The organism is Streptomyces flaveus, from assembly GCF_014647675.1.
Lineage (GTDB): Bacteria > Actinomycetota > Actinomycetes > Streptomycetales > Streptomycetaceae > Streptomyces > Streptomyces flaveus.
The window spans coordinates 84559-140192 of sequence record NZ_BMPQ01000008.1 but is presented as its reverse complement, the minus strand read 5'-3'; the positions used below and the strand labels follow the sequence as shown (position 1 = coordinate 140192).

The following is a 55634-nucleotide window of genomic DNA, read 5'->3' as shown; positions in this document are numbered from 1 at the left end:
CCGAAGCGATCCTCGAGCGCCCAGATGATCGCGCGAATGGTCTCCCAGTGAACGTCCCGCTGTGGCGACATGTAGATGGTCCCCTCGACGATCTCGGCCTTGTAGCCCTCGGGGACGTGCATCTCGTCGAACAGTTTGTCCAAGGCCTGCTCGTTGATGTCGGCCATCTCGATCCTGTCGTCAAGGACGGTCATCGTGGCGCTCCTCCCCGGCTGCCCCTCGGTCGAGTGCAGCCGCGCAGTACAACGATACGCACGGTGACCAGGACACGCAGGAGCTCTGGCCGGACGCCGAGGACCGCAACCCTCACCCCGCGTACGGCTCCCCCAAGTCCCAAGCCTGGTACATCGCTTCGGCGAAGGCAGCCGCGATCTTGTGCTCGCCCGACGCGTTCGGATGCGTGCCGTCGTCCGTGTCCAGGTTGAGGTCGTACGACTCCGGGGCCGAGGCCAGCAGGAGGGGGGACGACGGCTCCTCCAGGTCCGCCACCGCCTTGGCCAGCAGCTCGTTGAGGCGGGCTACCTCGGCGGCGAAGTCCGCGTCCGAGTCCGCCCTCACGTTGGGGATCACCGGCAGGAAGACCATCGCCACGCGGGGGTTGGCCGAGCGGGCCTCGGACACAAAGAGGCGTACGTTCGCCGCCGTGCTGTCCGCGTCCGTGTAGAAGCCCAGGTCGATCAGGCCCAGCGAGATCAGCAGCACGTCCGCCCGCTGTGTGCGTACCGCCTCGGCGATCAGCGGCGCCATGTGGTGCCAGCCCTCGCCCCAGCCCGCCAGGTGTGAGCGGGGGAAGTCCGGGTCGGCGTACTCGTACGAGTCGGCGGTGTCCGTCGCCTTGTCGTAGAGCGTCTCGCGTGGGCCGACGATGCGGAACGGGCCGCCGTACGTCGCGCGCAGGTGCTGCCACATCCGGTAACGCCAAGTGTGTTCGCCCGCGCTGCCGATGGTCTGGGAGTCGCCTACGGGCATGAACCTGAGCATCCGCTCATCATCCTTGACCACGGCGCGGGATCCCTGCCAGATCCCTGATCAAAGCGCGATCAGGAGTGTGAAGCTGAACACCGTGCGGGAACGCCTCCCGGGGATGGCACGCTTGGGGCCATGCGCCGTTCGTTGTCGTTCCTCGCCTCAGCCCTGCTCGTCCTCGCGCTCGGCGCGCCCGCCGTCGCCGCCGACGGTGATGACGGTTCGGAGGGGTTCACGATCAAGGACCCGGGGATCACCGAGTCCAGCGGGCTCGCCGCCTCCCGCCAGCACAAGGGCATCTACTGGACGCACAACGACCAGGACGAGGGCGCCTACCTCTACGCCATCGACAGCAAGACCGGTGACACCGTCGCGAGGATCACCATGACCGGTGTCGGTACCCCGCGCGACATCGAGGCCATCTCCATCGGCCCGGACAACGAGATCTACGTCGGCGACATCGGCGACAACGACGGCGTCGTATGGGACTTCGTGTGGATCTACCGGCTGCCCGAGCCCAAGGAGCTCAAGGACCAGACGGTCAAGGCCACGCAGTACGTCGTGAAGTACTCCGACGGACCCCGCGACGCCGAGTCGCTCGTGGTCCACCCCAAGACCGGGCGCGTCTACATCATCGACAAGCAGGAGGACGGCGGGCACCTGTACGACGGGCCGGCGCAGCTCTCCACCTCCGGCACGAACGTCTTCAAGCCCGTCGCCCCCATCGACCTGTGGACCACCGACGCCGCCTTCTCGCCCGGCGGTGGACAGCTCGCCGTACGCGGCTACTTCGGCGGCATCGCGTACGAGTGGAACGACGGGAAGCCGAAGCGGCAGGGCCGGCTGAGCGTGCCGCTCCAGGGGCAGGGCGAGTCGGTGACGTACACCCCGGACGGGTCCACGCTGCTGTACGGGACCGAGGGGGAGCAGAGCCCCGTCGAGGCCGGCAGCGTCCCCGGCGCGGAGGATGGCAAGTCCCCATCGGGAGACGGGAGTTCGGCGGCCGACGGGGGCGGCGACGATGCCGGGTCGAACGACAACCTCACGAGGGCCGCCCTCGCTCTCGGCGCCGGGCTCGTCGTCCTTTACGGGCTCAGGAAGCTGTTCAGGCGGGGGACCTGAGCCACCTCGGCACCAAGCAGGCCCACAGCGAATTCAACGGTTTCCCAGCCGATTCTCAGCCTCCTTTGAGGCGGAGCCGGTAGCTGTGAGGGCGTGACCAGTTCGCTGAGAACGGATTCCGTGTCCGCCGAGGCCGAAGCCTCCGCCCGGCTGCTCGTCGTGGACGACGAGCCGAACATCCGGGACCTGCTGTCGGAGACGTTCCGGCTCGTCGGCTTCGATGTCACCGCCGCCGGTACGGGCGTCGAGGCGCTCAACGCCGCGCACGCCGCCCCGCCCGACCTCGTCGTGCTCGACGTGATGCTGCCCGACCTCGACGGCTACGAGGTCGCCCGCATCCTGCGCCGCGACGGGTGCGAGACACCCGTGCTGTTCCTGACCGCCCGCGACACCGTGCGCGACCGGGTGGAGGGTCTCAGCGCGGGCGGCGACGACTATGTGACGAAACCGTTCAGTCTGGAGGAGGTCGTGCTGCGGGTGCGCGCGATCCTGCGCCGTACGCGGCGCAAGGAGCCGGCGCCCGAGCCCCTGCTGCGCTGCGCCGGCCTCGAACTCGACGAGGCCGCGCACACCGTACGGCGCGACGGGCGCGAACTGGAGCTGTCGCCGACCGAGTTCCGCATGCTGGCGTATCTGATGGAGAACGCCGGGCGGGTGGTCAGCAAGGCGCAGATCCTGGAAAGCGTCTGGGGGTACGACTTCGGCGGCGACACCCGGATCATCGAGAGTTACGTCTACTACCTGCGGAAGAAGATCGACACGGACGGCGCGGTGCCGCTGATCCACACGCTGCGCGGAGTCGGGTACGTACTCCGGGCGCCGAAATGACGCGCCAGGCCGCCCGATTCCGATTCCGGTGGCGGCACTGGCGGCACTGGACCCTGCGGGCCCGGCTCGCGCTCGCTGCGACCGGGCTCGCCGCACTCGCGCTGCTCGCCGCGAACGCCGCCGGACTGCTGCTCCTGGAGAACTACCTGATCGACCGGGTCGACCAGAATCTGGACATGGGCGCCCCGGGTGGCCCGGGCGGGGCCCCCGGCTCGTTCCCCGACGCGGCGGCACAGGACCTCCTCGCTCAACGGGTGGGCCAGACCCGGGACGAGGACTCGTTCCTGACGTTTCTCACGGAGCGGTTCGGCGGAGAGTTCCGGATCTACGGTTACGGCAAGGCCACCGACACCCGTACGAGCATTCCCCGGGACCCGGAGGGCCCGGGCCCGCGGCTGCCCGACCGGGACGCGCTCGCCGCCCGGGCCGGCGAGGTGTTCACGGTGCCGGGGGAGTCGGGCGCCGACTGGCGCGTGGCCGTGCAGGATACGGGCGGGTCCCTGGTGGTCACCGCCGTGTCCCTGGCCGAGGTGGAGGAGACCACCGACCGGCTGCTGCTCATCGACGCGCTGGTGACGGCGGTCGTGCTGGCCGGACTTGCGGGTGTCGCGGCCCTGCTCGTACGGGGCGGACTGCGGCCCCTCACGCGGATGGAGGCCACCGCGGACGCCATCGCCGCGGGCGACTTCCGGCGGCGCGTCGACGGCACCGACCCGCACACCGAACCCGGCCGGCTCGGGCGCGCCATGAACGCGATGCTCGGCCGCCTCGAGTGGGAGATCGCCGCCCGTACTGCCTCCGAGCAGCGGCTGCGCCGTTTCCTCGCCGATGCCTCGCACGAACTGCGCACCCCGCTCACCTCCATCCGAGGGTTCGCCGAGTTGAGCCGCCGGGGTGGTGACCGGACGGACGCGCTGCGCCGTATCGAGGCGGAGGCGGCCCGGATGGGCGTCCTGGTGGAGGACCTGCTGCTGCTCGCACGCCTCGACGAAGAGCGGGATCTGGAGCAACGGCCCGTCGATCTCCTGGAGTTGGCCGCCGATGTCGTACGGGACCTGCATGCCCGTTCGCCGGAGCGGGACGTACGGCTGACGGGGGCGATGCGGCCCGTGGTGGTGGAGGGGGATCCGTTGCGGCTGCGGCAGGTGCTGGCCAATCTGCTGGCCAACGCGGAGCGGCACACGCCCTTCGACGCGCGGATCACCGTACGGGTCGATGTCGCGGAGCCCGCGGCACTCGGGCCGGCTGTGGCCGTCGCGGGGAGCCCGCTGCCGTCGGAGGCTCCCGCGGCGCTGGTCGAGGTGGCGGACACCGGGCCCGGGGTGTCGGTCGAGCATGCCCCGTACGTCTTCGAGCGCCTCTACCGCGCCGACACGGCCCGCTCGCGCGACGGCCGGGAAGACGGCGGGAGCGGACTCGGGCTGTCGATCGTCGCGGCCCTCGCCGGGGCGCACGGCGGGCGCGTGGACCTGGCGGCGGACCGGCCGGGGGCGGTGTTCCGGCTGCTGCTGCCCCTGCGGAACGCGGACCTCGCGGTGGGATCGGCAGAACCCGAAGTGATTACCAGCGGGCTTTGAGGTTCGGCGGAGGGTCCCCTGATGCTGTGGGGCCAGCCTCCTTCTCGTCATACGGGAACCGCCCGTGCGGGACATCGACGAGAAGAGGCAAGGATGCGCAGGAGGTTGCGGGCCCGAGTGCTCACCGCACCCGCTGCCGTGCTGCTCGCGGCCGGGCTGCTGGCCGGTTGCGGCGGGGGCGGTGACGACAGCGGGCCGGAGGTCGCTTCGGTGGGCGAGTCGCAGAGCGAGTCCGGTTCCGACAGTGCGGACCAGGCCGCGGACGGGAGCGAGGTCGAGCAGGCGCAGGAGTTCGTGGACTGCCTGCGGGACCAGGGGCTGGAGGTCGAGGACCCCGATCCGGTGACGGGCGAGCTGAACATGCAGGGCTTCGTCCAGGGCGACATCGACCGCGACACGCTCACCAAGGCCATGGAGGCCTGCGGGGACAAGGCGCCGCAGTCCCTCCAGGACCGGGCGGGCCAGACGCCGGACCCCGAGCAGATGCGGGAGTTCGCGCAGTGCATGCGGGACAACGACGTCGACATGGCCGACCCCGGCCCGGAGGGCTTCGACCGGGAGGCCATGCCCACGGAGGACCCCGACTTCGAGACGGCGTTGGAGGCCTGCCGCGATCAGCTCGGCTTCGGCGGCGGTAACGAGGAGGAGACGGGGTGAGCGTGAATGGTCAGAAAGCCACGGCCGTCGCCACCGAATCGGCCGGCAGTCCGGAGAGGGCTGATGTCGTCGTACCGGCCGACAGGTCCGAGGGGGCTGCCGCCCTCGCACCCGCCGAGCCCGGTGAGGTTGCCGCCGTCGAGTCGGCCCCGCCGGAAGCCTCCCTCGTCACTGAGGAGCCTCCCGCCGCGCCCGCCCGCCGGCGGCGCCGGCCCCTCCGTATCGCCCTCGCCGTGCTCGCGGCGGTGGCCGTCACCGGGGCTGCCGTGGCCGCGGCGACCGGGGTGTTCGGCGGTACGGAGGACGGGGCCACGGCTTCGGATGCGGCGTCCGGGCCCCCGAAGACCGCCGAGGTGAAGCAGACCAGCCTCACCCGCAGCGAAACGCTCGACGGCACCCTCGGCTATGGCGAGGCCACCCCCGTGCAGGCCTCCGGACAGGGCGTCGTCACCTGGCTGCCCGGCGAGGGCGACACCGTCGAGCGCGGGGAGCCCGTCTACCGGGCCGACGAGAAGAAGGTGCCGCTGCTGTACGGGGCGACGCCCCTGTACCGCCCGCTCGAAACCGGGGCCGAGGGCAGGGACGTCGAACTCCTCGAGAAGAACCTCTCCGCGCTCGGCTACGGCGGCTTCACCGTCGACGACGAGTACACGGAGGGCACCGCCGACGCCGTACGGGACTGGCAGGAGGACCTGGACCGCGAGGAGACCGGCACGGTGCAGCCGGCCGACGCGGTGGTCGCCTCGGGCGCACGGCGCGTCACCGATGTGCAGGCCGCCCTGGGCGCTCCGCCGAACGGTACGGTCCTGACCTGGACCGGCACCGAGCGGACCATCACCGTTCAACTCGCCGTCAAGGACGAGGACTTGGTCTCAGGAGAGGAGACGCGGGCGACGGTCACGCTGCCCGACGGCAGCACCGCCGAGGCGAAGGTGGCCGAGGTGGGCACGGCCGTGACCGCGGAGCCCGCCCAGGAGGGCGAGGTCCAGCAGCAGAGCAGTGAGGACGCCACGCTGCCCGTCACGCTGACCGTCGAGGACCAGAAGAAGCTGGGCCGCTACCAGGCGGCCCCCGTCGACGTCGCCTTCGAGGCGGAGACCCGCGAGGACGTGCTGGCGGTGCCCGTCGAGGCGCTGGTCGCGCTGCGCGAGGGCGGCTACGCGGTGGAGGCCGTGCGGGCGGACGGCACGGAGTATCTGCCCGTGAAGCTCGGCATGTTCTCCGGCGGAATGGTCGAGGTGTCGGGCCAGGGCGTCACGGCCGGACTCAAGGTGGGGGTGCCCAAGTGACGTACCCCATCGTCGAGTTGGGCGACGTCACCAAGACGTACGGCGACGTGGCCGCGCTGAGGGGCGCCGACCTGGTCGTGGAGCGCGGCGAACTCCTCGCCGTCGTCGGCCCGTCGGGCTCCGGCAAGTCCACGCTGCTGAACATCATGGGCACCCTGGACCGCCCGACCTCCGGCACCGTCGGCATCGACGGCCACGACGTCGCCCGGCTGAGCGACCGCGAACTGTCGGCGCTGCGGGCCCGCACGATCGGGTTCGTCTTCCAGCAGTTCCATCTCGCGCGCGGCGTACCGGCGTTGGACAGCGTGGCCGACGGCCTGCTCTACAGCGGCCGTCCCCGCTCCGAACGCAGATGCCTCGCGCAACGGGCCCTGGTCCGAGTCGGCCTCGGCCACCGCCTCGGCCACGAGCCGCACCAGCTCTCGGGCGGCGAGAAACAGCGGGTCGCCCTGGCCCGCGCGGTCGTCGGCGACCCGCCCCTTCTGCTGGCCGACGAACCCACCGGCGCCCTCGACTCCCGCTCCGGCGCGGTCGTCATGGCCCTCCTGCGCGAACTCAACCGCGCCGGCACGACGGTGGTCGTGATCACCCACGACCGGGACATCGCGGCCTCCCTGCCCCGCGAGGTACGCGTACGGGACGGCCGTATCGAGCACGACGCGCCCGTCCTCCACGAGGAGGTACGGGCATGACGACCACGCTCGTACGACCCCCGAAAGCGCCCGCACGGCCACCCCGCCCCGCCCGGCTCAGCCCCGCCGACGTCGTCCGCGTCGCCGGGTTCGGGCTGCGGTCACGGCCCATGCGGGTGTTCCTGTCCGCGCTGGGGATCGCGATCGGGATCGCCGCGATGATCGGGGTCGTCGGGATCTCGACGTCCAGCGGGGAGGACCTGAACCGGAAGCTGGACGCGCTCGGTACGAACCTGCTGACCGTGGAGCCGGGGCAGTCGTTCGGCGGGGGTGATGCCCGGCTGCCGGACGAGGCGGAGGACATGGTGCGCAGGATCGGGCCGGTCGAGGCCGTGTCCGCGATCGGGCTGACCGACGCCAAGGTGTACCGCAACGACCACGTACCCAAGGAGGAGACCGGCGGCATAGGCGTCTACGCAGCCCGCACAGGCCTGCCCGCCACGCTCGGCACCGAGGTCGCCGAGGGCCGGTGGCTGAACGCCGCCAACGCCTCGTACCCGGCCGTCGTCCTCGGCCCGCGCGCCGCCGAACAACTCGGCGTGCACGACACGGGCGCGGACGTCCAAGTGTGGCTCGGCGGACGCTGGTTCACCGTCGTCGGACTGCTCGCGCCCAACGAGCTACTGCCCGAGACGGACTCGGCGGCCCTGGTCGGCTGGCCCGCCGCCGAAGAACTCCTCGGCTTCGACGGCCACCCGACGACCGTGTTCACCCGCGCCGAGTCCGACGCGGTCACCGACGTCCAGTCCGTACTGGGCGCCACCGCCAACCCCGAGGACCCGTCGTCCGTCGAGGTCTCCCGGCCCTCCGACGCGCTCGCCGCCAAGGAGGCCACCGACGAGACCCTGGCCGGTCTGCTGCTCGGGCTCGGCGCGGTCGCCCTGCTGGTCGGCGGCGTCGGTGTCGCCAACACCATGGTCATCTCGGTCCTGGAACGCCGCTCCGAGATCGGGCTCCGCCGCTCGATGGGCGCCACCAAGGGGCAGATCCGTACGCAGTTCCTGTGCGAGTCACTGCTCCTGTCCGCGCTCGGCGGTGCGGGCGGCGTGCTGCTCGGCATCGCCGTCACGGGCGGCTACGCCTCCTACCAGGGCTGGCCCGCCGTGGTCCCCGCCTGGGCGATGCTCGGCGGTCTGGGCGCGACGCTCGTCATCGGCGGCCTCGCCGGGTTCTATCCGGCGGTACGAGCGGCCAAGCTGCCCCCGACAGAGGCGCTGGCGGCGGCCTGACGGCCCGCCTCCTCGCCTCTTCAAGAACGGGCCCGGCCTCCCCGTCCCCCCGGGGGAGGCCGGGCCTCACTTTTGCCCACCGGCCGCGCCATTGAAAGGGGGCCGTAGGCCCTCCTTTCAAGGGGCGCGGGGAACTGCGCGACCAGCCACAACGAACCCGCAGCCGCAGAACCCCGCAACCCATCGAGCTCTCCGACCTGCCCAACCGGCGGAGCCGTCACGCTCCGCCGCGCCGCGTGACGAGCGATTCCAGCCCGTCCAGGAGCCGCTGGAGCCCGAACTCGAAGTGGTCGAAGTCGGTGCCGAAGGCGTCTTCGCTGAGTGAGGCGAGAACGGGGTAGCGGCCGCTGGTCATGGCTTTCTCCAGGACCGGGGACTGTGCCTCCCAGAACTCCGCGTCCGTCAGGCCCGACTTCCGCTCCGCCTCCTTCTGGTACAGCTGCGTGCGGGCGGCCCCGATGACGTACCCGTCGATCATGATGATGGCCGAGACCAGTTCAGGGTCGGTCAGGCCCATCGGCTTGATGCGGGCGAGCACCATCTCCATGCCGTCGAGGGCGCCCGGGCCGAGTACTGGACGGGTCTGGTTCACCTGGAGCAGCCAGGGGTGGCGGCGGTAGAGGGCGAGGGTCTCGCGGCCCAGAGCCTCCAGAGTCGCGCGCCAGTTCTCGCCGAGCGCGGCCTCGTCCTCACCCGGGCGCTGTACGCGGTCCAGCATCAGGTCGAGCAGCTCGCCCTTGCCGGGGACGTAGCGGTACAGGGACATCGTGCCGGTGCCGAGCTCCGTGGAGAGCCGGCGCATCGAGACGGCCTCCAGACCCTCCGCGTCCGCGATCTGGATGGCCGCGTCCACGATCCGGTCGAGCGTCAGTCCCGGTTTCGGGCCGCGGCTTGGGCGTTTGCCCGTGTCCCAGAGCAGGTTGAGGGTGCGGACGATGTCTCCGCTGCCACTGGTGTCCGGACCCGACGTGCTTGCCATGTGCTTCAGGATAATCCCTTGGACCGGAAACTGGGTACGGTGTACCCTCAAAAGGGTACGGCGTACTCAGTTTTGGATCGCCGCAGGGGTTTTCGCAGAGGTTTCACTACGGGAGGGGTACACATGAGCGGCTACGCGGTCCGGGCCGAAGGGCTCGAGAAGAGGTACGGGGAGAAGCGCGCCCTCGACGGCTTCGACCTGGCGGTGCGGGAAGGAACCGTCCACGGCCTGCTCGGGCCGAACGGCGCGGGCAAGACCACCGCCGTCCGCATCCTGTCGACGCTCATCAGGCTCGACGGCGGACAGGCGCAGGTGGCGGGTCTGGACGTGGCGCGGCAGCCGCGGGAGGTACGGGCCCGGATCGGCCTCACCGGTCAGTACGCGGCCGTGGACGAGGTGCTGACAGGGCGACAGAACCTCGAGATGTTCGGCCGGCTGTTCCACTTGGGCGGACGCAGGGCGCGCCTGCGGGCCGGTGAGCTTCTGGAGCAGTTCGACCTGGTCGACGCGGCCGACAAGGGAGTCGGCAAGTACAGCGGCGGCATGCGGCGGCGCCTCGACCTCGCCGCCTCGATGATCCTCACGCCCAGCGTGCTGTTCCTGGACGAGCCGACGACCGGGCTCGATCCCCGCGGTCGCGGTGAAGTCTGGGAATCCGTACGGGCGTTGGTGACCGGCGGCACCACGGTGCTGCTGACCACGCAGTACCTGGAGGAGGCCGACAAGCTCGCCTCGCACATCACCGTCATCGACCAGGGCCGCGCCATCGCCGACGACACCCCGGACGGGCTGAAGAACACGGTCGGCGGCGACCGTATCGAGGTGGTCCTCGCCGAGCGCGCCGACATCCCGCGCGCCGTGAAGGTCGTCGCCAAGGTCTCCGACGCCGAACCGGAGACGGACGAGACCGAGTTGAAGGTGCACGCACCGGTGACCGACCGGGTCTCGGCTCTCACCGAGGTGGCGCGCACCCTTCAGGACGAGGGGGTCCAGGTCGAGGACATCGGCCTGCGCAGGCCGAGCCTCGACGACGTCTTCATGCGCCTGACGGGACACCGCACGGACGTTGCCCAGAACACCGAGGATCCCCAGAACCCCAAAGCCTCCAAGGACTCCAAGGACTCCAAGAAAGGGGCGGCGGCATGAGCGCGCTCGACCTGACGACCGGACAGAGCAGCCACGGTCGCGCCTACTGGGCCCTCGCCGACTGCTGGAACATCGTCCGCCGCGGCCTCACCCACTACCAGCGCCAACCCATCAACATCGCCTGGCAGTTGGGCTTCCCGATCCTCTCCGTCCTGCTGTACGGGTATGTCTTCGGCAGCGCGATGCAGGTGCCCGGCGGCGGGGACTACAAGGACTTCCTGATGCCGGGCATGTTCGTGATGACGATGGCCTTCGGCTTCATCAACACGGCGACGCTCGTGGTGTACGACTCCACCAACGGCGTCATCGACCGCTTCCGCTCCATGCCCATGGCGCCGTCCGCGGTCGTCGCCGGGCGCGGTGTCACCGATCTGATCGTGGCCTGCGCGGAGCTGACGATCCTGATGCTCACCGCGGTCGCCATGGGCTGGCGCCCGAACGGCGGCCTCGACTTCCTCCTCGCCTTCGGCCTGCTCCTGTGGCTACGCCTCTCACTGATCTGGCTCGGCGTGTGGCTCGGCCTCCTGGTGCCCAACCCGGAGGCGGCGGGCGGCCTGTTCGCGGTCGCCTTCCCGCTGACCATGATCTCCAGCATCTTCGTCGCACCCCAACTGATGCCGGACTGGCTGGGCTTCGTCGCGGCCTGGAACCCGATCTCGTCGACGGCCGCGGCCACGCGCGAGCTGTTCGGGACGCCGGTCGGCAGCGGCGACTCGTGGGTCGAGCAGAACGCGCTGCTGATGTCGGGGGTGTGGCCGGTGATCCTGACGGCGATCTTCTTGCCGTTGGCGGTACGCAGGTTCCAGAAGCTGAGCAGGTGATTTCGGCGGTACGGAGAGGGGGCGCCCGGCACGAGGAAAGCGCCGGGCGCTTCACACACGAGCGCCAGTACGTGACCCAGCCGTGAGCAACTCGCACCATGTTCTTGGCTGGTTGTGCCTCCGTAGCCCTGTGGCTCTATGCCCTGTGTTCCTATTCCGGAGTGAACATCGAGAACTCCAGGGCGCCTGATGAGAAGAGGCCGAGCCGCTGCGTCCGGCGGCGGGCTGATGGCGATGTCGAGGAATGTGTGCGGGTCCTCGCGGAAGTCCATGAACGCGACGGCTATCCGATGAACTGGCCCAGTCAGCCCGGCGAGTGGCTGTCAGGCGGTCCCCTGCTGGGCTCCTGGGTTGCCGAACTCGAAGGCCGCTTGGTCGGGCACATCAGTTTGTCGCAAGGCGGCGAAGGCGATCTGGCCCCGATGTTGTGGAGCGAGAGGAGCGGGGCGACGCGGGGTATGACCGCCGTGGTCAGCAGGCTGTTCGTTGCCCCGCAGGCGAGGGGACATCGGATCGGTGCACTGCTGATCGGCCAGGCAGTGGAGGAGGCGCGACGTCGTGGCCTGCATCCGGTACTCGACGTCGTCGCATCCGATGCCGCGGCGGCAGCCCTGTATGAGCGGCTGGGCTGGGACCTGATGGCCACAGTCGAGCAACAGTGGAGCCCACACCAAACGGTGGCCATCCGCTGTTACGCAGCGCCATCGTGACGTCGCCGCTCATAGCCACTCGTTGACGACTTCGACGAGGACGGTCGCCTCGTGGCGGAGCGTGAGCTTGTCGCACCTCGTGGCAGGCGCGCTCATGGTGCTGGGGCGTACAGCGTGAGCACTTCGCCAGGTTGTGTTCACACACCGCTCGTTTGAGTGCCTGAAGGGCATACTCCCCCTCACTGTTCACGCTTTTCGCGCGCATGTCCGTGGGCGGCGAACTTGACGCAGTCTCCATCGCCCGCGGAGGAGAACGATTTCTGCCACGTTGCACCCAACTCGGGGACGTCCAGGACTACGTGATGCGACATTCCAAGGGAGTAGCCCGGTGACGATCAATGAGTCGTGGGAGAAGATCGAGCGGTGGCTGGCGCGGTATGCGCCTGAAGAGGAGTTGCCGGGGCCGGCCGGTCTGGACGACATCGCGAGACTTTCCGATCAGATCGGTGTCCAACTTCCGCCGGATGTCGAGCACTCGTTGCTGCGGCATAACGGATCGGGGTTCGTCACGATCGTTCCGCCTGGCGTTGTCCTGTATGGCGTCGACGAGATCGCGCGCTCCAAGGGTCGCTTCGCCAAGGGTGAAGAGAGCGTGTACGTGCCCATCGGCAACATTGGCTCGTGGGAGGAGATCGTCGACACCAGGACGGGGCGCATCGGGGGCCACGACCCCGAGCAGGGGTATTTCTGGGAGGACGATCCGCTCTGGGAGTCATTCTCAACTGTGCTGGCGTTTGTGGCAGATGTTCTGGATTCTCCGCCGCCGTGGATCGCGATGCTGCCGGGCGAGGAAGAGTGGGAGGCGACGTATCAGGATGCTGTCTTCCCGGGCACCCTCTCGTGGACCGAGGAACCCAACGGACCTGTCGACTGGGACATGGACAGTCTTGCCCGCCAGTTCGGGCCCATCGGCGGCAGCAACGGCAACGGCTCCTGACGCGCGGGCCCGCCTCACTCGAGCCGCACGACAAAGGCGCCCGGTGATGGTCACCGGGCGCCCTTCAGCGTCGTACGTAAGTGGTCAGAGACGCTCGATCACGTAGTCGATGCACTTCGTCAGCGCCTCGATGTCCGCCGGGTCGATCGCCGGGAACATCGCGACGCGGAGCTGGTTGCGGCCGAGCTTGCGGTACGGCTCGGTGTCGACGATGCCGTTGGCACGCAGGACCTTGGCCACGGCGGCGGCGTCGACCTCGTCCGAGAAGTCGATCGTGCCGATGACCTGGGAGCGCTTGGCGGGGTCGGTGACGAACGGGTTCGCGTACTTGAGGTCCTCGGCCCAGCCGTAGAGGGTGCGCGCGGAGGTGGCGGTGCGGCGGACCGACCAGTCGAGGCCGCCCTGGCCGTTGAGCCACTCCAGCTGGTCGTTGAGGAGGAAGAGGGTGGCGAGGGCCGGGGTGTTGTACGTCTGGTTCTTGCGGGAGTTGTCGATCGCCGTCGGGAGCGAGAAGAACTCCGGTACGTGGCGGCCGGACGCGTGGATCCGCTCGGCGCGCTCGATGGCGACCGGGGAGAAGATGCCGATCCACAGGCCGCCGTCGGCGGCGAAGGACTTCTGCGGGGCGAAGTAGTAGACGTCCGTCTCGGCGATGTCGACGGGGAGGCCGCCGGCGCCGCTCGTCGCGTCCACGACGACGAGGGAGCCCTCGTCGGCACCTTCGACCCGCTTGACGGGGGCCGCGACGCCGGTGGAGGTCTCGTTGTGCGTGAACGCGTAGACGTCCACGCCCGCCTCGGCCTGCGGGTCCGGGTGGGTGCCCGGGTCGCTCGCGATGACGGTCGGCTCGGCCAGCCAGGGGGCGAGCTTCGCGGCCTTCGCGAACTTGGACGAGAACTCGCCGAAGCTCAGGTGCTGCGACTTGTTCTCGATCAGCCCGTGGGTCGCGACGTCCCAGAACGCGGTGGAGCCGCCGTTGCCGAGGATGACCTCGTACCCCTCGGGGAGGGAGAAGAGGTCACGCACGCCCTCGCGGACCTTGCCGACGAGGTTCTTCACGGGGGCCTGCCGGTGAGAGGTGCCCATGAGGGATGTACCGGTGGCGGCCAGCGCGTCCAGCGCCTCCGTCCGCACCTTGGAGGGGCCCGAGCCGAAACGTCCGTCGGCGGGCTTGATGTCAGCGGGAATCTGGATCTCAGCCACGACGGGAGCCTATCCGCTCCCGGAAACCTGGGCGAAACGTCGTCCGTCGGGTGAGACGGCGAACCCCGGCGCGAGACGCACACGCCGGGGCTCGACGAAAGGCTCGGACAGAGCCAGACAGAGTCAGTAGCGCGTCGGGAACAGTTGCAGCTTGGCCTTGCTGCCGGACACCGACTTGACCCAGATCTTGAGGTTGTTGAACTGGACGACGCCGCCCGGGCTGGTGCTGCCGGTGAGTGCCCCGCCGGCGGCCGACATCCTCACGGACCGGGAGCTGATGGACGTGATCTTCAGCTTCCCGAACCCGAACTTGTTGGCGTTCACCTTGATGGTCTTGGGCGCCGACACGGTGCCCTGGCACCGCCCGTCGTAGCAGGGCCCGTTGGCGGCGGACGCCGCCGGCGCCATCAGGCCGAAGCCCAGCGCGCCCGCCGTGGTCAGCGTCAGGGCGGTCTTCGCGGCTCGTCGGCTCATGCGCGTACTCATCAGTGGACCTCCTGCTTTCAAGTGGGGGAATCCGTACGGCATTTGTAAACCGTCGGCCCGGGGACCCCTCCCGAGGAGGCGCCCGCGCGCTTACGGAGCTTGCGCCGCGGGCGCGGCTGTCTCGCGTGCCTGCTTCAGCCGTGCCGCGTGCTCGTTCGTTCGTACGTCGTAGGTCATGAGCTTCGGGAGGCAGAGGGCCAGGGCCCCTACCGCGGCCACGCACAGCAGACCGCCGGACCAGATCGAGGTGCGTACGGTCGTCAAGGCGGCCATGGTGCCCGCCCGGACCTGCCCCAGCTGGGGGCCGACCGAGTAGGAGAGGAGTTCGATACCGGCCAGCCGGCCGCGCAACTCGTCCGGGATCGTCTGGTTCCACATGGCCGCGCGGAAGATTCCGCTGACCATGTCGAAGCCGCCGGCCAGGGTGAGGAAGCCGAGCACCAGCCAGACGTTGTGAGCCGCGCCCGCGGCCACCATCGCCAGGCCCCAGCAGGCCGCCGCCAGGACCACCATCCGGCCGTGGCGGTGGACCCGTGAGGTCCAGCCGCTGGTGAGGCTGACCAGGAGGGAGCCGGCCGGGATCGAGGCGTACATGAGGCCGAGTGACCACTCGGCGTCGAGGTCGTCCGCGAGGAAGGGGAGGACGGCGAGGGGGAAGGCGAGGAACATGGCGGCCAGGTCGATCGTGTAGGTGCCCAGGAGCTCCTTGCGGCTCCACGCGTAGCGCGCGCCCTCCGCGATGGACCGCAGGGACGGTTTGGCCGCCTCGTGAGCGGCCGGTGACGCGGCCAGGCCGAGGGCCAGGACGACCGAGATCGCGAAGGTGGCGAGGTCCACGGCGTAGGCCCAGCCGAGCCCCGCGTACGCCACGACGAGGCCCGCGACGGCCGGGCCCGCGACGCCGCCGACCGTCCAGCGCAGGGAGTTGAGCGCGGCGGCTGCCGGGAGGTGCTCGTGCGCGACGATGCGTGGCACGAGCGCGTCCAGCGCGGGCCGCTGGAGCGCGACGAGCGCGGCGGACAGCGCGGCCACCGCGTACAGCGGCCACACCACCGGATGCGGCAGCAGCGCGTTGAGCAGCAGACCGGCGCTGAGCAGTCCCTGCCCCACCTCCGTCCAGAGGATCAGCTTGCGTTTGTCCAGTGCGTCGGCCAGAGCGCCGCCGTACAGACCGAAGACGATCAGCGGTACGAGTTCCGCGGCGCCGATCGCGCCCACGGCCACCGCGGATCCCGTGAGCTCTTTCATCTGCACCGGAAGCGCCACGAAGGTCAGGAAGCTGCCGAAGTTGGTGACGATCCCGGCGACCCAGAGCCGTCGGAAGTCGGGGGAGGTCCGCCATGGGGCCAGGTCCGGCAACAGCGCGCGTAAGCGTCCGGCGGCGGGCGGGGGAGAGGGGGCGTCGTCGGGGGTCGTCACGACCTGCCATGTTCCGGCCAGGCTCCCCGCGGAGACAAACGCTTTTCGCGAGCTTCAGCCCGGCGTCGAGGCGCTTCGGGCAGCCGCCACATCATCTGCCGGAACGCCGGAACGCCGGAACGCCGGAACAAGGACACTGCCGATATTCGCTTGCGCGCCCTCGTCACGCGGGCCAACGTCGCCTGACACCCCGACGAAGGCAGAAACGATGACCGCGCAGACCCACCCCGTCGACCACGAACTCATAGAAGCCGCAGCGCACATCGCTCGCACACGCTGCCGGGGCGACAACCACACGATGGCAGCCGCGGCCCGTGCCCGGGACGGCCGGATCGTCACCGCCGTGAACGCCTACCACTTCACCGGAGGCCCCTGCGCCGAGTTGGTCCTCATCGGTGCGGCAGCCGCCCAGGGTGCCTACGAGCTGGACACGATCGTCGCCGTGGGCGACCGTGACCGAGGGGTTGTTCCCCCGTGCGGCCGGTGCCGTCAGGTCCTTCTCGACTACTTCCCCGACCTCAAGGTCATCGTCGGCGCGGGCGAGCGCATCCGGACCGTCCTCATCACCGACTTGCTGCCCGAAAGCTACGTCTGGGCCGACCACCAGCTCGACGTCGAGAACACAGCGCCACTCAGCATGGGCTGACACCACCAGCGGCGCTACGAGTCAGGCATCGATGGCCGACCGGATGGGCAGATCGGTGAGTTCTTCGGCCTTGCGCGCCAGGAGGTAAGCGGGGTGTCCGTGGCGTTCGGTGGTGTGGACGAGTGCGAAGTCCTGAACGTCCCGGTAGTAGCGGACCAGGCCAAGGTGTCCGCAGCCGCGCCGTACCCACTCCTTGCCTGTGCGGACGGCGTGTCCGAGTGCCCACCAGGCGATCAGCGCACCCGGGCGTTCGGTTCTCCGGGCGGGGTCGGTGAAGGTGGTGGCGAGGAAGAGCGTCGGTTCGGCACGCTCGGCGTCGGTCCAGCCCCAGTGCGGGGTTTCCTTGTACAGGCTGGTGCAGCCGATCAGACGCCCCTCGGCGTCGGTCATGGCCCAGACCGGAGTGTGGTCGTCGGCGGCCTGGGCAGCGATCTGGTCGGCACGGCCCGGCAGCTCCTCGCCGCCCTCCAGACCGCGCCGGACCATCCAGGTGGCACGGTCGCGGATCAGCGCGGCGTAGGCGGGGACGTCGGCTCCTGTGGCCGGTCGCATGACATACACGATGTCTCTCCAGAGTGGGTCACGAGCGGGCGTTGCGGGCTGCGAGGTCGGCGGCGATGACGTCGGCGAGCCGGTCGTCCGTCTCCAGGATGGTGCCCACGCGGATGCGGCGGACGGTTTCGGCGAAGGTGTCGGGGTCGATCAGCTTGGCGTCGATGAGCGGAGAGCCGTCCTTCAGGATGCGGTCGGCGTGCGCCGGGATGTGCTCGCGCAGGGCCTTGTGCATGACGTGGGTGAAGTTCTCCGGGAGCCGAGGTCGCACCACGTCGTCGGACAGGCCGAGGTGGGTCAGCCGCCTGCGGTGCAGGGTCTTGTCGGAACGCCAGTCGCGGGGCAGCCATTCACCGAAGCGGATCATGGCTGGGTCGGCGAAGGGGTGGATGGGCCAGATCCCCGCGTCCAGCAGAAGCGGCGCGGCGGAGGCCAGCGCCAGCAGGGTCATTTCGTTGACGACCGTGGGCGGGGCGGTGCCGGCCTCGGCGTCGTGGAGAACTTCGCGGGCTACGGGACCGAGCCAGGGTGTGGTCAGGTGAGCGGGGCCGACTGGCAGGTGTGGGGCCTCGGTTGGGGTCAGCGCCAGCATCTCGTCACCACCGATACCGGTGATCACCGTGCGGACGCCATGAGCGGTGAGCGCTTCCACCAGGGCGGCGGTCGCCTCGTGGTACGACTCCTCGTACGGATTGACGAAACCTCCCAGCGCCCGGCGTCCGGTGGAGTGCAGGGGTGCGAGGGCATCGGCATCCGTGGTCACGTCCGCCCGGAACTGGGCGCGGCGAATCATCTCCTGGCGGCGTCGGCGTTGCTGCACTCCGCCGGGGCCGGGCAGCAGCATGGCGGAGGCCAGGATGCGGCCGGGGTAACGGAGTGAGGCGTGGGTGCCGGTGACGGCGGAGTCCATGCCGCCGGACAGGTGCGCGGTGGTGGTGTCCGGGTCGAAGACATGCCGGTCCAGGACTCCGTTCAGCAACTCTTCGTAGGCGGCCAGTACGTCGGAGTCCGGCCGGAGTCGGCGGGCGGTCGAGTGGCGGGCTGCCTCGGGCATCTGGAAGGAGAGAGAGCCGCCGTCGAAGGTGGCTGTGGCTCGCTCGGTTAGCCGGTACAGGCCGGTGAAGCTGGTGCGGTGGGTGTAGCGGAACCACAGGGCCAGCAGGCGGGTGGTCTCCACGACGTCCAGGATCACGGTCGGCAGGTGGCGGGCGGCGTCGGCCATGTTCCACGAGCCGTGCAGAATCCCGTCGTTGGCGGCGAGGTAGACGGGTGCGGTGCCGTGGGTTCCGGCAGTGAGGGATACCTGGCCGGTCCTGGTGGTCTCCACGGTGGCGAAGTCGAGCGGCCACTGGCGGGCTTCATCCAGGAGGCGGTGGTATCCGTCCGTCGGCAGTTCGACCACCGCCCGTCGCCCGTGGTCCTCCCGGTCCGGCAGGAGTTCACGGACGGTGACGAACGTGGCCCCCGTCGAGCGATCGGCCACGGTGAGGCAGTCCAGGGCGGGATGGGCGAGAGGTTCGATCCATGACCGGCCGGACTCGAGGCGATTCCCGTTCCATGTCCAAGACCCATCCAGCCTCTGGGGGTTGATCTGCAGCTTCAACACGGTTTCTCCCAGGATCACGGGAGGGACGGTCCGGGGCGCGAGCAGTGCCCCGGACCGCCCCTCCCCGGTTCAGACGCGGATGGTGTCGTACTGGTGGTGGGTGTCGCTGGAGCCGGGATCCTTCTTGTAGGCGAAACGCTCGGCCAACTCCGGTACGTGGTACTGCGGTTCGTCCGTGAAGATGCGGCTGCCGATCTGGGTCGCCAGCGCGGTCTGTTGCTCTAGGTACGCCATCGCTTCTCCTGCTTCTCTCGGGTTCCGGATTGATGTCGTCGCGTCTCGCCCGCTGCTTCGGGAAGGAGCGGAGGAGGTGATGCACCATCCAGTGCCGGGCGACATGGCTCCGGCATCGGATGGCAGTTCGCTACGGCCCGCTGACTTCCCGCGCCACCTCGGGCTGGTTGGCGGCCAATGGCGTCTGGCAGTGAACGCACCGAGCGGTCGTGTCCTCCCAGATCACCAGGCAGGAGCAGCCGGGGCACCTCTTGATCTCTTCGCCGTCGATGACGACGGGCTTGGTCGGGGCTGATCTGTTCATCTCCGCTGCTCCTCGCGAGGGACCGGGTACGAGGACCAGTGAAGGACCATGCGCCGATGGGGACCACGGCAGAACTGCCGTAGTTATGTGGCACGTTCGCTGCATCTATTACTGTGAGCTGCCGCATCGTCACACCCTGGAGGGTCGGCTATGAGAGCCAGGCGTGATCGGCTCGTCCGCCGCAGAAAGGTGTGCGGCTACAGTCAGGAGCAGCTGGCTGAACTGCTGGGCGTGGATCGCACTTCCATCGGCCGGTGGGAACGCGGCGAGACGGACCCTCAGGCGTTTTTGTGGCCCAAACTGGCCGGCCCGCTCAAGGTGACCCCTTCAGAGCTGGACAAGCTGTTGCAGTCAGAGCCAGCCTTGCCCACGGGGGTGGCCGAGACGAAGGGAGGTGACCTCGACGACGTGATCCGACGAGACTTCCTCCAGCTGATGACCGTGACGGCGGCGTCCACGGCGCTGCCTGCCTCCGCGAACGCCGCAGACCGTAGTCACGGCTACCGGCCGATGAACGAACACCTGTGGAAGGTGTATTCACTGGCCCCCTCGAAACGATCCGTGTACCCCCTCGTACGCGACCAGGCCGCCGAGCTGGCCACCGCCCTGCACGGCGCCGGCACCGAGACGACCCGTAAGCGGCTGTGCCAGGAGGCCGGGGACCTGTTCCAGCTCGCCGGAGAGGTCCTGTTCGACGGCAGTCACTACACCGATGCCGCACACTGCTACACCCTCGCGGCAAGCGCCGCGAGGGAAGCGGGCAACCCTGATCTCTGGGCCTGCGCACTGACTCGGCACGCCTTCGTCGGCCTGTACGGCGACCAGAAGTACCGGGAGACGGTTCCGCTCCTGGAACTGGCTCGCACCGTCGCGGAACGGGGAGACACCAGCTTGTCCACGCGTCACTGGGTGGCAGCCGTCCAGGCCGAGGCGTACGCCGGGACAGGGGACTTGGACGCCTGCAAGCGCGCTCTGGACCAGGCCGCGGAAGTCCACGCCCTCAGCGGGGACCTGCACAACGGCGGCTGGCTTCGCTTCGACGGCTCCCGCCTCGCCGAGGAACGCGGTACCTGCTTCGTACGGCTCGGCCGTCTCGACCTGGCAGAGGAAGCCCTCACCGAGGCGCTGAAGACGAAGCCGTCCATGCGGCGCCGGGGAAGCGTGCTGACAGACCTTGCCCTTCTGGGCGCCCAGCGGCGCGACGTGGACCAGATCATCAGCTATGCCCAAGACGCCCTTGATCTCGCCCGGCAGAGCGCATCAGGCTATGTCGCGCACAAGCTGCGCGGCTTGCAGCCCAGACTCACTCCGTTCCTGTCCGACCGACGCGTAAGTGATCTCAATGACCGGATCACGGAGCTGGCCTCAACCGCCTGAACTCAGTTGAGAGGGAAGCAACTTGAGCAACGACAACGGCCGCGTCTTCCGCGAGGCCTGGATCGCGGGAGTCACCAAGCACTACCCCGGCGAACCCAAGCCCGGCTACGTCACCCCCTGGGACGACACCCCGGACTGGGAGAGGGCGGCGGCTGCGGCGGTGTACGAACAAGTACGCCAGTTCATCGAGATCAGCGAAGGCATGACGCGAAAGCTCACCCGCGAGCAGCGCGGCCACTTCATCGCCACCTGCTGGATCGCCCAAATCCACAAGCACATCGAAGAACCGAAGCCCGGATACGTCGCCGATTACGCCGACCTGCCCGAGTGGCAGCGTGAGACGGATGCCGACATCTTCGACGCCATCGAGGATCAGATGCGGCGTTAGTCGGCGAAGCCCTCAGCCGCCCAAGCGCACCGGCAGCTCGAACAGATCGTTCTGCGTCACCACCGGCTTGTTGCGCAGCTCCGTCGACGGGACCGCCAGGTCGAGCTCCGGGAAGCGTTCGTACAGCGCGGGCAGCGCGACGGCCGCCTCCAGGCGGGAGAGTGCCGCGCCGGGGCAGACGTGCGGGCCGTGGCCGAAGGAGATGTGGCGGTTCTCCGGGACGCGCGTGATGTCGAACTCGCCGGCCGAAGGGCCGTGGGCCTTCTCGTCGCGGCCGATCGCGGCGTACGAGACGATCAGGGCGTCGCCCGCCGGGAGGATCTTGTCGCCGACCGGGACGTCCTCCGTCGCGAAACGGATCAGGACGTGAGACGTGGGCGTCGACCAGCGCAGCGTCTCCTCGATCACCGACGGCCAGTCGACGGCCCCGGCGAGCACCAGCCCGCGCTGCTCGGGATGCGTGGACAGGTTCACGACCGCGTTGACGATGAGGGAGATCGTCGTCTCATGACCGGCCGCCACCATCAACTGGAGTGTGGAGACGATCTCCTCGTCGGTGAGGTGGTCGCCGTCCTCGGAGGCCAGGATCAGCGCACTGGTGAGGTCGTCGCCGGGAGCGGAACGCTTCGCCGCGACCGTCTCCGCCATGATCCCCGCCAGCTCGGTGAGCGTGGCGAGAACCTCCTCCGGAGGCGTCTGGGTCGAGAAGAATTTCTCGAACAGCTCCTTGAGGCGGGGGAGTTGGGAGTCATCGATGCCCATGAGGTCCGCGATGACGTACATGGGGAGCGGATACGCGAACGCCGCCTTCAGGTCGACGACTTCGGGGGCACCGGCGCCCTGGGGAAGCGCGTCGAGGAGGTCGGTCGTCAGCTTGGTGATCCGCTCCCGCATCCGCTCCACGCGCCGCGGCGTCAGCGCCTGCGCGACGAGCGTACGCATCCGGCGATGCTCCGCACCGTCCACGGTGAGCATGGAACGGCCGGGGTTCGCCAGCCCGATCAGCGGCCAGTCCGGCGGGATCTCGCCACGCTGCCAGGCACCCCAGACGTTGATGTCCTTCACCAGCCGGGGATCGGTGAGGAGTTGCTTCGCCTCGGCGTGATGCGTGACCGCCCACACCGGAACCCCACCCGGCAACTCCACGGCGGCGAGCGGCCCCGCGGCACGCAGCCGGGCGCTCTCGCCCTCGAGATCGGTGACGAAGGGATCCAGGGCGATACGAGTCGTCATGCGCGCATGCCTCCGAGGGCAGAGGTGGGGGAGAACCGCACGGGCAGTTCCGTCAGACCCCGCAGCCACGGGGACGGACGGCGGGTGAGGGACTCGGCAGGTACGGCCAGGTCGAGGTCGGGCAGCCGGTCGAGGATCACCTCGATGCCCGTACGCGCGATGACCTCGGCGACCTCCTGGGCCGGGAACGGGCAGCGGTGCTCGCCGTGGCCGAAGGAGAAGTGCGCGCTGTTGCCGCCGGTGAGGGCGGAGCCGTCGACGCGTACCTGCGGGTCGCTGTTGGCGGCCTGGAGGCCGAGCAGCAGCAGATCGCCCGCGCGGATACGGCGCCCGCCGAGCTGGGTGTCGCGGGAGGCCCAGCGCCCGGCCACGTTCTGCGTGGGAGTGTCCTCCCACAGCACCTCGTTCATGGCCTCGGCGACACTGTGCCGGCCGCCGAACAGCGAGGCCGCGAAACGGTCGTCCGTCAGCATCAGCCGCAGCGAGTTGCCGATCCAGTCGGCCGTCGGCTGATGGCCCGCGGCCATCATCACCATGAGGTCCTGGGTGATCTCCTCGTGCGTGAAGCCGGAGTTGTCGGCGAGCATGCGGCTGACCACGTCGTCCGCGGGCTGCTCCGCGCGCTCCGCCACCAACCGCGCCATGGACGAGGCGAGATGCCGCTGCCCCGCGATGGCGTCCTGGCGCCCGTTGATCATGTCGTTGAGGGCGGTGACCAGACCGGGGCCCTGCTCGTCGGCGAACCCGTAGAGCGTCGCCAGTACGCGTACGGGCAGCAGCGTCGCGTAGTCCGCGACGATGTCCGTCTCGCCCTTGGCGCAGATCGCGTCGATCAGTTCGTCGGCGAACTTCTCGGCGTGGCCGCGCAGTTCGAAGGGGTCGACGGCTTCGAGGGCGTCGCTGATCATCGCGGCGCGCTCGCGGTGCCGTTCGCCGACCGTGTAGAGGATCGACGGCTGCCCCCGGCCGATCATCGGCAGCAGCGGCCAGTCGTCGGGGATGCGCGGCCACTGGCTCCACAGGCCGGAGTCCCGGCTGAACAGCACGGGATCGCCGGTGACCTGGTGCAGCTCGCGATAGCCGAGAACGAGCCACGCCGGTACGTCACCGTCGAGCAGCACCGGCGCCACGGCACCGTGCTCGCGCCGCAACTCGCGGTACAGCTCGGCGGGTTCGGTCTGGAACCGGGGCCCGCCGAGGGGAACGGGGTCGCCGCCGAGGGGCGTACGACCGTCAGAGGTTACGAAGTCCAACGAGCACCTGCTCCAGGATGTCGGGATCGGGGACGCCGGAGGAGAGTCCCGTACGCGGATGGCGGGCGCTGACGCGGCCCGCGGCGAGGAGGTCGGACAGCAGGATCCGGGTGATGCTCACCGGCAGCCGCAGCACGGCGGCGACCTCCACGACCGCCGTCGGCCGCTCGCACAGCCGCAGGATCGCCGCGTGCTCGGACTGCATGCCCGGTACCGGATCGCACTCGGCGACGACCAGCGTGACCAGGTCGAACGGGGTGTCGGGCGCGGACCTGCTGCGCCCGCCGGTGACGGTGTAGAGCCGGTCGGGCCTGTCGTCCCTGCCCGGGCGGCTCATGACGTACGCGGCTGCGCGCTCAGATGTCCGCCGAGCTGTTCCACGAACTCGCTCATGTTGTGCCCGACGACCCCGGCGTCCGCCTCCTCGTCGGTGACCACGGCGAGGTGTACGCCCGAACCCGCCTCGACGATGAACAGGACCCCGCCGTAGAACTCGGCCATCGCCGACCGGACGCCCCCGCTGCCGTCCCCGAACTCCACGGACGCCCCGTGGGTCAGCGACTGGATCCCGGCGGCGATCGCGGCGAGCTGATCGGCCTGGTCCACGGTGAGCCCTCCCGTACGGCACAGCTTCAGCCCGTCGCGGGAGAGCACGAGCGCGTGCCGGGCGCCCGAAGTGCGTTCCAGCAGGCCCTCGATGAGCCAGCTGAGCTTCTCGTCGGCGGTCACGGTCGCGGTGGTGCCGGTCGTGCCGGTCGTGCCGGTCATGGGGTGGGGTCGCCTTCCGGGTGGGGGGTCGCGTGGGCGGGGGGTTGCGGGGTGGTCGGCTCGGGGGCGGGCGTGGTGTCTCGTACGAGGTGATCGGCGGCGTCGGCTCGTACGGGCTCGTCCGCCGGCGGGGGCTCGGAACGGGCCGTACTCCGTACCGCTTGGCGGAAGCTGCTGAAGCGGGCGGCGCGGATCTTGGCGTCTTCGGCCGGGGTGGGGCGTGGTTGGGGGGTGGCGGCTGCGGGGCGGGTGCGTTCGGCCTGGGCTTGGGCTTGGGCTTCTGCTTTGGCCTCGGCTTCGGCGAGGGTGCGGCCGCGGCGGCGCTTGGGGAGGCCGCCGGCGGTGTCGCGCTCGCTGTTGCTGCCGTTCCCGGTCCCGTTCTCGCCGGTGCGGTCCGGGGATTCGTGGGTGGGGACGGGCTCCGGGTCCAGGTCGGGGAGGGCGCGGGCGGTGGCGTACGACTCCGGGGTGTGGGCCGGTATCGGGACCGGGAGCCCTGGTGTGGTCCGTGGCGAGGCGGGTGCGGATTCCGGGGCGGCGGGTCCGGTGAGGCCGTATGCCCCTGGGGTCCGGGCCTGGGACTGAACCTGGCCCCCGGGCTTGGTCCGCGGCAGGGCGGGTGCGGGCTCCGGGGCGGTCGGGCCGGCGAGGATGTCCTGGGGGATGAGGACGAGGACGCCCGTGCCGCCGCGCGCGGAGGGGCGGAAGGAGATCTTCAGCCCGTACTTGCGGGCGAGGCGGCCGACGACGGCGAGGCCGAGGCGGGTGCCGGTGAGGCCGCCGAGTCCGGAGTTCTCACCGGAGACGGCGCGTTCGGCGCGGCGCAGCTGTACGTCGCCCATGACCAGGCCCGCGTCCTCGACGGAGACGATGACGCCGGCCGGCACCTCCTCCACGTAGACGTGCACTTCGGCGGTGGGCGGCGAGAAGTTCGCGGCGTTGTCGAGGAGTTCGGCGAGTGCGTGCATCACGCCTTCGGCGGCGTGCCCGGCGACCGCGGCCTCGCTGGACGAGTGGAGCCGTACGCGCTGGTACCCGCCGATCCGGCCCATCGCGCCGCGCAGGATCGACTCCATGACGATGGGCCGCGCCCAGCGGCGCCCCGAGCGCGCGCCCGCGAGAACGGCGACGGAGTCGGCGAGACGGCCCGCCTGCGCGGTGCGGTGATCGAGGTGGAGGAGGTCGGCGAGTACCTCCTCGTCGGAGTGCTTCTCCTCCATGGCACGCAGATCGGCGAGCATGCTCGTGGCCAGGGCCTGCATCCGGCCGGCCGCGTTGGCGGCGGTGGAGACGGCGGCGGCGCCTTCGGTCCTGGCCTGCCGCAACTGCTCGGCCAGGCGGTCGTTCTCCGCGCCGAGGCGGGTGCGCTCCCGGGCGAGTTCGGCGCTCAGGCGCGCCTTCTCCTGGGTGAACTGCTCGGCCCGGCGCATCAGTTCACGCTCGAACTCCTCGGCCAGTCGGTTGTGTTCGCGGCTGGCCTCCTCCGCGATACGCGCCCGCTCCTGAAGCAGCCGCCCGGCGTCGTGGGTGACCGCTTCGAGGCGGCGCCGTAACAGGCGCGCCCTCTGCGTTGCGTGGCTCGCGAAGGCGACGACCGCGCATAACAGCAGGGCGGCGGCACCCGCCCCGCACGCGAGAGGCACGCGGAACGAGTCGGGAGCCGCGACGACCGCGCCGACGACGGCGAGCGCGGCCGGTACGGCGGTGATCAGCGGCGCGAGCGCGACTGCACGCAGGCGGGGACGTTCGCCTCTGGGGTGCGCGAGGGACGGCCGATCTGTGCTGGGGCGCGCTGGAGTGATGGGCGCGGTCATGAATCGTGTCCTCGGTCGTGTCCTGGGCGGGATGCGACACCTGGTGCTCAACTGGCGGTCACTATATGGGAGTTCGTGATCGTACCGGGAAGGTTCCGACGCCGCCTTCACAAGTCGCGCACGAATGGCGGGCGGCGGGTCCGGTCACCGTGTGGGCACGCCGATCAAGGGCTGTTGGCGAATGAGTACGCGGAGGGAGCCGACCGGGAATGCAGCTGCTGACACTGCTCCGGAGGAGACAAGGCCTCCGCCGGAGCAGTGTCAGCGGTTGTGAAGGTCAGTGGGGCGTACGAGTTCCTCAAGGGTTGAGGTCGATGAACCTCTGTCCTTGCCAGCGGTCCGGAGCGACGGTGGCGACGAACGCGCCGTCGGGGCGTTCCGGTGTAGGGCGGGCCGCGTATCGGGCGTGGGCCGCGGCCCAGGTGTCCTCCGCTGCGATGGCCAGGGCCGACGACAGGTCGAGGTCGAGGAGGGTGATGCCATCGAGGCTGGCGATGTGTTCGGCCGTGCCGCGACGGGCGCGGTCGGCCTCCACGAGGGCGCAGGTGGGGGCGTAAAGGAACCAGCCCTGCTCGTTCGAGGCCCGGTGGATCAGGCGTGAGGCCAGGATGTTGCCTCGGCCTGCCGCCACCATCGCTGTGTCATCCAGGATGACGTGAATGGCATCGCTCACCGGGCGCCCGCCTCGGTCATGCGGCGGTCGAGCTCGGCGTCGAGACGCGTCTCCTCCGCCGGCGTGGGGTCGTAACCGTTCCACTCGCGCAGCATCTCGCGGGTCCGCTCGGCGCGCTCCGCCCGCTCGGCGGGAGTGAGGAGCGTCCCGGCGAGTTGGGCGAGGTAGGCGCGCAGGGACATGCCTTCGCCTGCCGCTATGGCGGCGAGCCGGTCGCGGGCGTCGGCGGGGATGCGGATGTTCGCGTCAGTCATGAGGTCAGGGTACGGGTGCGTACCCGTAGTCGCGCAAGCCTCATACCCGGCATGAGTGACCATTCGAACGGACGAGCTTTGGCGTCGTTCGTAAGCTGCTAAATAGGTTTACACCCCTGGCGTAGGCCATTATTCTGCACGTCGGAGTGCAGCATGCTGAACAGTCTCGTCTTGGATGGCCCTTGTGAATTCCCCCCGCTCAGACCGCTCCTCGTCAGCTGACGTGGCCCCGGGGGCCGCCAAGCCGCCGGAGGCAGTCGCGGCGCCGGACCGGCCGGGCCCGAGACGGCGATGGGGCTCCCTCGGCCCCGTCGGGCTGGTGCTCGCCGGATGCGTGTCCGTTCAGTTCGGTGGGGCGCTTGCCGTGAATCTGATGTCGCGGGCCGGGGCGCTCGGGGTGGTGAGCCTGCGGCTCATGATCGCCGCCCTCGTGCTGCTCGTCGTCTGCCGGCCCCGGCTGCGCGGGCATTCGCGGGCCGACTGGGGGACCGTCGTCCTCTTCGGGATCACCTTGGCCGCCATGAACGGGCTCTTCTACCAGGCCGCCGCCCGCATCCCGCTCGGTCCCGCCGTCACCCTCGAAGTGCTCGGACCCCTCGCGCTCTCCGTGCTGGCCTCCCGTCGCGCGATCAACCTCCTCTGGGCCGGTCTCGCCCTCGCCGGCGTCTTCCTGCTCGGCGGTGGGGGCTTCGACAGGCTCGATCCGGTCGGCGTCGCCTTCGCCCTGTCCGCGGGGGCTATGTGGGCCGCGTACATCATCTTCAGCGTGCGTACGGGCCGCCGGTTCCCCCAGGCCGACGGGCTCGCGCTGGCCATGGCGATCGGGGCGGTGCTCTTCCTCCCGCTGGGCATCGTCGAGGCGGGAGCGAAGCTCCTGAACCCGACCACGCTCGCTCTCGCCGCCGCCGTGGCCATGCTCTCCTCCGTCCTCCCGTACACCTTCGAAATCGTCGCCCTGCGCCGCCTCCCCGCCTCCACCTTCGCGATCATGATGAGCCTCGAACCGGCCATCGCCGCCATCGCCGGTTTCCTCATCCTCAGCCAGGCCCTCACCCTGACGGAGTCCCTCGCGATCGGTCTGGTCATCGCGGCGAGTATGGGCGCGATGCGGACACAGGTCGGGCGGGGGAAGGCCCGGAACGTCACCTGAGCCGTCGTACGGCACAGAGCGCGAGGGCCCGCACGCCACACGCGTGCGAGCCCTCGTGTGCCTCCGGATCCTGCCGGTCGCCGAGGCCTGGTGCGGTACCGCGCGACCAGCCGCAACGGACCCGCATCTTCGAACCACCCGCCCCGCGGAGCGCCCTCGCAAAAGATTTCCAAGCACGCTTGCTTGTTTTTGCGCCCGCTGCCATGCTCCGGAGCACACCGCGCAGCACACCGCCGTCCCCGGAGGGGCCCGTGTCCGACCCGACGCCCGTACTCGACGACCTCCGCGAGGAAGGCAACGAACTCGACCGACTCGTAAGGGAGTTGAGCGAGGAGCAGTGGGCGCGTGCGACGCCCGCGCCCGGTTGGAGCGTCGCCCACCAGATCGCGCACCTCGCCTGGACCGACCGGGCCGCGCTGCTCGCCGTCACCGACGCCGAGGCGTTCGCGACGTACGCGCAGAAGGCCCTCGCCTCACCGGACACCTTCGTCGACGAGGGAGCCGAGGAGGACGCCGGACTCCCGCCCGCCGAACTCCTGGCCCGCTGGCGTCACAGCCGGGCGGTCCTGCAGGTCGCGCTGCGAGCGGCAGCGCCAGGCGCGCGCTTCGGCTGGTTCGGGCCGCCGATGTCCACCGCCTCCATGGCCACCGGGCGGATCATGGAAACCTGGGCCCACGGTCAGGACATCGCCGACGCGCTCGGCGTCGTACGCACCCCCACCGCCCGGCTCCGCCACGTCGTCCGCATCGGCGTCCGGGCGCGCGACTTCGCCTTCGCCGTACGGGGGTTGAGCGTGCCGGAAGAGGAGTTCCGCGTCGAGCTCGTGGCGCCGTCGGGGGGCGACGACGTATGGACGTACGGCCCCGAAGACGCGCCCCAGCGCGTCACCGGGCCCGCGCTCGACTTCTGCCTGCTGGTCACCCAGCGGGCCCACCGCGCCGACCTCGCCGTGCACGCCGAAGGGCCGGATGCCGACCGGTGGCTGGACATCGCCCAGGCCTTCGCGGGACCGCCGGGCGCGGGGCGTGAGCCCAAGGGGGCCGCCGGGTGAGCGCGGAGCAGCCCCCGCCGCTGCGCATCGGCAACGCCTCCGGCTTCTACGGCGACCGCTTCGACGCGATGCGCGAGATGCTCACCGGCGGCCCCCTGGACGTCCTCACCGGCGACTACCTCGCCGAACTCACCATGCTCATCCTGGGCCGCGACCGCCAGAAGGACCCCGGCGCCGGATACGCCCGCACCTTCCTGCGGCAACTGGAGGAGTGCCTCGGGCTCGCACACGAGCGGGGCGTCCGGATCGTCGCCAACGCGGGCGGCCTCAATCCGGCCGGACTGGCGGACGCCGTACGGCAGTTGGCCGACCGGCTCGGTGTCCCGGTCCGCGTCGCCCATGTCGAGGGCGACGACCTCCACAGCCGGTATCCGGACAGCCTCGCCGCCCACGCCTACCTCGGCGGCTTCGGCATCGCCGCCTGTCTGCGGGAGGGCGCCGATGTCGTCGTCACCGGGCGGGTGACGGACGCCGCCCTGGTCACCGGGCCCGCCGTCGCCCACTTCGGCTGGGAGCCCGGCGAGTACGACCGGCTCGCGGGCTCCGTCGTCGCCGGGCACGTGCTGGAGTGCGGGGCACAGGCGACCGGCGGCAACTACGCGTTCTTCGGCGAGGGCGGCGCCCTGCACCCCGGCTTCCCGCTCGCCGAGCTCCACGAGGACGGCACCTGCGTCATCACCAAGCACCCCGGCACCGGCGGCCTCGTCGACGTCGGCACGGTGACGGCCCAACTGCTGTACGAGACGGCGGGCGCCCGGTACGCGGGACCGGATGTCACCGCCCGCCTGGACACCGTACGGCTCACACAGGACGGCCCCGACCGTGTCCGGGTCGACCGCGTACGGGGCGAGGCCCCGCCCCCGACCCTCAAGGTCGGCGTCAACCGTCTCGGGGGCTTCCGCAACGAGGTCGTCTTCGTCCTGACCGGTCTTGAGATCGAGTCCAAGGCAGCCCTCGTACGGAGTCAGATGCGGGACGTGTTCGCCAAGTCCCGTCCCGCCGAGGTGCGGTGGGACCTCGTCCGCACCGACCGGCCCGACGCCTCGACCGAGGAGACCGCGAGCGCGTTGCTCCGGCTGGTCGTACGGGACCCGGTCCAGGAGAACGTCGGACGGGTGCTGAGCGGAGCCGCCGTGGAACTCGCGCTCGCCAGCTATCCCGGCTTCCATGTGCTGGCGCCACCGGGGAAGGGCACGCCCTATGGGGTCTTCGAGGGTGTGTACGTCCCCCATGGTGCCGTCGACCATGTGGCCGTCCTCCACGACCGACGCCGGATCACTGTGCCGCCGGCCCACGACACCGCCGTACTCGACGACGTTCCGGAGCCGCCCCTGCCGGAGCCGTTGCCTCCCGGACCCACGCGACGCGTCCCACTCGGCCTTGTCGCGGGTGCCCGCAGCGGGGACAAGGGCGGGAACGCCAACGTCGGCGTCTGGGTGCGGACGGACGACGCCTGGCGCTGGCTCGCACACACCCTCACCGTCGACCGCTTCCGCGAACTCCTCCCGGAAACGGCCGACTTGACCGTCGTACGCCACGTACTGCCCAACCTCCGCGCCCTCAACTTCGTCGTCGAAGGCATCCTCGGCGAGGGCGTCGCCTCACAGCACCGCTTCGACCCGCAGGCCAAGGCCCTCGGCGAATGGCTCCGCTCCCGTCACCTGGACATCCCGGAGGTGCTCCTATGACCGTCCTGGCGTCCACGCTCGACACCACAGGGCCCGACTACACGGCCAACCGCGAGACCATGCTCACCAAGCTCGCCGAACTCGACGCCGAGCACGCGAAGGCCCTCGCGGGCGGCGGCGAGAAGTACGTCGCCCGGCACCGCGAGCGCGGCAAGCTGCTCGCCCGCGAACGCATCGAGCTGCTGCTGGACCCGGACACGCCGTTCCTGGAGCTCAGCCCGCTCGCCGCCTGGGGAAGCGACTACACGGTGGGCGCCTCGCTCGTCACCGGGATCGGTGTCGTCGAGGGCGTGGAGTGCCTGATCACCGCGAACGACCCGACCGTACGCGGCGGCGCCAGCAACCCCTGGAGCCTGAAGAAGGCCCTGCGGGCCAACGACATCGCCCTCGCCAACCGGCTGCCGTGCATCAGCCTGGTCGAGTCCGGTGGCGCCGATCTGCCCTCCCAGAAGGAGATCTTCATCCCTGGGGGCGCGATTTTCCGCGACCTCACCCGGCTGTCCGCCGCCGGGATCCCGACCGTGGCGGTCGTCTTCGGGAACTCGACCGCGGGAGGCGCGTACATCCCCGGTATGTCCGACCACGTGATCATGGTCAAGGAGAGGGCGAAGGTGTTCCTCGGCGGGCCGCCCCTGGTGAAGATGGCCACCGGCGAGGAGAGCGACGACGAGTCCCTGGGCGGCGCCGAGATGCACGCGCGCGTGTCGGGTCTCGCGGACCACTTCGCGGTCGACGAACCGGACGCGCTGCGCCAGGCGCGCCGCGTGATCGCGCGCCTCAACCACCGCAAGGCGTACGGCGATCCCGGGCCTGCCGCGCCCCCCAAGTACGACGAGGACGAGCTCCTGGGGATCGTGCCCGGTGATCTGAAGGTGCCCTTCGACCCGCGCGAGGTCGTCGCCCGGATCGTCGACGGCTCCGACTTCGACGAGTTCAAGCCGCTCTACGGGACGAGCCTCACCACCGGGTGGGCCACGCTCCACGGCTATCCGGTGGGCGTGCTGGCCAACGCCCAAGGGGTGCTGTTCAGCGAGGAGTCCCAGAAGGCGGCCCAGTTCATCCAGCTCGCCAACCAGCGCGACATCCCGCTGCTGTTCCTGCACAACACCACCGGCTACATGGTCGGCAGGGAGTACGAGCAGGGCGGCATCATCAAGCACGGCGCGATGATGATCAACGCCGTGTCCAACTCGACGGTCCCGCACCTCTCCGTGCTCATGGGAGCCTCGTACGGAGCCGGTCACTACGGGATGTGCGGGCGGGCGTACGATCCGCGTTTCCTGTTCGCGTGGCCCAGCGCCAAGTCGGCCGTCATGGGGCCTCAGCAGCTCGCCGGTGTCCTGTCGATCGTGGCCCGGCAGTCGGCCGCCGCCAAGGGGCAGCCGTACGACGAGGAGGGCGACGCGGCGCTGCGCGCCATGGTGGAGCAGCAGATCGAAGCCGAGTCCCTGCCGATGTTCCTGTCGGGGCGGCTGTACGACGACGGGGTCATCGACCCGCGCGACACCCGCACCGTCCTCGGCCTGTGCCTGTCCGCGATCCACACGGCGCCCTATGAGGGCGTACGCGGTGGCTTCGGCGTCTTCCGGATGTGAGGGGGTCCCCGTGATTTCCAGTGTGCTGGTCGCCAACCGGGGCGAGATCGCCTGCCGTGTCTTCCGCACGTGCCGTGAGTTGGGGATCCGAACGGTCGCCGTGTACTCGGACGCCGACGAAAACGCCCTCCACGCGCGCGTGGCCGACGCGGCGGTACGCCTCCCCGGTGCGGCGCCTTCGGACACGTATCTGCGCGGCGAGCTGATCGTGAAGGCGGCGCTGAGCGCGGGCGCGGACGCCGTGCATCCCGGATATGGCTTCCTCTCCGAGAACGCCGACTTCGCCCGAGCCGTCCTCGACGCGGGCCTCGTCTGGATCGGACCGCCGCCCGAGGCGATCGAGGTGATGGCCTCCAAGACGCGCGCCAAGGAGCTGATGGGGCTCACCTCGCTGACCGACGCCAAGGACGTCAAGGAGGACGACCTGCCCGTCCTGGTGAAGGCCGCCGCGGGCGGCGGCGGGCGCGGCATGCGTGTCGTACGCCGACTCGCCGACCTGGAAGGCGAGTTGGCTGCGGCGCGGGCCGAGGCCCTGAGCGCCTTCGGGGACGACGAGGTGTTCATCGAGCCCTACGTGGAGGGCGGCCGGCATGTCGAGGTCCAGATCCTGGCTGACGCACACGGCATGGTGTGGCCGCTCGGCACCCGCGACTGCTCCCTCCAGCGCCGCCACCAGAAGGTGATCGAGGAGGCCCCGGCACCGGGTTTGACATCCGAACTAGCCGACTCCTTGTGCGCGATGGCCGTACGTGCCGCCCGCGCGGTCGACTACGTGGGCGCGGGCACGGTCGAGTTCCTAGTAGCCGACGGCAAGGCGCACTTCCTGGAGATGAACACCCGCCTCCAGGTGGAACACCCCGTCACGGAGGCGGTGTTCGGCCTCGACCTCGTGGCCCTCCAGATCCGGGTCGCCGAGGGCGCTGCCCTGGACGGCAACCCGCCGCTCCCGTCCGGCCACGCGATCGAGGCCCGCCTGTACGCGGAGGATCCCGCGAACGGCTGGACCCCGCAGACCGGCACCCTGCACCGCCTCACCGTCCCCGACGTCCGCCTGGACACCGGCTACGAGGACGGCGACGAGATCGGCGTCCACTACGACCCGATGCTCGCCAAGGCCGTCGCCTACGCCCCCACGCGCGCGGAGGCCCTGCGCAAGCTGGCGGGCGCCCTGGAGAGAGCGACGATCCACGGTCCGGTCACCAACAGGGACCTGCTCGTACGTTCGCTCAGACACCCGGAGTTCGCGACGGCCCACATGGACACGGGCTTCTACGACCGGCACCTGCCCGAGCTGACGACGCCTGCCCCGGACCCGTACGCACCCCTGGCAGCCGCCCTCGCCGACGCCCACGGCCGCTCCCGCTTCGGCGGCTGGCGCAACCTCCCCTCGCAGCCCCAGCTCAAGCGCTACCGCGACGAGGCGACCGACACCGAGCACGAGGTCCGCTACCGGCACACGCGGGACGGCCTGACCGCCGAAGGGGTACGGGTGCTCCACATCGCCGCTGACCTGGTCGTACTCGAAGTAGACGGCGTACGGCGGCACTTCGAGGTGACGAGGTACGGCGACGAGGTGTACGTGAACAGCACCGCGCTCACGGCCCTGCCCCGCTTCCCCGACCCCACGGCCCAGCAAGAGCCGGGCTCCCTGCTCGCACCGATGCCGGGCACGGTCGTACGGGTCGCCGAGGGCCTCACCGAGGGATCCTCTGTGCGGGCAGGAGAGCCCCTCATCTGGCTGGAGGCGATGAAGATGGAACACAAGATCTCCGCCCCCGTCTCAGGGACGCTCAGCGCCCTGCACGCAACTCCAGGCCGGCAGGTGGAGGTCGGCACCTTGCTGGCGGTGGTCCAGGACAACGAGCCCCCTTCTCCCTGAGGAGCCCCATGCCCCCCGTAGTGGAAACCGAAGAACACACAGCCCTGCGAGCAGCGGTCGCAGCCCTGGGCAAACGCCACGGCCGCAACCACGCCCCCGACGAACTCTGGTCGGAAACAGCCAAACTCGGCTTCCTAGGAGTCAACCTCCCCGAGGAACACGGCGGCGGAGGCGGCGGCATATCCGAACTCTCCATAGTCCTGGAGGAGTTGGGAGCCGCAGGCTGCCCCCTGCTCATGATGATCGTGTCGCCGGCGATCTGCGGCACGGTGATCGCCCGCTTCGGCACCGACACCCAGAAACAGGAATGGCTCCCAGGCCTGGCAGACGGCTCTCGCCTCATGGCCTTCGGCATCACCGAACCAGACGCCGGTTCCAACAGCCACCGCCTCACCACCACAGCCCGCCGGGACGGCAACGGCACCGACTGGCTCCTCACCGGCCGCAAGGTCTTCATCTCCGGAGTGGACAAGGCCGACGCCACCCTCGTCGTCGGCCGCACGGAGGACGCCCGCACCGGCAGGCTCAAGCCCTGCCTGTTCATCGTCCCGCGCGAAGCGGCCGGCTTCGAACACCGCCGCATCGACATGGAACTCCACACCACGGAGTACCAGTTCGAGCTCACCCTCGACGACGTACGCCTGCCCGCGGACGCCCTCGTCGGCGACGAGGACGCCGGACTGCTCCAGCTCTTCGCGGGCCTCAACCCGGAGCGCGTCATGACAGCCGCGTTCGCGATCGGCATGGGCCGTTACGCGCTCTCCAGGGCGGTCGAATACGCCCGCGAGCGCACCGTCTGGAAGGAACCCATCGGCGCCCACCAGGCCATCGCGCACCCCCTCGCGCAGGCCCACATCGACCTCGAACTCGCCCGCCTGATGATGCAGAAAGCCGCCGCCCTGTACGACGCGGGCGACGACACCGCCGCCGGAGAGGCCGCCAACATGGCGAAGTACGCGGCCGGTGAGGCCTGCGTGAAAGCCGTCGACCAGGCCGTGCACACCCTCGGCGGCAACGGCCTGACCAGCGAGTTCGGGCTCGCCTCGCTCATCACGGCGTCCCGTGTGGCCCGGATCGCTCCCGTCAGCCGGGAGATGATCCTCAACTACGTCTCCCACCAGACACTGGGCTTGCCCAAGTCCTACTAAGCCGTGCAACAGTCCTGCCAGGCAGTACAGCGTCGTACAACGCCGCCCCAGGAGGAACCATGTTCCGCAGCGAGTACGCAGACGTCCCCGCCGTAGAAGAACCCATCCACGAGGCAGTACTGGGCTGCGCCGCCGAACGGGGCGACACACCGGCCCTCATCGACGGCGTGGAGGGTACGACCCTCACGTACGCCCAACTCGACACGTTCCACCGGCGGATCGCCGCCGCGCTCGCCGAGGCGGGCGTCCGCAAGGGGGACGTACTGGCCCTGCACAGCCCGAACACCATCGCCTACCCCGCCGCGTTCTACGCCGCCACGCGCGCCGGGGCGTCGGTCACCACCGTGCATCCGCTCGCCACGGCCGAGGAGTTCGGCAAGCAGCTGCGGGACAGCGCCGCCCGCTGGATCGTCACCGTGTCACCCCTCCTCCAGACGGCGCGCACGGCGGCCGAAATCGCGGGCGGCATACGGGAGATCTTCGTCTGCGACCAGGCCGAAGGGCACCGCTCGCTGCTCGACATGCTCGGCTCCACAGCCCCCGAACCAGACGTGGACATCGACCCCGCAGAGGACGTCGCGGCCCTCCCGTACTCCTCCGGGACGACCGGCGTCCCCAAGGGCGTGATGCTCACCCACCGGTCCATCGCCACCAACCTGTCGCAGCTCGAGCCGCTCCTGCCGATGGGCCCCGGCGACCGCATTCTGGCCGTCCTTCCGTTCTTCCACATCTACGGGCTCACCGCTCTCATGAACGCGCCCCTGAGACAGGGCTCCACGGTCGTCGTACTGCCCCGCTTCGACCTCGACACCTTCCTCGGGACCATCGAGAAGCACCGCATCACCAGCCTGTACGTGGCTCCGCCGATAGTCCTCGCCCTCGCCAAGCACCCGGCCGTCGACGGCTATGACCTGTCGTCCCTGAAGTACATCGTCAGCGCCGCCGCCCCCCTGGACGCCGAGCTGGCGACCGCCTGTTCGCGCAGACTGGGGCTGCCGCCCGTCGGCCAGGCGTACGGCATGACAGAACTCTCGCCCGGCACCCACGCCATACCCCTGGACGCCGAGAACCCGCCCCCTGGAAGCGTCGGAAAACTCATCCCCAACACGGAGATGCGCATCCTCTCCCTGGATGACCCCGCGAAGGACGCCGGCGTCGGCGAGCGCGGCGAGATCGCCATCCGCGGACCGCAGATCATGAAGGGTTACCTGGGACGCCCCGAGACCACCGCCGCGATGATCGACGAGGACGGCTGGCTGCACACCGGAGACGTCGGTTACGTAGACGCCGAGGGCTGGCTGTTCGTCGTCGACCGCGTCAAGGAGCTGATCAAGTACAAGGGCTTCCAGGTGGCCCCCGCCGAACTCGAAGCCCTCCTGCTGACACACCCCGGCATCGCCGACGCCGCCGTCATCGGGGTCTACGACTCCGACAACAACGAAGTCCCGCACGCCTACGTGGTGCGCCAGCCGACGGCAGGCGACCTCACCGAAGGTGAGGTCATGCAGTACGTCGCCGAACGCGTCGCCCCGTACAAGAAGATCCGGCACGTCGACTTCATCGGCGGGGTGCCCAGGGCGGCCTCCGGGAAGATCCTGCGGCGTGAACTGAGGGAGCGCCTATGACGGACATCGAGCCCTTCGTACGTGCCATATACCACCGCGGCATCACCACCCTCACCCTCGACTCGCCGGACAACCGCAACGCCCTGTCGGTCAGGCTGGTGCGCGAACTGACGGACGCACTGACCCGGTGCGGCAAGGACGGCGACGTACGCGCCGTCGTCCTCACCCACACCGGGAACACGTTCTGCGCGGGCGCAGACCTGCGTCATCCTCCCCACCCGAGAGAACTGGTCAAGCTGCTCCGGCAGATCCTCACACTGCGCAAGCCCGTCGTCGCCCGGGTGACCGGCCACGTACGGGCGGGCGGCCTTGGCCTGCTCGGCGCCTGCGACATCGCGGTCGCCTCCGCCGAGGCCACCTTCGCCTTCACAGAGGTACGCATCGGGGTCGCGCCCGCCGTCATCTCGTTGCCACTCCTGCCCCGCACCGACCCGCGCGCCCTGGCCCGCTACTACCTCACCGGCGAGGAGTTCGGGCCGTCCGAAGCGGCACGCATCGGCCTGCTCACGGCGGCCGGCAGCGACGTCGACGAGGTACTCGAACCCGTCCTCGACGGGCTGCGCCGTGCCTCCCCCCAGGGACTGAAGGAGACGAAACAGCTACTCACGGCTAAGGTGCTGGAGACCTTCTACGAGGACGCAGGCCGGATGAGCAGGCTCTCGGCCCGACTGTTCGAATCCGACGAGGCCGACGAGGGGATGACGGCCTTCCGAGAAAGACGGGATCCCCAATGGGTGCTGTGAAGGCCGGGCTCGTGGACCCCAAACAGGACCGCGCCCCCAAGCAGGACCGCAGCCGCGCCACCCGCAAGCGCCTCCTGGAGGCCGCCGTCGCCTGCCTCGCCGAACACGGCTGGGCGGGCTCCACGGTCTCCGCCGTCGCCGAACGCGCCGGCGTCTCACGCGGCGCCGCCCAGCACCACTTCCCGACCCGCGAGGACCTCTTCACAGCAGCGGTCGAGTACGTCGCCGAACAGCGCTCCACCGCCCTGCGCGCCCTCTTCCCCGACGGTCCCACGGACCGCCGCGCCGTCGTCCGCGCCCTCGTCGACCTCTACACCGGCCCACTCTTCCGGGCCGCCCTCCACCTCTGGGTCGCCGCCTCCAACGAGGACCAGCTCCGCCCCCGCGTCACCGAGCTGGAGGCCCGCGTCGGCCGCGAAACCCACCACATCGCCGTGGACCTCCTCGGCGCCGACGAATCCCGCCCCGGCGTCCGCGAAACCGTCCAGGGCTTCCTCGACATGGGCCGCGGCCTCGGCCTCGCGAACCTGCTCACGGACGACGGGGCGAGGCGGGAGCGGATCGTCGCGCAGTGGGCGAAGCTCCTGGACGACGTACTGGACTGACCGACCGCGGACGAGACGGTATCGACCGGTCACGGACCGAGTCGCCTGCTCAGGGACTGAGCCGCTCCACCCGCCACCCGCCCCCGGGCGCCGCGACGTACCGCAGCCGGTCGTGCAGCCGGTTCTCCCGCCCCTGCCAGAACTCGACCGCCTGAGGCTCCACACGGAAACCACCCCAGTTCGGCGGCACCGGAACCTGCTCACCCTCCGGGTAACGGGCGGCCAACGCGGCGTACGCCGCGTCCAGTTCGGCCCGCGAGGCGACCACAGCGGACTGCGCGCTGGCCCAGGCGCCGAGCTGGGAGCCATGCGGACGGGTCCGGAAATAAGCCGCCGTCTCGTCACGCCCCGTACGCCGCGCGACACCACTGACGACGACCTGGCGGGCCAGCGCATGCCACGGGAACAGCAGCGAGACATACGCGTTCTCCGCCAGATCGCGCGCCTTACGGGACTCGTAGTTCGTGTAGAAGACGAAGCCCCGCTCGTCGTACTGCTTCAGCAGCACCGTCCGCGAACTCGGCCGGCCCTCCGCGTCCGCCGTGGACACGACCATGGCGTTCGGCTCGTACACCGCGCCCTGCAACGCGGCCTGCGCCGCCTGCCTGAACCAGCGCGCGAACTGCTCCACCGGGCCGTCGGCCAGCTCGGTCTCGTCGAGTCCCTCGGCCCGGTACTGCTTGCGCATCAGGGCCGGATCGAGGACAGGGTCATGGTCGGTCACGCGGTCATCTTGCCGTATCCCGATCGCCGCATACCGAGGGTTACCCGGTGGGCGTGTGCTTCGTCACACGTGGCACTGAGTGCCGCGAACTCTCCCCAAAGATGGCACCAAGGGATATCGTCCTGTGGCCGAAACGGGTGACCGCCCGCCGTAGCGGGCATCACCGGGGTACGCACGTACGTACGGACCGCGAGTCCAGCCGCGACCGCGGAACCGCACGTCGGCAACCCGACCATCACCGACGTACGCACACCCAGCAACTCCAAACGCAACCCCCACAACACCACCCGTCGCACACATCATGAGGAGCCGCCTGATGTCCGACTTCGTACCCGGACTCGAGGGAGTCATCGCTTTCGAGACGGAGATCGCCGAACCGGACAAGGAGGGCGGCGCCCTGCGATACCGGGGCGTCGACATCGAGGATCTGGTCGGCCACGTCTCGTTCGGAAACGTCTGGGGCCTGCTCGTCGACGGCGCCTTCAACCCCGGCCTGCCGCCCGCCGAGCCCTTCCCGATCCCCGTACACTCCGGCGACATCCGCGTGGACGTCCAGTCGGCCCTCGCCATGCTGGCGCCGGTCTGGGGCCTGAAACCCCTGCTGGACATCGACGAGCAGCAGGCCCGCGAAGACCTCGCCCGCGCCGCCGTCATGGCCCTCTCCTACGTCGCCCAGTCCGCCCGCGGCCCCGGCATGCCCATGGTCCCGCAGCGCGAGATCGACAAGGCCCAGTCCGTCGTAGAACGCTTCATGATCCGCTGGCGCGGCGAACCCGACCCCAAGCACGTCGCGGCAGTCGACGCGTACTGGACGTCGGCCGCCGAACACGGCATGAACGCGTCCACCTTCACGGCGCGCGTGATCGCGTCGACCGGCGCAGACGTGGCGGCAGCACTTTCTGGTGCGGTCGGCGCGATGTCCGGCCCCCTCCACGGCGGCGCCCCCTCCCGCGTACTCGGCATGATCGAGGAGATCGAACGCACCGGGAACGCCGACGCCTACGTACGCCAGGCCCTCGACAAGGGCGAACGCCTCATGGGCTTCGGCCACCGCGTCTACCGCGCCGAAGACCCCCGGGCCCGAGTCCTCCGCCGCACCGCCCGCGAACTCGGCGCCCCCCGCTTCGAAATCGCCGAAGCCCTGGAAAAGGCAGCCCTCGCCGAACTCCACGCCCGCCGCCCCGACCGCGTCCTGGCGACCAACGTCGAGTTCTGGGCCGCCATCGTCCTCGACTTCGCCGAAGTCCCGGCCCACATGTTCACATCCATGTTCACCTGCGCCCGCACGGCAGGCTGGTCCGCCCACATCCTGGAACAGAAGCGCACGGGCCGCCTCGTACGGCCGTCCGCGCGCTATGTGGGTCCCGGCACGCGCGACCCGCGCGAGATCGAGGGCTACGGGGACATCGCGCACTAAGCCCGTTGGCGGGCAGCACACAGAACGCAGACGACCCGCGAGCTCTGGTCCCCTCCGAGGAGGGAGCCGGCCGGACTTACCGGCGAGCTCGCGGGTCGGGTGACTGCTTGAGATTGGGCCGGCTGCGCGTCTCTAACCCGCGCTGGTCCGGCACCGCACTGGGTGTGGTGACGGGCCGCTAGCCCGCAGCCACCTCTCCTGTCCGGTTTTCATACATCTGCCGAACCACCTCCTTTCCGAAGTAACAGCCACCCTAGGAATGCAGTCCGCGCGCTTCAACTGGTTTTTCGAGATGTTGACCGTACGAGCTCTCGCCTGGTGGCGTAGGCGTATCCGTCGCCCCGCTGCACGAGCCGGAGGTTCCGGTAGGAGACGTTGAAGCGGCCCACTGGTGTCATGAGGCTGTGCTGCCCCCTGGCGCGCACGGAGATACGTCCCGTCCACGTGCCTGCCCACTTGCCGCTGGGCACGGTGGCACGTACGAGATCTCCTGTGACGTATCCGTAGTGTTGCTTCGCCCGTGCCCGCCGAAGGCGAGGGAACCCGAAGCGGTCCGGAGTGGTGCGGGCGTACGAGCCGCGTCCGGTGGCCTTGACCACGAGGACCTGTTCCGGAAACCGGACGATCGCGTCGCCGTCCTCGTGATCCAGGCGTCCGACTGAGAAGGCGTCCAAGGTGTGGGTCTTGTCGAGCCCCATGGCTGTGCGGTTCCACTTGGTGCGGCCGCCTGACCACGCGTGGACCGGTCTTCCGAGGGTTTCCAATGCCTCTGTGAGTCGCCAGCGGGTCGTGTTCATGGCGGCGGCGTCATGGAGCGGAGTCTTGACCTGTTGAAGGATCTTCGCCAGGCGGTCGGGTCGCTGGGCGAGGAAGACGTCGACCGGCGTGCTGCCTTTGGCCTGGTTGCAGGGGACGCAGGCGAGGACGAGGTTGGAGATGCGGTCGGAGCCTCCGCGGCTCCGGGGCCGGAGATGATCGATGTTCAGGGGTACGCCGGTGGCGTCGCAGTAAGCGCAGGCGCGGTTCCACTTGGCGTGGAGGTAGGCGCGGGCCTCGGTTCCGGCGAGCGTGCCCTGTTGGTACTCGACTCCCGTAAGAGATCTGCCTGCGCTCATGGAGTGGGTGTCGAAGGCGACGCGTTCTACGTGGATCTCGGTGATGGGCGCGTATCGACACATGCGCCTTGCCAGGGAGACGGTGGTGTCGACGCGGTGGCGTAGTGAGGGAGGCAGCCAGCCTTCAGGTCGGGTGCGGTTGTCTGAACGGGGTGCTCTGTAACGGCAGTTGGCCGATCGGCGCCGACGGCGGTAACCGGCTCGCTGCTGCATGCACATGCGGATCTGGTCGCCGCGATGCTGGAGTTCGACGGATACCAGACCGCGCCTGACGGTGACAGTGGCACCGTCTTCGCCGGTCTCCTTCTTCTCGTCGGTGAGGGCGAGACCGGTGCCCTTCGAGCCAGGGTCGATGCGTAACTGCACGCCGTCTACCTCTGATTCGGCGAGGGTGCGGTCCTTCAGCCGAATGGTGAAGGGGACCTGCCGGGCGACCACGGCCCGCCCTTTGGCGAGGAGTTCGCGGGCGCGTGCCGGATGGCAGGGCATGAGGGGCTGCCCGTCCTTGGAGAGGACGAAGACCCTGCTTGCGCCGATCCCGCCCGCGTACTCCTGGGTGTGCGTGGGAGCGTCACCGCTCCCGTCCTCTGCCGTCTCCGCCGCCGAAGCGCCGGTTTCGGCGTGACGCCGACGGGGTCTGGTGCCGCGCCCGTCGGTCTCCCCTCGCCCATGTTCCCTGCCGGTGCCCCGCGCGGTGGCGGGATGTCCGTGAGCCGTTTCGTCCCTGCTCCCAAGGGTGTCTGCTCCCACGGATTCCAGAGCCTGGCGCTGAGGAAGCACGCCGGGGTGGGTCTGCTCGCCTGCAGGAAACGTAGTCATCGAGGGCACCTCCCTGATCTTGCGGATCGTGATGACTTGGGCTGGTCACTCGGCCTGTCCGTCACACGGCACAGGCTGCGGCTTGAGGCCGAGGAGCGAGTGACCTCCCTTCTCGATTGCGTCCATCACGCTAGCGATCAAGCGGCCACAGGGAGCCGAACTGTCTCGAAAGCGCCCATCCGTGCGAATCAACTCCATTCCCCGAACACGCAGCCGATCTTGCTGCTAGATGAATGAGTCCAATGTCTTCAGTGGTCGTACGCGATCAGCGAGCGTTTGGCTGCGGCCCCGGTGTTCCAGTTGTGCCAGATCGCGGTGGCCAGGGCCAGCAGGCGTTGGGCGGTGCGGGCGAACACACCGGTTGGGGTTCTGCCGCCGTGCTGTTCCAGGCTGAGTTGGCCTTTGAGAGTGTCGATGACGGCCTCGATCCACTGGCGGACACGAGCGATCTTGCCGAAGCGGACCGGTTCGTCCTTGCGGTCCGGCCGTACCAGGTGGGCGCCGAGCCGGTCGGTGACGAAGGCTTCGAACTCCCGGCCGGCGAAGCCCTTGTCGGCCAGGATCACCTGCCCGACCCGGGGCAGGTGGTGGTCGCGTTCCAGCAGTGCGGCCATCACCTCCCGTTCTCCGATCTTGGGGTTGGCCAGGCACCAGGTGACGGGCATGCCTTCGGCGGTGGTGACCAGGTAGAGCCGGAACCCCCAGAAGAAGCGGGAGTGGCTGCGGCAGTAGCCGTATCCGGCGTGCCCGGTCAGCTCGGAGCGTTTGACGGTCTCGCGGGAGGCAGCGCAGGGCAGTGGGGTGGAATCGATCAGCCGGAGGCTGTCGCGCCAGGTCGGCACCTGCCGGGCGAGCATCTCGATCACGTGGCTGATCAGTGGCCCGGCGGCGTTGAGGCGCTTGTTGTAGGCGGACTGCTGGGGCAGGCAGCGAAAGAGGTGGCCGAGCCGGGCGTGGGCGAAGCGGATCCAGTGCCGTGCGGAGGGGAAGCCGAGCAGTACCTGGGCGACCGCCAGGCACAGCAGTTCGGCGTCCGTGAGTTTCGGGGGTCGCCCGATCCGGCGACAAGGCGCCACGTGGTCGTCGATGAACACGTACAGTGCCGCCAGAAGGGCGTCCAGGTTTGTCTTCACAAACTGACCAACGGGCGCCCTTCGCCATGGTCGCGATCGGCACAGACCTCGGCTAGCGGGGCGGCCTGACCTCGCGGCGCTGGATGGCCGCAGCGCCTCCAAGGTCGTCGAGGAGGTCGGCGAGCAGGGTGCGGGCGGCGTTGAGGGCCGTGGTGCCGAAGCGGTGCCGGAGGCGTTTTTCCAGTGCCGCCCGGGCATGGCGGGCGGCGGCGACGGCTTCGTGGCCGCGGGGGGTGAGCGTGACGCGGCGGATGCGGGCGTCGTGGGGGTCCGGGAGGCGTTCGGTGTAGCCGAGGCGCTCGAGTTCGGCGACTGCCTTGGAGGCGCCCTGCTGGGTCATATCGAGCTTCTCGGCGAGGTCGCCGATGGTGGGCCGGGCGTGGAGGAGGTGCTGGAAGACGTAGCCGTGGGACATGCGCAGGTCGGGGAAGCCGTGGGCGGCGAGTTCGTCCTGGACGGCGGAGGTGGCGGCGAAGCCCGCGAAGAGGGCGAGGGTGCCGGTGTCGAGGTCATGTGGGTCGAGTGGCTGCTGCATGGGTCCACTCTGCCATTTGACAACCTTAGTTGTGCAACTATGGTTGTTGGTATGTCGGAGTTCCATGAGCACCCCAACATCCGCACCGCCGTCCGCTACCACCAGGCGGTGTCCCGCTTCGCCGTAGGCGAGGAACTCGCCGCTTTCTTCCACCCGGACGCGGTCCACACGCAGCTTCCCAACGCCCTCTTCCCGGACGGCACCGTCCGCCATCTGCCGGCCCTGATCGCCGCCGCGCAGCAGGGACACAAGCTGCTCGCCGAGCAGCACTTCGAAGTGATCAACACCGTCGCAGCCGGCGCCCAGGTCGCTCTGGAAGTCACGTGGTCCGGCACGCTGGCCGTGTCCCTCGGCGACCTGACCGCAGGGCAGGTGCTGCGCGCCCACATCGCGGCGTTCCTCGAATTCCGCGACGGAAAGATCATCGCTCAGCGCAACTACGACTGCTACGAGCGCCTCCACCCCGCGGCTCCGAGCGAGACCGATCGACAAGCCGAGGACGGGAAGAGCTCGCCCTGAGCACGGGATGTCTCAGCACGGTCGCAGCCAGCGCAAACATCGGACTCACTCATCTAGATCCGCATCAGACGCCGTTCGCTTCATCCCACGGTCATCTGACGCGCTCGCTGAGGATCTTCCGTGCGCATACCCCGCTGTCCAGTGGACGCATCGGTGCTGATCGGACTCGGGTGACGCGGTGAGGCACCGCGAGGTGTGGCTGGATCCCGGCTGACCTCGCCCCGCTTCGGGGCCCGGCTCTCGGACAGCTCGGCAGACGTCCGGTCAGGTCAGTCGGCGGATCCACCAGGTGCAGAACCCGGTCAGGGCCAGGGCGAGGCCGAGGTGGAGCCGGCGTGATAGCGGCTCCCTCGCCCGGTCTCCGGCAGGATCGGATTCCATCACGTGTCCGTGAGGTCAGGTGGCTGCCCGCGCTGCCCGCCGGGCGAAGGCGCAGTCCCGACCAGGACGGTGCGACCTTCGGGACTGGTGGGCTCGCAGGTTGAGGTGTCGCGTATTCCTCTGGGAGGTTGGGTGTGGTGCCGCCGGGGGTGTACCGGCTCCAGTTTCCGCCGGGTTCGACAACAGTCCCGCCAGAGGCGTTCCGCCAATGTGTCGCGGTGCCGAGTCAGGTAGCACGGTCTCCGTCCGAAAATAGTAGCCATGGACATAGTGTCTATGTAATCTATTCGGCATGAGCAAGGGTTCACCGGGCCCCACGCCCGGCTTCCTGGTATGGCGACTCGCCAACAAGTGGCGCGTCGCGGTCGATCGCGCGGTGGCTCCGCTGGGCCTCACCCACGCGCAGTACTCGCTGGTCGCGTCGCTGCACGGCATGCAGCGCGCCGGCGAGCGGCCCAGTCAGCGCCGACTCGCCGACCACACCGGCCTGGAGGCGCTGTACGTGTCGAAACTGGCGCGCGCCCTGGAGTCGGCCGGCCTGATCGAGCGCACCCGCGATCCCCGCGACCCGCGCGCCGTACAGCTCGCGCTCACCGAACAGGGCGAGGCCGTCACGCGGCAGGCCATCGCGGTGGTCCAGGAACTGCTTCAGCAGTTGCTGGAGCCGCTCGGCGGCCTCGACGCCCCGCGGACGCGCGCGTTCACCGACGAGCTGACGACCCTGCTCGACGCACCTCTCGCTCCATCCGTACCGAACGACGAGAGCAATTAGGGGACAACACCATGACCACTACCGCACCCGTCGCCAACGCCCGCGACCTCGCCCTGGCCCACTACGCCGCCCGCGGCGTCCTGGAGCACGTCCTGGCCCGGCACGGCGCCACGTTCCAGCAGCAGATCGCCCTGCGCGCCGCCATCACCTCCGACGCCCCGCAGACGCCGGATGATCTCCTCACCCAGGTCTGGGACTCCCTCAAGGCCGATCCGGCCGACATCCGCGCCACTCTCGACGAGCTGCTGGCCAAGCAGCTGCTCGTCGCCGACGGCGCGCACCTTCGCCCCACGGATGCGGGGCGCGAGCTGCTCGCCACCGTCGGCGCGGAGGTCGCCCCCATCAGCGCCCGCATCTGGGGCGGGATACCCGCTGAGGACCTGGCCGCCGCAGGCCGCGTCCTCGCCCTGGTCACCGAGCGCGCCAACGCGGAGCTCGCGGCACTGACCGCCTGATGATCAGTGCCTGTGTCTGATCCAGTCATGCCAAGACTGGCGTCCTCGTGTTCGATGGCACGCGACGCTGTGAAACACCGCGAGGGGCAGCTGGATGATCCCGGCTGCCCCTCGCACCTGCTTCAGCGGTCCGGCGTCGCGCTCTGGATCTGCTGCCTGGTCAGGTCAGTCGGCGGATCCACCAGGTGCAGAACCCGGTCAGGGCCAGGGCGAGGCCGAGGTAGAGCCCGGTCTCGGCCCATTGCAGGGTCCAGAAGTTGCCGGCGGGCTGGTAGGTCACCTGCTGCTGGTAGCCCAGGGCGCCGAGGTCGGCGAGGCAGCGGTCGAATTGCTGCAGGGTGGGCGGGCCCGACTCGGTGTGCAGGCAGTCGGCGAAGGACGACGGCACGGGGGCCGGCTGACCGGCGGCGTTCAGCGTCTGTTGGGAGGTGACCCAGGCGCCGGGCACTTCGGGGTGCGTGACGATCTCCTTGGCCCCCTCCTGGATGCTGATGGGGGCGCCGCCGGGCTCGATCGGCACGGTGGTCCGGTCCGTGGCGGCCAGGTGGGGCCGGATCCACATCGGCACCGTGATCTGGACGGCGGCGTAGACGACGAGCGTGGTTGCCATCGCGGGCAGGGTGCGGCGGATGACGAGGCCGAGGGCGACGCCCAGGACGAAGGCGAAGGCGGCATGGGCCATGGGGACGACACCCCGTGCGGCGAAGGCCACGGGGTCGAGCCGCGGGAAGTACGTGTCCGTCGCGCCGCCGCCGTTGACGGCCCGGTCGATGGGGCTGCTCCACCAGCTCACTGCGAGTGCGGCCAGTCCGGCAGCGGTCATGGCGGCCGCCGCGCCAAGGCCCAGCTTGGTCGCCAGCCAGCGGGTGCGGGTGACGCCCTGGTTCCACGCGAGGTAGTGGGTGCCGGTCTCCAGTTCACGGGAGACCAGCGGGGCGCCCCAGAACATCCCGATGACCGCCGGCACGGCAAGCACAACCACCAGTCCGGCGTAGTAGACGCTCTGGTCCGAGTTGGAGAGCCGGTCTACCAGGCTGCTGCCGGCGGCTCGGTAGAGGTCGGCCAACTGCGGGCCGGTGACCGCGAGGGTGGCGGCGAGGGCAGCCACCGCGGCGAACATCACGGCGGCCTGGGTGCGGAACTGGCGCCAGGTCAGCCAGATCATCGAAGGACCTCCAGTGCGGGTCGGGTGTCACGTACCGCATCGGTGGGCCGGGTCATGTAGGCCAGGACGATGTCTTCCAGACCGAGCGGGCTGACGGTCCAGGCGGGATCGTGGACCGCGGTGTCGGTGCGCACCAGGAGGGTGGTCTGCCGGTCGGTGTGGCTGGCGGTGATGACGTGCTGACCGGCCGGGAGCGTGTCCGGGTCCCGGCGTGGTCCGGTGAGCCGGTGGTGGCAGGCGACCAGGTCGTCGATGTCGCCGGCCACCTGCACCCGGGAGTCGACCAGGACGATGACGTAGTCGCAGGCCCGCTCCACGTCGGAGACCAGGTGGGAGGAGAGCACGACGCTCAGCTCGTGCTCGGCGACCGTCTCCATCAGGTCCTGCATGAACTCCCGTCGGGCGAGCGGGTCGAGGGCGGCGACCGGCTCGTCCAGGATGAGCAGTTCCGGGCGCTTGGCGATGCCCAGGGTGAGGGCGAGCTGCGCGCGCTGGCCGCCGGACAGTTTCCCGGCCCGCTGCTTGGGGTCCAGGCCGAGCCGCCGGATCCGCTCGCGGGCCAGGGTGTCGTCCCAGCCGGGGTTGAGACGGGCGCCCAGCCGCAGGTGATCGGCGATGCTCAGGGCGGCGTAGGTCGGGGTGTCCTGGGCGACGAAGCCGACCTTGGCCAGCTGCTCCGGGCCGGTGGCGGGGCGGCCGCCGCACACCTCGATGGTGCCGGTGGTCGGGGTCAGCATGCCGGAGGCCAGGTTCAGCAGGGTGGACTTTCCTGCCCCGTTGGGGCCGACCAGTCCGACGACTCGTCCGGCGGGCACGTCCAGGTCGCAGTTCTGCAGCGCCCAGCGCTGCTTGTATCTCTTGCCCAGTGCCTGGGCGCGTAAGACGGCACTCACGCTACGTCCTCTCCGGCGGCGTTCCGAAAGGTGTTCATGAACAGGGCCTCGATGGATTCCTCGTCGAGGCCGGCCAGGCGGGCCTTGGTCAGCCAGCGCTGCAGGTCCTTGCGGAGCGGTCCGTGCGCGGCGAGCGAGGCGTCGGCCAGCGTCCGGGTCACGAACGTGCCCACCCCTGGCCGGGCGGCCACCAGGCCGTCGTGCTCCAGCTCCCGGTACGCCTTGAGCACCGTGTTCGGGTTGATCGCCAACCGGCCCACGACCTCCTTGACCGTCGGAAGCCGATCACCCTCCTCCAGCAGGCCCAGGCGCAGCGCGTGGCGCACCTGCTGGACCAACTGTTGGTACGGGGAGAGGCCGGACCGGCTGTCCAGGTGGAACTCAATCATCAGTTCCTCCATTTATCTAGTTGCCTAGCACTTTAAGCTCCTAGTTCCATGATCTGTCAAGGCAAGGCCAGCGTGGAGATGATGGCGACGCGGCGCCCGGCCGCGAACAGTTCGCAAGTCGTCCACGGGCGGTCGAAAGGGGAGTGGCTCTCGACGCACGTCGAATCAGCTTGTCCCGGCTGCCGCGTACTTGTGCCGGCCGACGTGTAGAAGGTGATCTGGACGGGGGCTCGGCCGGAGGCACCGGTGATCTCGGGAAGGCAGGGCGCGCATGCGCGTGGTGACGTGGAACCTGTGGTGGCGGTTCGGGCCGTGGGAGCGGCGGCGGAAGGCGATTCTGGCTGTTCTGCGGGACTTGCGGCCGGATGTGGTCGGGCTGCAGGAGGTGTGGGCCTGTGGCGGGGAGAACCTGGCGGAGTGGCTGGCGGACGAGTTGGGGCTGTACTGGACGTGGGCCGCTTCGGAGGCGCCCGAGTGGTGGCAGCGGCGGCTCGGGGACTCGACGGTCGATCTCGGCGATGCCGTGCTCAGCCGGTGGCCCATCGTGGACCGGGCGGTGGTGCGGTTGCCCAAGCCTGACGGGGAGGACGACGGGCGGCTGGCGCTGTATACGCGGCTGGACGCACCGGCTCATCCGGTGCCGTTCTTCACGACCCACCTGACCTCCCTCACTCACGCTTCGGCAGTGCGGTGCGAACAGGTCCGCGTGCTTGCCGGGTTCGTCGCGGATCATCGTGGCGGGACGGCGTTTCCGCCGGTCGTCACCGGCGATTTCAACGCTTGGCCCGACTCGGACGAGATCCGGCTGTTCGGCGGCTACAAAACGGCACCGGCCGTCCCCGGTCAGGTGTTCCTCGACGCCTGGGAGTACGCGGCTCCAGGGGCGCCGGCGGCCACTTGGATCGCGGCCAATCCCTACATCAAGCCCGGCAATCCCGACGTCCGGATCGACTACATCCACGTCGGTCCACCGGGCCCGGACGCCCTCGGCCACGTCCGCTCGGTCCACCGCGCGGGCGACGGCCCCGTCGACGGCGTATGGCCATCGGACCACGCGGCGGTCGTCGCGGACTTGGCGCCGGTCCCGGTGCCGCGCCCCTAAGAGGTCGCGCAGACAGGCGCGGTGATGGCACCTCGGTCGCAAGGCAGGCACAGGTCCTGGCGATCATGGAGTTGCGACGCTCTGTGATCACCGGGGAGACCTGTGCCTGTACTGCCATCACGGCTGACCGAACCACTCTGGGCCAATTCGTGGCCCTGCTGCCCGAGCGGCCGGGGCACCACCCGGACCATCCGCTGGGCTGCCACCGCCCACGCATCAGCGACCGGGCGCCCCCTCGGAGTGCGCGGGATATACGCCGATCCGGCTTGCTGTCGTGGGATAGCGGTTTCCGTCACGGTGCCGAGCATTCCGGGTCGTCGACGATCACCGCGTTCGCCGGAATGATCACGACGTCTTCCTTGTCCTCCGCCTGCTCGAACTTTGTGGTGGCGTAGCCCCGCTTGCCGTTCCCGACACACTTCGTGGCGAGGTTTCCGAAGCCGTCCGGGAAGTTGTAGACCTCCGCCGCGGTGTCCTCGCCCGCGTTTCCCTTCACCGGGGCGTCGCCCTTGCCTCGCTCGTCGTCGTGCTCCTGGGAGCAGCCGGTGAGCAGGACGGCGAGCAGCAGCGCACCGCAGGTGGCGACGCCCGCTTGCGCCGGGCGCCGACGGCGCTGACAAGGCCGCGGGCGGCGCTTCCCCGACCGCGGCCCTGCCGTCATGCTCAGCTTGCGCATGACTTGTCCTCGACGATCTGGACGTTCGACGGAGCGCCGGCGTTCGTCGTGACGTACGCGCGGAAGCCGTGCCCCACGCACTTGGTGGCGAGATTCCCGAAGCCGTCCGGCATGTTGTACACCTCGGCCGGGCTGTCGTCACCCTCACGGCCCTGCACCGGGGCGTCACCCATGCCCCGCTTGTCGTCGTACTCCTGCGAACAGCCCACAAGAAGGCTTCCCGCAGTCAGCGCCAGGGCCGCGGCCCAGACCGATGCTCGTACACGCCTCATCAGGAGTCCCCCGTACCGCCAGATCGGATGGTGTCCTTGAAGACAGCGCGGTGGCCTGGTCCGGTTCCTCTGTTGGGCACGAACCGGCTAATCGTCCGAGACGCGTACGAGCGCGAGTGTGATGTTGTCGGGGCCGCCTGCCTCGATGGCGGCCTTCCACAGCTCGAAGACGGCCCGGGCGTCGTCATACTCCCGCAGCAGGCGGTCGAGGACGTCGTCCGGCAGTGGGTCGGTCAGGCCGTCGGTGCAGATGAGATACGGGTCGCCGGGCGCCAGGGGCGAGGCCGTCAGGTGAGGGGTGACTTCGCGGTACCGCAGGGCGCCGCCGAGCGACTGTGTCGGCAGGGAGGTGGTGCGCTGCCCCGGTTCGAGCGACGGGTTGTCGTCCACGCTCACCTGGCGCAGTCCGTCCTGCGGGGCGGCGAAGACCCGGCTGTCGTCCACGCTGAACGCCAGCAGCGATTCGGGCATCACGACCACACCGGCGACTGTTGTGCCCATGGTGGCGAGATCGTCGCCGTGGACGCCTGCCGCTTCGTATATCTCGCGATTGCAGGTGTGCAGCGCATCACGGACGGCGTCCTCGCTGTTCAGGACGGGTCCTGTCACCGCGAGCCGGTGGGTGACGAGAGCACTGGCCACCTCGCCCCCGGGATGCCCGCCCATGCCGTCGGCGACCGCGACGACCAGGGGTGTACCGAGCGGGAACACCAGCGTCTGCGGATTTTCGGTCACGGTGCAGGGCAACGTCCACGGGCCGATGACAAGGCTGTCCTCGTTCCGGTCGCGGATCGGCCCGGGATGGCTCAACGCGCTCACAGTGACGTGCGGCACCGCATGCCACCGCCTTCATTCGGCGACCTGGGTGATTGCGATGAGGTCCGCGTACTCCTGGAGGAGTCGTGCGTCATGCTCCAGGCGCGCGGTACTCCACTTCTGGCGTGCAACGATTTTCTTCAATCTTGTGGGAACCCGGTGTGTGCTGCGTCACGTTCGAGTTGAATGATTACTAGTGAGTGATTCGCAGTGAGGGAACGGGCGCGCGGGCCTACCGCGCACGACACGCCGACACGGCCTGCAGGGGGTGCCAGGTGAGTGCTTCCCGGCGTAGTGGGACCACGGACGAGCTGGGGCCGCAGGAGCCCGAGCGGGACGGGTCCGATCTGCTTGCCGCTTTGCTGGACGGGATGGACGCGGCGTTGTGTGCGTTCGACGCCGACGGGGTCGTGACCCATTGGAACCGTGAGGCGGAGCGGATTCTCGGGTGGAGCGCGGACGAGGCGGTCGGGCGGCACGGGTTCGCCGGGTGGGCCGTGCGGACCGCGGACGCCGAGGAGGTCGAGAGCCGGCTGATGTCGGTGATGCACGCCCCGGGCCGGCAGGTGAACGAGTTCGCGCTGCTCACCAAGGACGGCGGACGGGTCCTCGTACGAACCCAGTCCGCGGCCGTGCACGGACCGGACGGGAAGCCCGCGGGCGTCTACTGCGCCTTCAGTGAGGTGCACGCGCAGATCGATCTGGAGCGGTCGATCGCGCTGAGCGAGGCGTTGCTCGAGGACGCGTCGTGGGGTGTCGTGCTCGTGGACGCCGATCTGCGGCCCGCTGTCGTCAACGCGCACGCGGCTCGTGCGCTCGGTATAGGGCGTACGGCCGTACTGGGGCGCCCTCTGGGCGAGTTGCTCGCGCAGGGTGTCGAGGAGTTGGAGAGCGCGCTCACGCATGTGCTCGCCGAGGGGGCGCCGCCCGCGCCCGCCGAGATGTGGGTGAGCGTGCGTACGCCGGAGGGCGAGAAGCGGCGGTGCTGGCGGAGCGGCTTCCTGCGGCTGTCCTCGCCGCTCGCGGAAGAGCCCGTTCCGCTGGGTGTCGGCTGGCTCTTCCAGGACGTGACCGAGAGCAAGCAGAGCGAGCAGGAGGCCTCGCAGCTGCGGTTCCGGGCCAACCAGTTGCACCGTGCCGCGCGCGCGGCGGCCGAGTGCGAGGATCCGGCCGAGGCCGCGGTCGTCCACCTGGACTTCTCGCTGGCCGGGTTCGCCGACCACGCGCTGATCGACCGGGTGTCCGGCGGTGCCGTGCCCGACGGGGAGGGGACGGTACGGCTCGTACGGGTCGCCGCCACGCCCTCGGGCGCTCCGGGCCCCAGCCTGCCCGCCGATGGACGCGCCGGACTGCCCGTGCGGTACGCCGAGGGGCATCCCGCCCTCCAGTGCGTGGAGCGGATCGGTCCCGTACGGGCGAGCGCGGGTGCGTCCGATCCCGAGCAGATCCGTGAGTGGGCCCTCGCCCGGCAGTGGCCTGCCGACGCGGTGCACGCCCTGTGCGCGGTGCTGCGCAGCCGCGGCCGGACCCTGGGCGTCGTGACGTTCCTGCGGGGCGCCAGCCGTACGCAGTTCGAGCGGGCCGACGCGATGTACGCGGAGGATGTCGGGGTACGGATCGCCGCGCTGCTGGACCTGGCGGAGGAGCGGCGGGAGCGGGACTGAGCCGCGCCGGCCCCACGGCAGTACTGGGACCGACTCCCCGCCGGTGCCTCTACTGCCGATAGAAGATCCGGTCCGCGTACTCCTCGAAGACGCGGCCGTTCCAGTCGTGGCCACCGTCCACGTTCCCCGAGCGCAGCAGCGGGGGCTCGATGCCACGGTCCGCGAGGGTGCCGGCCGCCGTGGCCATCACCGCCTGGAGCAGGGCCGAGGTGACGACCGTGGAGGCGGGGGCGAAGGGGGCGGAGACGGTGTCGAGGGTGAGTTCCGCGTCGCCGACCGCGATCTTCGAGTCGAGTACGACGTCGCAGTGGTCCTTCAGGTACGTACCCGAGGAGTGCCGGGACTTCGTCTCGGAGCCGTAGGCGACGGACGTGACCCCGATGACCTTGAGGCCGAGTTCGCGGGCGTGCAGGGCCATCTCGACGGGGAGGGCGTTGCGGCCGGAGAGGGAGATGATCACGAGTACGTCGCCCGCGCGCGCGGGGCTCGTGTCGAGGACGGCGGTCGCGAGGCCGTCGACGCGTTCCAGGGCGGAGCCGAGTGTGGCGGGCATGACGTCCACGCCGACGGCACCCGGTACGGCGAGCAGGTTCATCAGGGCGAGGCCGCCCGCCCGGTAGACGACGTCCTGCGCGGCGAGCGAGGAGTGCCCGGCGCCGAAGGCGAACAGCCGCCCCTCGGCGGCGACGGTGTCGGCGATCAGCGTGCCGGCGGCCGTGATGGTCTCGGCCTCCTCGTCCCGCACCCGCTCCAGCAGTCCGATCGCGGCGTCGAAGAACCGCCCGGCCAGCTCGCTCCCGCTCATCGGCGAAGCCCCTTCGAAGTCGCGTCGGTGTCGCGTCGGTGAACCCTTCGGTGAGCCACTGATGGTGAGCCGCTGAACCGGCGCCCCACCACAGCCGTACTCCCGTCGTGCCGCGGATCCGCAGATCCGCGGATCACGTTGCGGTCTGGACCAGTGCGCTGTCAATACGGCCACGGGGCGGGTTCGGCGGCGGTCCCAGTACTGCCGTGGGAGCGGTTCCGTCATGGGTTCCTGCCGCGCGGCACGGTTGTCACCGGGATGCGTCAGAATTGACGTCAGGGCCAGCGCACACGCCGGTGAGCCACTCAGCCTCCGGCAGATCTCATCGAGGGGCACGTATGTCCGGACTGATCGACACCACGGAGATGTATCTCCGCACCATCCTCGAGCTGGAAGAGGAAGGTGTGGTCCCCATGCGCGCCCGTATCGCCGAGCGGCTCGACCAGAGCGGGCCGACCGTCAGCCAGACGGTGGCGCGGATGGAGCGTGACGGCCTGGTGGCGGTCGCCAGTGACCGGCACCTGGAGTTCACGGACGAGGGCCGTCGGCTGGCCACGCGCGTGATGCGCAAGCACCGTCTCGCGGAGTGCCTGCTCGTCGACGTGATCGGTCTGGAGTGGGAGCAGGTGCACGCCGAGGCCTGCCGCTGGGAGCACGTGATGAGTGAGGCGGTCGAGCGTCGCGTCCTGGAGCTGCTGCGCCACCCGACCGAGTCGCCGTACGGGAATCCGATCCCGGGCCTGGAGGAGCTGGGCGAGAAGGACGGCGCGGACCCGTTCCTGGACGAGGGCATGGTCTCGCTCGCCGACCTGGACCCCGGGACCGACGGCAAGACGGTCGTCGTACGCCGCATCGGCGAGCCCATCCAGACGGACGCCCAGCTGATGTACACGCTGCGGCGGGCCGGCGTGCAGCCCGGCTCGGTGGTCAGCGTGACGGAGTCGGCGGGCGGCGTCCTGGTGGGCAGCGGCGGCGAGGCGGCCGAGCTGGAGGCGGACACCGCTTCACATGTTTTCGTAGCGAAGCGCTGACGCCGAGTGATCGGTCGGGTTAGGGTTCCAACCTCCATGCAGGGATCGCTGAAGGGGTGACTCCGGCGTGGGGCGGTTGCCCCGGGCGCCCATCAGGGAAGTGCGGGGCAACGGCCGCTCACCTCAGCCACTGTGGTGAGCGGACGCACCACGTTCATCGAAGCCATCGATGACCCGACTGCCAACTCGCCTTTCTTTGCGGGCAGTTGACCAATCCGAAGCGCAGCGAATTCACGGGTTGCGTGTAAGTCTTTTCTTGGGAGGGGGAGGCATATGCATCGCGGAACGTTCGAGGGCCCCGGC

The 55634-nt window shown here is 70.0% G+C and carries 58 protein-coding genes and 1 pseudogene (1 of these 59 running past the window's edge); 31 read left to right on the top strand and 28 right to left on the bottom strand.

All coding sequences use genetic code 11. From position 1 onward, the window contains the following. Window positions 1-194, bottom strand: partial view of a Uma2 family endonuclease gene (locus IEZ21_RS18630; protein WP_189323040.1) — the 5' end (the start) only. 385 nt of this gene lie to the left of the window's left edge; only the first 194 of its 579 coding nucleotides appear in the window; the start codon lies at window positions 192-194; its stop codon lies beyond the left edge, outside the window. 112 nt (window positions 195-306) lie between these two features. Beyond that, complete coding sequence (locus IEZ21_RS18625) at window positions 307-981, bottom strand: SGNH/GDSL hydrolase family protein (protein ID WP_189323195.1); 675 nt, start codon at window positions 979-981, stop codon at window positions 307-309. A gap of 120 nt (window positions 982-1101) precedes the next feature. On the opposite strand from IEZ21_RS18625, the gene IEZ21_RS18620 reads away from it, so the two are divergent. The 7 genes from IEZ21_RS18620 (at window position 1102) to IEZ21_RS18590 (ending at window position 8360) form a co-directional block, all read left to right on the top strand. Then, window positions 1102-2088, top strand: coding sequence for a WD40 repeat domain-containing protein (locus IEZ21_RS18620; RefSeq protein ID WP_189323039.1), 987 nt, complete (start codon window positions 1102-1104; stop codon window positions 2086-2088). A gap of 93 nt (window positions 2089-2181) precedes the next feature. Further along, the gene (locus IEZ21_RS18615; RefSeq protein ID WP_281399447.1) at window positions 2182-2916 is read left to right on the top strand and encodes a response regulator transcription factor; all 735 of its coding nucleotides are present in this window, start codon (window positions 2182-2184) and stop codon (window positions 2914-2916) included. Then, window positions 2913-4493 (top strand): sensor histidine kinase, encoded by a 1581-nt coding sequence (locus IEZ21_RS18610; protein WP_189323038.1) that lies wholly within the window; start codon window positions 2913-2915, stop codon window positions 4491-4493. Before IEZ21_RS18615 ends, IEZ21_RS18610 begins: the two co-directional genes overlap by 4 nt. A gap of 117 nt (window positions 4494-4610) precedes the next feature. Further along, window positions 4611-5150: a hypothetical protein gene (locus IEZ21_RS18605; protein ID WP_213089317.1), complete on the top strand. Its 540-nt coding sequence runs from the start codon at window positions 4611-4613 to the stop codon at window positions 5148-5150. Between the two features lie 2 nt (window positions 5151-5152). Further along, on the top strand, window positions 5153-6439 hold the full coding sequence (locus IEZ21_RS18600) for a peptidoglycan-binding protein (protein WP_246567870.1): 1287 nt from the start codon (window positions 5153-5155) through the stop codon (window positions 6437-6439). Next, window positions 6436-7131: an ABC transporter ATP-binding protein gene (locus IEZ21_RS18595; RefSeq protein ID WP_189323036.1), complete on the top strand. Its 696-nt coding sequence runs from the start codon at window positions 6436-6438 to the stop codon at window positions 7129-7131. The genes IEZ21_RS18600 and IEZ21_RS18595 overlap by 4 nt, the downstream gene beginning before the upstream one ends. Beyond that, window positions 7128-8360: an ABC transporter permease gene (locus IEZ21_RS18590; protein ID WP_189323035.1), complete on the top strand. Its 1233-nt coding sequence runs from the start codon at window positions 7128-7130 to the stop codon at window positions 8358-8360. Before IEZ21_RS18595 ends, IEZ21_RS18590 begins: the two co-directional genes overlap by 4 nt. Window positions 8361-8577: 217 nt before the next feature. Here IEZ21_RS18590 and IEZ21_RS18585 read toward each other — a convergent pair whose 3' ends face one another. Continuing rightward, a complete protein-coding gene (locus tag IEZ21_RS18585; RefSeq protein WP_189323034.1) occupies window positions 8578-9339 on the bottom strand; it encodes a TetR/AcrR family transcriptional regulator in 762 nt (253 codons plus the stop codon). A 123-nt stretch (window positions 9340-9462) separates the two neighbouring features. On the opposite strand from IEZ21_RS18585, the gene IEZ21_RS18580 reads away from it, so the two are divergent. From IEZ21_RS18580 to IEZ21_RS18565, 4 genes are all read left to right on the top strand, one after another. Then, window positions 9463-10485, top strand: coding sequence for an ATP-binding cassette domain-containing protein (locus IEZ21_RS18580; RefSeq protein WP_189323033.1), 1023 nt, complete (start codon window positions 9463-9465; stop codon window positions 10483-10485). Next, window positions 10482-11306: an ABC transporter permease gene (locus IEZ21_RS18575; RefSeq protein ID WP_189323032.1), complete on the top strand. Its 825-nt coding sequence runs from the start codon at window positions 10482-10484 to the stop codon at window positions 11304-11306. Before IEZ21_RS18580 ends, IEZ21_RS18575 begins: the two co-directional genes overlap by 4 nt. Window positions 11307-11554: 248 nt before the next feature. Continuing rightward, on the top strand, window positions 11555-12016 hold the full coding sequence (locus tag IEZ21_RS18570) for a GNAT family N-acetyltransferase (protein ID WP_189323192.1): 462 nt from the start codon (window positions 11555-11557) through the stop codon (window positions 12014-12016). 328 nt (window positions 12017-12344) lie between these two features. Next, the gene (locus IEZ21_RS18565) at window positions 12345-12953 is read left to right on the top strand and encodes an SMI1/KNR4 family protein (RefSeq protein WP_189323031.1); all 609 of its coding nucleotides are present in this window, start codon (window positions 12345-12347) and stop codon (window positions 12951-12953) included. Window positions 12954-13037: 84 nt separating this feature from the next. Here the strand turns inward: IEZ21_RS18565 and serC are convergent, their stop codons facing one another. The 3 genes from serC to IEZ21_RS18550 all read right to left on the bottom strand — a co-directional run bounded on the left by serC (window position 13038) and on the right by IEZ21_RS18550 (window position 16061). After that, a complete protein-coding gene (gene serC, locus IEZ21_RS18560) occupies window positions 13038-14156 on the bottom strand; it encodes a phosphoserine transaminase (protein ID WP_189323030.1) in 1119 nt (372 codons plus the stop codon). A 123-nt stretch (window positions 14157-14279) separates the two neighbouring features. After that, complete coding sequence (locus IEZ21_RS18555) at window positions 14280-14642, bottom strand: hypothetical protein (protein WP_189323029.1); 363 nt, start codon at window positions 14640-14642, stop codon at window positions 14280-14282. 90 nt (window positions 14643-14732) lie between these two features. Further along, window positions 14733-16061 carry an MFS transporter gene (locus IEZ21_RS18550; RefSeq protein WP_189323028.1) on the bottom strand — a complete coding sequence of 443 codons (1329 nt, stop codon included), beginning with the start codon at window positions 16059-16061 and terminating at the stop codon, window positions 14733-14735. A gap of 208 nt (window positions 16062-16269) precedes the next feature. Here IEZ21_RS18550 and IEZ21_RS18545 point away from each other — a divergent pair, with 208 nt between their 5' ends. Then, window positions 16270-16707 (top strand): cytidine deaminase family protein, encoded by a 438-nt coding sequence (locus IEZ21_RS18545; RefSeq protein WP_189323027.1) that lies wholly within the window; start codon window positions 16270-16272, stop codon window positions 16705-16707. A 21-nt stretch (window positions 16708-16728) separates the two neighbouring features. Here the strand turns inward: IEZ21_RS18545 and IEZ21_RS18540 are convergent, their stop codons facing one another. The 4 genes from IEZ21_RS18540 to IEZ21_RS18525 form a co-directional block, all read right to left on the bottom strand. Then, window positions 16729-17259, bottom strand: coding sequence for a GNAT family N-acetyltransferase (locus IEZ21_RS18540; RefSeq protein WP_213089316.1), 531 nt, complete (start codon window positions 17257-17259; stop codon window positions 16729-16731). Between the two features lie 28 nt (window positions 17260-17287). Next, a complete protein-coding gene (locus tag IEZ21_RS18535) occupies window positions 17288-18742 on the bottom strand; it encodes an asparagine synthase (protein WP_189323025.1) in 1455 nt (484 codons plus the stop codon). Window positions 18743-18934: 192 nt separating this feature from the next. Continuing rightward, window positions 18935-19099 (bottom strand): hypothetical protein, encoded by a 165-nt coding sequence (locus IEZ21_RS18530; RefSeq protein WP_189323024.1) that lies wholly within the window; start codon window positions 19097-19099, stop codon window positions 18935-18937. 130 nt (window positions 19100-19229) lie between these two features. Continuing rightward, the gene (locus IEZ21_RS18525) at window positions 19230-19403 is read right to left on the bottom strand and encodes a hypothetical protein (protein ID WP_189323023.1); all 174 of its coding nucleotides are present in this window, start codon (window positions 19401-19403) and stop codon (window positions 19230-19232) included. Window positions 19404-19553: 150 nt separating this feature from the next. Between IEZ21_RS18525 and IEZ21_RS18520 the strand changes: the two genes are divergently transcribed. Together IEZ21_RS18520 and IEZ21_RS18515 are read left to right on the top strand one after the other, a co-directional pair. Next, window positions 19554-20780: a helix-turn-helix domain-containing protein gene (locus tag IEZ21_RS18520; RefSeq protein WP_189323022.1), complete on the top strand. Its 1227-nt coding sequence runs from the start codon at window positions 19554-19556 to the stop codon at window positions 20778-20780. A gap of 22 nt (window positions 20781-20802) precedes the next feature. Continuing rightward, entirely contained in the window at window positions 20803-21168 is a 366-nt protein-coding gene (locus tag IEZ21_RS18515) for a hypothetical protein (RefSeq protein WP_189323021.1), read from the top strand. A 12-nt stretch (window positions 21169-21180) separates the two neighbouring features. On the opposite strand, the gene IEZ21_RS18510 is transcribed toward IEZ21_RS18515, so the two are convergent. The 7 genes from IEZ21_RS18510 to IEZ21_RS18480 all read right to left on the bottom strand — a co-directional run bounded on the left by IEZ21_RS18510 (window position 21181) and on the right by IEZ21_RS18480 (window position 27163). Continuing rightward, window positions 21181-22401 (bottom strand): cytochrome P450 family protein, encoded by a 1221-nt coding sequence (locus IEZ21_RS18510; RefSeq protein ID WP_189323020.1) that lies wholly within the window; start codon window positions 22399-22401, stop codon window positions 21181-21183. Continuing rightward, window positions 22398-23654 carry a cytochrome P450 gene (locus IEZ21_RS18505; protein WP_189323019.1) on the bottom strand — a complete coding sequence of 419 codons (1257 nt, stop codon included), beginning with the start codon at window positions 23652-23654 and terminating at the stop codon, window positions 22398-22400. Before IEZ21_RS18505 ends, IEZ21_RS18510 begins: the two co-directional genes overlap by 4 nt. After that, window positions 23635-23991, bottom strand: a complete 357-nt coding sequence (locus tag IEZ21_RS18500) for a DUF742 domain-containing protein (protein WP_189323018.1) — start codon at window positions 23989-23991, stop codon at window positions 23635-23637. Before IEZ21_RS18500 ends, IEZ21_RS18505 begins: the two co-directional genes overlap by 20 nt. Further along, window positions 23988-24422, bottom strand: a complete 435-nt coding sequence (locus IEZ21_RS18495; protein ID WP_189323017.1) for a roadblock/LC7 domain-containing protein — start codon at window positions 24420-24422, stop codon at window positions 23988-23990. The genes IEZ21_RS18500 and IEZ21_RS18495 overlap by 4 nt, the downstream gene beginning before the upstream one ends. Further along, a complete protein-coding gene (locus tag IEZ21_RS18490) occupies window positions 24419-26236 on the bottom strand; it encodes a sensor histidine kinase (protein WP_189323016.1) in 1818 nt (605 codons plus the stop codon). The genes IEZ21_RS18495 and IEZ21_RS18490 overlap by 4 nt, the downstream gene beginning before the upstream one ends. A 298-nt stretch (window positions 26237-26534) precedes the next feature. Next, window positions 26535-26909 (bottom strand): PIN domain-containing protein, encoded by a 375-nt coding sequence (locus IEZ21_RS18485; protein ID WP_189323015.1) that lies wholly within the window; start codon window positions 26907-26909, stop codon window positions 26535-26537. Further along, window positions 26906-27163: a hypothetical protein gene (locus IEZ21_RS18480; RefSeq protein WP_189323014.1), complete on the bottom strand. Its 258-nt coding sequence runs from the start codon at window positions 27161-27163 to the stop codon at window positions 26906-26908. The genes IEZ21_RS18485 and IEZ21_RS18480 overlap by 4 nt, the downstream gene beginning before the upstream one ends. Before the next feature lie 175 nt (window positions 27164-27338). Here IEZ21_RS18480 and IEZ21_RS18475 point away from each other — a divergent pair, with 175 nt between their 5' ends. The 9 genes from IEZ21_RS18475 to IEZ21_RS18435 all read left to right on the top strand — a co-directional run bounded on the left by IEZ21_RS18475 (window position 27339) and on the right by IEZ21_RS18435 (window position 38648). After that, window positions 27339-28313, top strand: a complete 975-nt coding sequence (locus IEZ21_RS18475) for an EamA family transporter (RefSeq protein WP_189323013.1) — start codon at window positions 27339-27341, stop codon at window positions 28311-28313. Window positions 28314-28564: 251 nt separating this feature from the next. Further along, window positions 28565-29365 (top strand): TIGR03084 family metal-binding protein, encoded by an 801-nt coding sequence (locus IEZ21_RS18470; RefSeq protein WP_189323012.1) that lies wholly within the window; start codon window positions 28565-28567, stop codon window positions 29363-29365. Beyond that, window positions 29362-31053 carry an acyclic terpene utilization AtuA family protein gene (locus IEZ21_RS18465; RefSeq protein ID WP_281399446.1) on the top strand — a complete coding sequence of 564 codons (1692 nt, stop codon included), beginning with the start codon at window positions 29362-29364 and terminating at the stop codon, window positions 31051-31053. Before IEZ21_RS18470 ends, IEZ21_RS18465 begins: the two co-directional genes overlap by 4 nt. Continuing rightward, window positions 31050-32648 (top strand): acyl-CoA carboxylase subunit beta, encoded by a 1599-nt coding sequence (locus IEZ21_RS18460; RefSeq protein ID WP_189323011.1) that lies wholly within the window; start codon window positions 31050-31052, stop codon window positions 32646-32648. The genes IEZ21_RS18465 and IEZ21_RS18460 overlap by 4 nt, the downstream gene beginning before the upstream one ends. Window positions 32649-32658: 10 nt before the next feature. Beyond that, entirely contained in the window at window positions 32659-34527 is a 1869-nt protein-coding gene (locus IEZ21_RS18455) for an acetyl/propionyl/methylcrotonyl-CoA carboxylase subunit alpha (RefSeq protein WP_189323010.1), read from the top strand. An 8-nt stretch (window positions 34528-34535) separates the two neighbouring features. Continuing rightward, window positions 34536-35675 (top strand): acyl-CoA dehydrogenase family protein, encoded by a 1140-nt coding sequence (locus IEZ21_RS18450; protein WP_189323009.1) that lies wholly within the window; start codon window positions 34536-34538, stop codon window positions 35673-35675. Window positions 35676-35734: 59 nt separating this feature from the next. Then, complete coding sequence (locus IEZ21_RS18445) at window positions 35735-37300, top strand: 4-coumarate--CoA ligase family protein (RefSeq protein WP_189323008.1); 1566 nt, start codon at window positions 35735-35737, stop codon at window positions 37298-37300. After that, window positions 37297-38043: an enoyl-CoA hydratase family protein gene (locus IEZ21_RS18440; RefSeq protein ID WP_189323007.1), complete on the top strand. Its 747-nt coding sequence runs from the start codon at window positions 37297-37299 to the stop codon at window positions 38041-38043. The genes IEZ21_RS18445 and IEZ21_RS18440 overlap by 4 nt, the downstream gene beginning before the upstream one ends. Then, window positions 38031-38648 carry a TetR/AcrR family transcriptional regulator gene (locus IEZ21_RS18435; RefSeq protein ID WP_189323006.1) on the top strand — a complete coding sequence of 206 codons (618 nt, stop codon included), beginning with the start codon at window positions 38031-38033 and terminating at the stop codon, window positions 38646-38648. Before IEZ21_RS18440 ends, IEZ21_RS18435 begins: the two co-directional genes overlap by 13 nt. Window positions 38649-38697: 49 nt before the next feature. Here the strand turns inward: IEZ21_RS18435 and pdxH are convergent, their stop codons facing one another. After that, entirely contained in the window at window positions 38698-39372 is a 675-nt protein-coding gene (gene pdxH / locus IEZ21_RS18430; RefSeq protein ID WP_246567868.1) for a pyridoxamine 5'-phosphate oxidase, read from the bottom strand. 316 nt (window positions 39373-39688) lie between these two features. Here pdxH and IEZ21_RS18425 point away from each other — a divergent pair, with 316 nt between their 5' ends. Further along, complete coding sequence (locus IEZ21_RS18425) at window positions 39689-40789, top strand: citrate synthase 2 (protein WP_033321915.1); 1101 nt, start codon at window positions 39689-39691, stop codon at window positions 40787-40789. Window positions 40790-41064: 275 nt separating this feature from the next. Here IEZ21_RS18425 and iscB read toward each other — a convergent pair whose 3' ends face one another. The 3 genes from iscB to IEZ21_RS18410 all read right to left on the bottom strand — a co-directional run bounded on the left by iscB (window position 41065) and on the right by IEZ21_RS18410 (window position 44391). Next, window positions 41065-42723 carry an RNA-guided endonuclease IscB gene (gene iscB / locus IEZ21_RS18420; RefSeq protein WP_189323005.1) on the bottom strand — a complete coding sequence of 553 codons (1659 nt, stop codon included), beginning with the start codon at window positions 42721-42723 and terminating at the stop codon, window positions 41065-41067. Window positions 42724-42971: 248 nt separating this feature from the next. Further along, window positions 42972-43856, bottom strand: coding sequence for an IS982 family transposase (locus IEZ21_RS18415; protein WP_189323004.1), 885 nt, complete (start codon window positions 43854-43856; stop codon window positions 42972-42974). Between the two features lie 52 nt (window positions 43857-43908). Next, the gene (locus IEZ21_RS18410) at window positions 43909-44391 is read right to left on the bottom strand and encodes a MarR family winged helix-turn-helix transcriptional regulator (protein WP_189323003.1); all 483 of its coding nucleotides are present in this window, start codon (window positions 44389-44391) and stop codon (window positions 43909-43911) included. A gap of 51 nt (window positions 44392-44442) precedes the next feature. On the opposite strand from IEZ21_RS18410, the gene IEZ21_RS18405 reads away from it, so the two are divergent. From IEZ21_RS18405 to IEZ21_RS18395, 3 genes are all read left to right on the top strand, one after another. Next, entirely contained in the window at window positions 44443-44910 is a 468-nt protein-coding gene (locus tag IEZ21_RS18405; protein WP_246567866.1) for a nuclear transport factor 2 family protein, read from the top strand. 673 nt (window positions 44911-45583) lie between these two features. Beyond that, on the top strand, window positions 45584-46063 hold the full coding sequence (locus IEZ21_RS18400; protein WP_189323001.1) for a MarR family winged helix-turn-helix transcriptional regulator: 480 nt from the start codon (window positions 45584-45586) through the stop codon (window positions 46061-46063). Between the two features lie 11 nt (window positions 46064-46074). Then, window positions 46075-46518, top strand: coding sequence for a winged helix DNA-binding protein (locus IEZ21_RS18395; protein WP_189323000.1), 444 nt, complete (start codon window positions 46075-46077; stop codon window positions 46516-46518). A gap of 160 nt (window positions 46519-46678) precedes the next feature. Here IEZ21_RS18395 and IEZ21_RS18390 read toward each other — a convergent pair whose 3' ends face one another. The 3 genes from IEZ21_RS18390 to IEZ21_RS18380 are packed head-to-tail and all read right to left on the bottom strand — an operon-like array spanning window position 46679 to window position 48965. Further along, the gene (locus IEZ21_RS18390; protein WP_189322999.1) at window positions 46679-47683 is read right to left on the bottom strand and encodes an ABC-2 membrane transporter-related protein; all 1005 of its coding nucleotides are present in this window, start codon (window positions 47681-47683) and stop codon (window positions 46679-46681) included. After that, complete coding sequence (locus IEZ21_RS18385) at window positions 47680-48576, bottom strand: ABC transporter ATP-binding protein (RefSeq protein WP_189322998.1); 897 nt, start codon at window positions 48574-48576, stop codon at window positions 47680-47682. The genes IEZ21_RS18390 and IEZ21_RS18385 overlap by 4 nt, the downstream gene beginning before the upstream one ends. Continuing rightward, complete coding sequence (locus tag IEZ21_RS18380; RefSeq protein ID WP_246567864.1) at window positions 48573-48965, bottom strand: GntR family transcriptional regulator; 393 nt, start codon at window positions 48963-48965, stop codon at window positions 48573-48575. Before IEZ21_RS18380 ends, IEZ21_RS18385 begins: the two co-directional genes overlap by 4 nt. A 271-nt stretch (window positions 48966-49236) precedes the next feature. Between IEZ21_RS18380 and IEZ21_RS18375 the strand changes: the two genes are divergently transcribed. Beyond that, window positions 49237-50067: an endonuclease/exonuclease/phosphatase family protein gene (locus tag IEZ21_RS18375; RefSeq protein ID WP_189322996.1), complete on the top strand. Its 831-nt coding sequence runs from the start codon at window positions 49237-49239 to the stop codon at window positions 50065-50067. A gap of 102 nt (window positions 50068-50169) precedes the next feature. Next, window positions 50170-50294, top strand: a pseudogene (locus IEZ21_RS18370) (IS5/IS1182 family transposase); the annotation flags it as partial. Window positions 50295-50359: 65 nt separating this feature from the next. Here IEZ21_RS18370 and IEZ21_RS18365 read toward each other — a convergent pair. The 3 genes from IEZ21_RS18365 to IEZ21_RS18355 all read right to left on the bottom strand — a co-directional run bounded on the left by IEZ21_RS18365 (window position 50360) and on the right by IEZ21_RS18355 (window position 51849). Beyond that, window positions 50360-50743: a hypothetical protein gene (locus IEZ21_RS18365; protein WP_213089315.1), complete on the bottom strand. Its 384-nt coding sequence runs from the start codon at window positions 50741-50743 to the stop codon at window positions 50360-50362. Further along, window positions 50731-51015, bottom strand: a complete 285-nt coding sequence (locus IEZ21_RS18360; protein WP_189322995.1) for a hypothetical protein — start codon at window positions 51013-51015, stop codon at window positions 50731-50733. Before IEZ21_RS18360 ends, IEZ21_RS18365 begins: the two co-directional genes overlap by 13 nt. 87 nt (window positions 51016-51102) lie before the next feature. Beyond that, window positions 51103-51849: a PP2C family protein-serine/threonine phosphatase gene (locus tag IEZ21_RS18355; RefSeq protein WP_189322994.1), complete on the bottom strand. Its 747-nt coding sequence runs from the start codon at window positions 51847-51849 to the stop codon at window positions 51103-51105. A 257-nt stretch (window positions 51850-52106) separates the two neighbouring features. On the opposite strand from IEZ21_RS18355, the gene IEZ21_RS18350 reads away from it, so the two are divergent. Beyond that, window positions 52107-53495, top strand: coding sequence for a PAS domain-containing protein (locus IEZ21_RS18350; protein ID WP_189322993.1), 1389 nt, complete (start codon window positions 52107-52109; stop codon window positions 53493-53495). A 49-nt stretch (window positions 53496-53544) separates the two neighbouring features. Here IEZ21_RS18350 and IEZ21_RS18345 read toward each other — a convergent pair whose 3' ends face one another. Further along, on the bottom strand, window positions 53545-54300 hold the full coding sequence (locus IEZ21_RS18345; protein WP_189322992.1) for an SIS domain-containing protein: 756 nt from the start codon (window positions 54298-54300) through the stop codon (window positions 53545-53547). Between the two features lie 338 nt (window positions 54301-54638). Here IEZ21_RS18345 and IEZ21_RS18340 point away from each other — a divergent pair, with 338 nt between their 5' ends. Next, window positions 54639-55331 carry an iron-dependent transcriptional repressor DtxR gene (locus IEZ21_RS18340; RefSeq protein ID WP_033321921.1) on the top strand — a complete coding sequence of 231 codons (693 nt, stop codon included), beginning with the start codon at window positions 54639-54641 and terminating at the stop codon, window positions 55329-55331. Window positions 55332-55634: the final 303 nt, after the last annotated feature.

Coding starts and splice junctions, on each gene's coding strand:
- IEZ21_RS18625 (WP_189323195.1), bottom strand. CDS start 981: ATGCTCAGGTTCATGCCCGTAGGCGACTCCCAGACCATCGGCAGCGCG.
- IEZ21_RS18620 (WP_189323039.1), top strand. CDS start 1,102: ATGCGCCGTTCGTTGTCGTTCCTCGCCTCAGCCCTGCTCGTCCTCGCG.
- IEZ21_RS18610 (WP_189323038.1), top strand. CDS start 2,913: ATGACGCGCCAGGCCGCCCGATTCCGATTCCGGTGGCGGCACTGGCGG.
- IEZ21_RS18590 (WP_189323035.1), top strand. CDS start 7,128: ATGACGACCACGCTCGTACGACCCCCGAAAGCGCCCGCACGGCCACCC.
- IEZ21_RS18585 (WP_189323034.1), bottom strand. CDS start 9,339: ATGGCAAGCACGTCGGGTCCGGACACCAGTGGCAGCGGAGACATCGTC.
- IEZ21_RS18580 (WP_189323033.1), top strand. CDS start 9,463: ATGAGCGGCTACGCGGTCCGGGCCGAAGGGCTCGAGAAGAGGTACGGG.
- IEZ21_RS18575 (WP_189323032.1), top strand. CDS start 10,482: ATGAGCGCGCTCGACCTGACGACCGGACAGAGCAGCCACGGTCGCGCC.
- IEZ21_RS18555 (WP_189323029.1), bottom strand. CDS start 14,642: ATGAGTACGCGCATGAGCCGACGAGCCGCGAAGACCGCCCTGACGCTG.
- IEZ21_RS18545 (WP_189323027.1), top strand. CDS start 16,270: ATGACCGCGCAGACCCACCCCGTCGACCACGAACTCATAGAAGCCGCA.
- IEZ21_RS18540 (WP_213089316.1), bottom strand. CDS start 17,259: ATGCGACCGGCCACAGGAGCCGACGTCCCCGCCTACGCCGCGCTGATC.
- IEZ21_RS18530 (WP_189323024.1), bottom strand. CDS start 19,099: ATGGCGTACCTAGAGCAACAGACCGCGCTGGCGACCCAGATCGGCAGC.
- IEZ21_RS18525 (WP_189323023.1), bottom strand. CDS start 19,403: ATGAACAGATCAGCCCCGACCAAGCCCGTCGTCATCGACGGCGAAGAG.
- IEZ21_RS18520 (WP_189323022.1), top strand. CDS start 19,554: ATGAGAGCCAGGCGTGATCGGCTCGTCCGCCGCAGAAAGGTGTGCGGC.
- IEZ21_RS18510 (WP_189323020.1), bottom strand. CDS start 22,401: ATGACGACTCGTATCGCCCTGGATCCCTTCGTCACCGATCTCGAGGGC.
- IEZ21_RS18500 (WP_189323018.1), bottom strand. CDS start 23,991: ATGAGCCGCCCGGGCAGGGACGACAGGCCCGACCGGCTCTACACCGTC.
- IEZ21_RS18495 (WP_189323017.1), bottom strand. CDS start 24,422: ATGACCGGCACGACCGGCACGACCGGCACCACCGCGACCGTGACCGCC.
- IEZ21_RS18490 (WP_189323016.1), bottom strand. CDS start 26,236: ATGACCGCGCCCATCACTCCAGCGCGCCCCAGCACAGATCGGCCGTCC.
- IEZ21_RS18480 (WP_189323014.1), bottom strand. CDS start 27,163: ATGACTGACGCGAACATCCGCATCCCCGCCGACGCCCGCGACCGGCTC.
- IEZ21_RS18475 (WP_189323013.1), top strand. CDS start 27,339: ATGGCCCTTGTGAATTCCCCCCGCTCAGACCGCTCCTCGTCAGCTGAC.
- IEZ21_RS18460 (WP_189323011.1), top strand. CDS start 31,050: ATGACCGTCCTGGCGTCCACGCTCGACACCACAGGGCCCGACTACACG.
- IEZ21_RS18450 (WP_189323009.1), top strand. CDS start 34,536: ATGCCCCCCGTAGTGGAAACCGAAGAACACACAGCCCTGCGAGCAGCG.
- IEZ21_RS18445 (WP_189323008.1), top strand. CDS start 35,735: ATGTTCCGCAGCGAGTACGCAGACGTCCCCGCCGTAGAAGAACCCATC.
- IEZ21_RS18440 (WP_189323007.1), top strand. CDS start 37,297: ATGACGGACATCGAGCCCTTCGTACGTGCCATATACCACCGCGGCATC.
- IEZ21_RS18435 (WP_189323006.1), top strand. CDS start 38,031: ATGGGTGCTGTGAAGGCCGGGCTCGTGGACCCCAAACAGGACCGCGCC.
- IEZ21_RS18425 (WP_033321915.1), top strand. CDS start 39,689: ATGTCCGACTTCGTACCCGGACTCGAGGGAGTCATCGCTTTCGAGACG.
- iscB (WP_189323005.1), bottom strand. CDS start 42,723: ATGACTACGTTTCCTGCAGGCGAGCAGACCCACCCCGGCGTGCTTCCT.
- IEZ21_RS18410 (WP_189323003.1), bottom strand. CDS start 44,391: ATGCAGCAGCCACTCGACCCACATGACCTCGACACCGGCACCCTCGCC.
- IEZ21_RS18405 (WP_246567866.1), top strand. CDS start 44,443: ATGTCGGAGTTCCATGAGCACCCCAACATCCGCACCGCCGTCCGCTAC.
- IEZ21_RS18400 (WP_189323001.1), top strand. CDS start 45,584: ATGAGCAAGGGTTCACCGGGCCCCACGCCCGGCTTCCTGGTATGGCGA.
- IEZ21_RS18395 (WP_189323000.1), top strand. CDS start 46,075: ATGACCACTACCGCACCCGTCGCCAACGCCCGCGACCTCGCCCTGGCC.
- IEZ21_RS18390 (WP_189322999.1), bottom strand. CDS start 47,683: ATGATCTGGCTGACCTGGCGCCAGTTCCGCACCCAGGCCGCCGTGATG.
- IEZ21_RS18380 (WP_246567864.1), bottom strand. CDS start 48,965: ATGATTGAGTTCCACCTGGACAGCCGGTCCGGCCTCTCCCCGTACCAA.
- IEZ21_RS18375 (WP_189322996.1), top strand. CDS start 49,237: ATGCGCGTGGTGACGTGGAACCTGTGGTGGCGGTTCGGGCCGTGGGAG.
- IEZ21_RS18365 (WP_213089315.1), bottom strand. CDS start 50,743: ATGCGCAAGCTGAGCATGACGGCAGGGCCGCGGTCGGGGAAGCGCCGC.
- IEZ21_RS18360 (WP_189322995.1), bottom strand. CDS start 51,015: ATGAGGCGTGTACGAGCATCGGTCTGGGCCGCGGCCCTGGCGCTGACT.
- IEZ21_RS18345 (WP_189322992.1), bottom strand. CDS start 54,300: ATGAGCGGGAGCGAGCTGGCCGGGCGGTTCTTCGACGCCGCGATCGGA.
- IEZ21_RS18340 (WP_033321921.1), top strand. CDS start 54,639: ATGTCCGGACTGATCGACACCACGGAGATGTATCTCCGCACCATCCTC.